The sequence below is a fragment of the Mesorhizobium qingshengii genome, from assembly GCF_900103325.1.
Taxonomy (GTDB): Bacteria; Pseudomonadota; Alphaproteobacteria; order Rhizobiales; family Rhizobiaceae; genus Mesorhizobium; species Mesorhizobium qingshengii.
The window spans coordinates 336,591-391,921 of sequence record NZ_FMXM01000005.1 but is presented as its reverse complement, the minus strand read 5'-3'; the positions used below and the strand labels follow the sequence as shown (position 1 = coordinate 391,921).

Annotated in this window: 55 protein-coding genes and 1 pseudogene (2 of these 56 cut by a window edge); 20 read left to right on the top strand and 36 right to left on the bottom strand. The window is 63.3% G+C overall.

The genetic code is table 11. The annotated features are described in order from the left end of the window. From aztC to BLS48_RS10955, 4 genes are all read left to right on the top strand, one after another. Positions 1 to 904: the 3' portion of a zinc ABC transporter substrate-binding protein AztC gene (gene aztC, locus BLS48_RS10970; RefSeq protein ID WP_091577485.1), read on the top strand. The gene continues 38 nt to the left of window position 1, outside the view; only the last 904 of its 942 coding nucleotides appear in the window; its start codon lies off the left edge, out of view; the stop codon is at positions 902 to 904. 143 nt (positions 905 to 1,047) lie between these two features. After that, positions 1,048 to 1,470, top strand: a complete 423-nt coding sequence (locus BLS48_RS10965) for a YeeE/YedE family protein (RefSeq protein ID WP_091577616.1) — start codon at positions 1,048 to 1,050, stop codon at positions 1,468 to 1,470. Positions 1,471 to 1,474: 4 nt separating this feature from the next. After that, entirely contained in the window at positions 1,475 to 1,912 is a 438-nt protein-coding gene (locus BLS48_RS10960) for a DUF6691 family protein (RefSeq protein ID WP_091577484.1), read from the top strand. Positions 1,913 to 1,979: 67 nt separating this feature from the next. Further along, positions 1,980 to 2,318, top strand: coding sequence for a protein tyrosine phosphatase family protein (locus BLS48_RS10955; RefSeq protein WP_091577482.1), 339 nt, complete (start codon positions 1,980 to 1,982; stop codon positions 2,316 to 2,318). A 10-nt stretch (positions 2,319 to 2,328) separates the two neighbouring features. Here the strand turns inward: BLS48_RS10955 and BLS48_RS10950 are convergent, their stop codons facing one another. Continuing rightward, a complete protein-coding gene (locus BLS48_RS10950; protein ID WP_013896076.1) occupies positions 2,329 to 2,796 on the bottom strand; it encodes an Lrp/AsnC family transcriptional regulator in 468 nt (155 codons plus the stop codon). Between the two features lie 138 nt (positions 2,797 to 2,934). Between BLS48_RS10950 and hppD the strand changes: the two genes are divergently transcribed. After that, positions 2,935 to 4,044, top strand: a complete 1,110-nt coding sequence (gene hppD / locus BLS48_RS10945) for a 4-hydroxyphenylpyruvate dioxygenase (protein WP_091577480.1) — start codon at positions 2,935 to 2,937, stop codon at positions 4,042 to 4,044. A gap of 55 nt (positions 4,045 to 4,099) precedes the next feature. On the opposite strand, the gene BLS48_RS10940 is transcribed toward hppD, so the two are convergent. The 5 genes from BLS48_RS10940 to hmgA all read right to left on the bottom strand — a co-directional run bounded on the left by BLS48_RS10940 (position 4,100) and on the right by hmgA (position 8,239). After that, on the bottom strand, positions 4,100 to 4,642 hold the full coding sequence (locus BLS48_RS10940; protein WP_091577479.1) for a DinB family protein: 543 nt from the start codon (positions 4,640 to 4,642) through the stop codon (positions 4,100 to 4,102). Positions 4,643 to 4,646: 4 nt separating this feature from the next. Then, positions 4,647 to 4,940, bottom strand: coding sequence for a hypothetical protein (locus BLS48_RS10935; RefSeq protein ID WP_091577477.1), 294 nt, complete (start codon positions 4,938 to 4,940; stop codon positions 4,647 to 4,649). Positions 4,941 to 4,955: 15 nt separating this feature from the next. Next, complete coding sequence (locus BLS48_RS10930; RefSeq protein WP_091577476.1) at positions 4,956 to 5,969, bottom strand: fumarylacetoacetate hydrolase family protein; 1,014 nt, start codon at positions 5,967 to 5,969, stop codon at positions 4,956 to 4,958. 90 nt (positions 5,970 to 6,059) lie between these two features. Continuing rightward, positions 6,060 to 6,914, bottom strand: coding sequence for an MBL fold metallo-hydrolase (locus BLS48_RS10925; RefSeq protein ID WP_167365038.1), 855 nt, complete (start codon positions 6,912 to 6,914; stop codon positions 6,060 to 6,062). An 11-nt stretch (positions 6,915 to 6,925) separates the two neighbouring features. Beyond that, positions 6,926 to 8,239 carry a homogentisate 1,2-dioxygenase gene (hmgA, locus tag BLS48_RS10920; protein WP_091577472.1) on the bottom strand — a complete coding sequence of 438 codons (1,314 nt, stop codon included), beginning with the start codon at positions 8,237 to 8,239 and terminating at the stop codon, positions 6,926 to 6,928. A gap of 121 nt (positions 8,240 to 8,360) precedes the next feature. Between hmgA and BLS48_RS10915 the strand changes: the two genes are divergently transcribed. Beyond that, positions 8,361 to 8,798, top strand: a complete 438-nt coding sequence (locus tag BLS48_RS10915; RefSeq protein WP_091577614.1) for a MarR family winged helix-turn-helix transcriptional regulator — start codon at positions 8,361 to 8,363, stop codon at positions 8,796 to 8,798. A gap of 79 nt (positions 8,799 to 8,877) precedes the next feature. On the opposite strand, the gene tdh is transcribed toward BLS48_RS10915, so the two are convergent. Then, on the bottom strand, positions 8,878 to 9,912 hold the full coding sequence (gene tdh, locus BLS48_RS10910; protein WP_091577470.1) for an L-threonine 3-dehydrogenase: 1,035 nt from the start codon (positions 9,910 to 9,912) through the stop codon (positions 8,878 to 8,880). Between the two features lie 52 nt (positions 9,913 to 9,964). Then, the gene (locus BLS48_RS10905) at positions 9,965 to 11,152 is read right to left on the bottom strand and encodes a glycine C-acetyltransferase (protein ID WP_091577468.1); all 1,188 of its coding nucleotides are present in this window, start codon (positions 11,150 to 11,152) and stop codon (positions 9,965 to 9,967) included. Positions 11,153 to 11,462: 310 nt separating this feature from the next. Between BLS48_RS10905 and BLS48_RS10900 the strand changes: the two genes are divergently transcribed. After that, on the top strand, positions 11,463 to 13,532 hold the full coding sequence (locus BLS48_RS10900) for a putative bifunctional diguanylate cyclase/phosphodiesterase (RefSeq protein WP_091577466.1): 2,070 nt from the start codon (positions 11,463 to 11,465) through the stop codon (positions 13,530 to 13,532). 72 nt (positions 13,533 to 13,604) lie between these two features. Here the strand turns inward: BLS48_RS10900 and BLS48_RS10895 are convergent, their stop codons facing one another. After that, on the bottom strand, positions 13,605 to 14,033 hold the full coding sequence (locus BLS48_RS10895; RefSeq protein ID WP_091577465.1) for a MarR family winged helix-turn-helix transcriptional regulator: 429 nt from the start codon (positions 14,031 to 14,033) through the stop codon (positions 13,605 to 13,607). Between the two features lie 114 nt (positions 14,034 to 14,147). On the opposite strand from BLS48_RS10895, the gene BLS48_RS10890 reads away from it, so the two are divergent. Next, positions 14,148 to 14,555 (top strand): hypothetical protein, encoded by a 408-nt coding sequence (locus BLS48_RS10890; RefSeq protein ID WP_091577463.1) that lies wholly within the window; start codon positions 14,148 to 14,150, stop codon positions 14,553 to 14,555. Between the two features lie 141 nt (positions 14,556 to 14,696). Here BLS48_RS10890 and BLS48_RS10885 read toward each other — a convergent pair whose 3' ends face one another. Further along, entirely contained in the window at positions 14,697 to 16,742 is a 2,046-nt protein-coding gene (locus tag BLS48_RS10885) for an oxidoreductase (protein ID WP_091577462.1), read from the bottom strand. A gap of 140 nt (positions 16,743 to 16,882) precedes the next feature. Here BLS48_RS10885 and queF point away from each other — a divergent pair, with 140 nt between their 5' ends. Further along, entirely contained in the window at positions 16,883 to 17,344 is a 462-nt protein-coding gene (queF, locus tag BLS48_RS10880) for a preQ(1) synthase (protein ID WP_091577460.1), read from the top strand. A 29-nt stretch (positions 17,345 to 17,373) separates the two neighbouring features. Here the strand turns inward: queF and BLS48_RS10875 are convergent, their stop codons facing one another. From BLS48_RS10875 to BLS48_RS10855, 5 genes and pseudogenes are all read right to left on the bottom strand, one after another. Continuing rightward, positions 17,374 to 18,558 (bottom strand): mandelate racemase/muconate lactonizing enzyme family protein, encoded by a 1,185-nt coding sequence (locus tag BLS48_RS10875; RefSeq protein WP_091577458.1) that lies wholly within the window; start codon positions 18,556 to 18,558, stop codon positions 17,374 to 17,376. A 7-nt stretch (positions 18,559 to 18,565) separates the two neighbouring features. After that, the gene (locus BLS48_RS10870) at positions 18,566 to 19,174 is read right to left on the bottom strand and encodes a hypothetical protein (RefSeq protein ID WP_091577457.1); all 609 of its coding nucleotides are present in this window, start codon (positions 19,172 to 19,174) and stop codon (positions 18,566 to 18,568) included. A gap of 4 nt (positions 19,175 to 19,178) precedes the next feature. Further along, positions 19,179 to 19,658, bottom strand: coding sequence for a DUF3828 domain-containing protein (locus BLS48_RS10865; RefSeq protein WP_091577455.1), 480 nt, complete (start codon positions 19,656 to 19,658; stop codon positions 19,179 to 19,181). Between the two features lie 96 nt (positions 19,659 to 19,754). Beyond that, positions 19,755 to 21,404 (bottom strand): annotated as a pseudogene (locus tag BLS48_RS10860) (ABC transporter substrate-binding protein). Between the two features lie 42 nt (positions 21,405 to 21,446). Then, positions 21,447 to 22,997 (bottom strand): trimethylamine methyltransferase family protein, encoded by a 1,551-nt coding sequence (locus tag BLS48_RS10855; protein ID WP_091577454.1) that lies wholly within the window; start codon positions 22,995 to 22,997, stop codon positions 21,447 to 21,449. 92 nt (positions 22,998 to 23,089) lie between these two features. Here BLS48_RS10855 and BLS48_RS10850 point away from each other — a divergent pair, with 92 nt between their 5' ends. Together BLS48_RS10850 and mutL are read left to right on the top strand one after the other, a co-directional pair. Continuing rightward, complete coding sequence (locus tag BLS48_RS10850) at positions 23,090 to 23,992, top strand: LysR substrate-binding domain-containing protein (protein ID WP_091577452.1); 903 nt, start codon at positions 23,090 to 23,092, stop codon at positions 23,990 to 23,992. A 134-nt stretch (positions 23,993 to 24,126) separates the two neighbouring features. Then, positions 24,127 to 26,001: a DNA mismatch repair endonuclease MutL gene (gene mutL, locus BLS48_RS10845; RefSeq protein ID WP_091577613.1), complete on the top strand. Its 1,875-nt coding sequence runs from the start codon at positions 24,127 to 24,129 to the stop codon at positions 25,999 to 26,001. 39 nt (positions 26,002 to 26,040) lie between these two features. Here mutL and BLS48_RS10840 read toward each other — a convergent pair whose 3' ends face one another. Further along, positions 26,041 to 26,802, bottom strand: coding sequence for a hypothetical protein (locus BLS48_RS10840; protein ID WP_091577450.1), 762 nt, complete (start codon positions 26,800 to 26,802; stop codon positions 26,041 to 26,043). A gap of 117 nt (positions 26,803 to 26,919) precedes the next feature. Next, entirely contained in the window at positions 26,920 to 27,813 is an 894-nt protein-coding gene (locus BLS48_RS10835; RefSeq protein WP_091577449.1) for a DMT family transporter, read from the bottom strand. 90 nt (positions 27,814 to 27,903) lie between these two features. On the opposite strand from BLS48_RS10835, the gene BLS48_RS10830 reads away from it, so the two are divergent. Beyond that, positions 27,904 to 28,830: a LysR family transcriptional regulator gene (locus tag BLS48_RS10830; RefSeq protein WP_091577447.1), complete on the top strand. Its 927-nt coding sequence runs from the start codon at positions 27,904 to 27,906 to the stop codon at positions 28,828 to 28,830. On the opposite strand, the gene BLS48_RS10825 is transcribed toward BLS48_RS10830, so the two are convergent. After that, positions 28,827 to 29,234 (bottom strand): hypothetical protein, encoded by a 408-nt coding sequence (locus tag BLS48_RS10825; RefSeq protein WP_244529553.1) that lies wholly within the window; start codon positions 29,232 to 29,234, stop codon positions 28,827 to 28,829. The genes BLS48_RS10830 and BLS48_RS10825 overlap by 4 nt on opposite strands. A 297-nt stretch (positions 29,235 to 29,531) precedes the next feature. Between BLS48_RS10825 and BLS48_RS10820 the strand changes: the two genes are divergently transcribed. Next, on the top strand, positions 29,532 to 29,765 hold the full coding sequence (locus BLS48_RS10820) for a DUF2093 domain-containing protein (RefSeq protein WP_091577444.1): 234 nt from the start codon (positions 29,532 to 29,534) through the stop codon (positions 29,763 to 29,765). A 51-nt stretch (positions 29,766 to 29,816) separates the two neighbouring features. Here the strand turns inward: BLS48_RS10820 and lpxK are convergent, their stop codons facing one another. From lpxK to epmA, 7 genes are all read right to left on the bottom strand, one after another. After that, a complete protein-coding gene (lpxK, locus tag BLS48_RS10815; protein ID WP_091577443.1) occupies positions 29,817 to 30,842 on the bottom strand; it encodes a tetraacyldisaccharide 4'-kinase in 1,026 nt (341 codons plus the stop codon). A gap of 1 nt (position 30,843) precedes the next feature. Further along, complete coding sequence (gene waaA / locus BLS48_RS10810; RefSeq protein ID WP_091577441.1) at positions 30,844 to 32,160, bottom strand: lipid IV(A) 3-deoxy-D-manno-octulosonic acid transferase; 1,317 nt, start codon at positions 32,158 to 32,160, stop codon at positions 30,844 to 30,846. Beyond that, positions 32,157 to 32,948, bottom strand: coding sequence for a lysophospholipid acyltransferase family protein (locus BLS48_RS10805; protein WP_091577440.1), 792 nt, complete (start codon positions 32,946 to 32,948; stop codon positions 32,157 to 32,159). Before BLS48_RS10805 ends, waaA begins: the two co-directional genes overlap by 4 nt. Before the next feature lie 5 nt (positions 32,949 to 32,953). After that, complete coding sequence (locus tag BLS48_RS10800) at positions 32,954 to 33,199, bottom strand: DUF4170 domain-containing protein (protein WP_091577438.1); 246 nt, start codon at positions 33,197 to 33,199, stop codon at positions 32,954 to 32,956. A 76-nt stretch (positions 33,200 to 33,275) separates the two neighbouring features. Next, positions 33,276 to 34,079, bottom strand: coding sequence for a 3'(2'),5'-bisphosphate nucleotidase CysQ (locus BLS48_RS10795; RefSeq protein ID WP_091577436.1), 804 nt, complete (start codon positions 34,077 to 34,079; stop codon positions 33,276 to 33,278). Continuing rightward, entirely contained in the window at positions 34,066 to 35,409 is a 1,344-nt protein-coding gene (locus tag BLS48_RS10790; RefSeq protein WP_091577611.1) for a TldD/PmbA family protein, read from the bottom strand. Before BLS48_RS10790 ends, BLS48_RS10795 begins: the two co-directional genes overlap by 14 nt. A 144-nt stretch (positions 35,410 to 35,553) precedes the next feature. After that, complete coding sequence (epmA, locus tag BLS48_RS10785; RefSeq protein ID WP_091577435.1) at positions 35,554 to 36,600, bottom strand: EF-P lysine aminoacylase EpmA; 1,047 nt, start codon at positions 36,598 to 36,600, stop codon at positions 35,554 to 35,556. Between the two features lie 112 nt (positions 36,601 to 36,712). Here epmA and efp point away from each other — a divergent pair, with 112 nt between their 5' ends. Continuing rightward, on the top strand, positions 36,713 to 37,282 hold the full coding sequence (gene efp, locus BLS48_RS10780) for an elongation factor P (RefSeq protein WP_091577433.1): 570 nt from the start codon (positions 36,713 to 36,715) through the stop codon (positions 37,280 to 37,282). Positions 37,283 to 37,412: 130 nt separating this feature from the next. Here the strand turns inward: efp and BLS48_RS10775 are convergent, their stop codons facing one another. The 5 genes from BLS48_RS10775 to BLS48_RS10755 all read right to left on the bottom strand — a co-directional run bounded on the left by BLS48_RS10775 (position 37,413) and on the right by BLS48_RS10755 (position 43,862). Then, the gene (locus tag BLS48_RS10775) at positions 37,413 to 38,279 is read right to left on the bottom strand and encodes a patatin-like phospholipase family protein (protein WP_091577432.1); all 867 of its coding nucleotides are present in this window, start codon (positions 38,277 to 38,279) and stop codon (positions 37,413 to 37,415) included. Then, complete coding sequence (locus BLS48_RS10770; protein WP_091577610.1) at positions 38,276 to 39,652, bottom strand: M16 family metallopeptidase; 1,377 nt, start codon at positions 39,650 to 39,652, stop codon at positions 38,276 to 38,278. The genes BLS48_RS10775 and BLS48_RS10770 overlap by 4 nt, the downstream gene beginning before the upstream one ends. Positions 39,653 to 39,654: 2 nt before the next feature. Next, entirely contained in the window at positions 39,655 to 41,043 is a 1,389-nt protein-coding gene (locus BLS48_RS10765; protein ID WP_091577430.1) for a M16 family metallopeptidase, read from the bottom strand. 118 nt (positions 41,044 to 41,161) lie between these two features. Beyond that, positions 41,162 to 41,716: a 16S rRNA (guanine(966)-N(2))-methyltransferase RsmD gene (rsmD, locus tag BLS48_RS10760; RefSeq protein ID WP_091577428.1), complete on the bottom strand. Its 555-nt coding sequence runs from the start codon at positions 41,714 to 41,716 to the stop codon at positions 41,162 to 41,164. Positions 41,717 to 41,729: 13 nt separating this feature from the next. Further along, positions 41,730 to 43,862, bottom strand: coding sequence for a pseudouridine synthase (locus BLS48_RS10755; RefSeq protein WP_091577427.1), 2,133 nt, complete (start codon positions 43,860 to 43,862; stop codon positions 41,730 to 41,732). A gap of 180 nt (positions 43,863 to 44,042) precedes the next feature. Between BLS48_RS10755 and BLS48_RS10750 the strand changes: the two genes are divergently transcribed. After that, positions 44,043 to 44,492, top strand: a complete 450-nt coding sequence (locus BLS48_RS10750; RefSeq protein WP_091577425.1) for a nucleoside deaminase — start codon at positions 44,043 to 44,045, stop codon at positions 44,490 to 44,492. A gap of 46 nt (positions 44,493 to 44,538) precedes the next feature. Here BLS48_RS10750 and BLS48_RS10745 read toward each other — a convergent pair whose 3' ends face one another. Continuing rightward, the gene (locus tag BLS48_RS10745) at positions 44,539 to 45,219 is read right to left on the bottom strand and encodes a hypothetical protein (RefSeq protein WP_091577423.1); all 681 of its coding nucleotides are present in this window, start codon (positions 45,217 to 45,219) and stop codon (positions 44,539 to 44,541) included. A gap of 210 nt (positions 45,220 to 45,429) precedes the next feature. Beyond that, positions 45,430 to 48,393, bottom strand: a complete 2,964-nt coding sequence (gene ileS / locus BLS48_RS10740) for an isoleucine--tRNA ligase (protein ID WP_091577608.1) — start codon at positions 48,391 to 48,393, stop codon at positions 45,430 to 45,432. A 106-nt stretch (positions 48,394 to 48,499) separates the two neighbouring features. On the opposite strand from ileS, the gene BLS48_RS34895 reads away from it, so the two are divergent. Next, on the top strand, positions 48,500 to 48,691 hold the full coding sequence (locus BLS48_RS34895; protein ID WP_143019406.1) for a hypothetical protein: 192 nt from the start codon (positions 48,500 to 48,502) through the stop codon (positions 48,689 to 48,691). Here BLS48_RS34895 and BLS48_RS10735 read toward each other — a convergent pair. Beyond that, a complete protein-coding gene (locus BLS48_RS10735; RefSeq protein WP_425284672.1) occupies positions 48,681 to 49,463 on the bottom strand; it encodes a MipA/OmpV family protein in 783 nt (260 codons plus the stop codon). The genes BLS48_RS34895 and BLS48_RS10735 overlap by 11 nt on opposite strands. Before the next feature lie 218 nt (positions 49,464 to 49,681). Between BLS48_RS10735 and BLS48_RS10730 the strand changes: the two genes are divergently transcribed. Then, positions 49,682 to 50,236 carry an HdeD family acid-resistance protein gene (locus BLS48_RS10730; protein WP_091577420.1) on the top strand — a complete coding sequence of 185 codons (555 nt, stop codon included), beginning with the start codon at positions 49,682 to 49,684 and terminating at the stop codon, positions 50,234 to 50,236. 18 nt (positions 50,237 to 50,254) lie between these two features. Here BLS48_RS10730 and BLS48_RS10725 read toward each other — a convergent pair whose 3' ends face one another. From BLS48_RS10725 to BLS48_RS10715, 3 genes are read right to left on the bottom strand one after another with little or no spacing between them, the layout of a single operon-like run. Beyond that, positions 50,255 to 50,629 (bottom strand): hypothetical protein, encoded by a 375-nt coding sequence (locus BLS48_RS10725; protein WP_091577418.1) that lies wholly within the window; start codon positions 50,627 to 50,629, stop codon positions 50,255 to 50,257. Between the two features lie 26 nt (positions 50,630 to 50,655). Then, positions 50,656 to 51,636, bottom strand: a complete 981-nt coding sequence (locus BLS48_RS10720) for a bifunctional riboflavin kinase/FAD synthetase (protein ID WP_091577417.1) — start codon at positions 51,634 to 51,636, stop codon at positions 50,656 to 50,658. 6 nt (positions 51,637 to 51,642) lie between these two features. Further along, positions 51,643 to 52,503, bottom strand: a complete 861-nt coding sequence (locus BLS48_RS10715; protein WP_167365028.1) for a TIGR01459 family HAD-type hydrolase — start codon at positions 52,501 to 52,503, stop codon at positions 51,643 to 51,645. Between BLS48_RS10715 and BLS48_RS35630 the strand changes: the two genes are divergently transcribed. The 3 genes from BLS48_RS35630 to BLS48_RS10700 all read left to right on the top strand — a co-directional run. Then, entirely contained in the window at positions 52,481 to 52,705 is a 225-nt protein-coding gene (locus tag BLS48_RS35630; RefSeq protein WP_167365027.1) for a hypothetical protein, read from the top strand. The genes BLS48_RS10715 and BLS48_RS35630 overlap by 23 nt on opposite strands. Before the next feature lie 103 nt (positions 52,706 to 52,808). Beyond that, positions 52,809 to 54,794, top strand: coding sequence for a TadE/TadG family type IV pilus assembly protein (locus BLS48_RS10705; protein ID WP_167365026.1), 1,986 nt, complete (start codon positions 52,809 to 52,811; stop codon positions 54,792 to 54,794). A 132-nt stretch (positions 54,795 to 54,926) separates the two neighbouring features. Then, positions 54,927 to 55,331, top strand: the 5' portion of a protein-coding gene (locus BLS48_RS10700) for a LysE family translocator (protein ID WP_091577412.1). Its footprint extends 228 nt past the window's final position; only the first 405 of its 633 coding nucleotides appear in the window; it begins with the start codon at positions 54,927 to 54,929; the stop codon falls past the right edge of the window.

Below are 55,331 nucleotides of genomic sequence, written 5' to 3'. Positions count from 1 at the left end.
TATAACATTAATCGCCTTCGGCACATCGTCGGCTTTCGCGGCACCGCTGAAAGTGGTCGCCAGCTTCACCGTCATCGCCGATTTCGCCAAAAATGTCGGCGGCGACCGCATCGATGTGACCACCATCGTCGGGCCGGATGGCGACGCTCATGTGTATGAACCGAGCCCGACCGACGCGGTGGCCATGGCCAAGGCCGACATCGTGCTGGTCAACGGCCTGCATTTCGAAGGATTTCTGCAGCGGCTGGTCGATGCCAGCGCCACCAAGGCATCGATCGTCACCCTGACCAAGGGCGTGACGCCGATCGATTTCAAACCTGAATTCGCCGACGCCGACGCGGCCGAGGGCGCCGGTACCGGCGGCGGCAAGACGGTCACCGATCCGCACGCCTTCCAGTCGATCGCCAATGCCAGGATCTATGTGAACAACATCGCCGAAGCCTTCTGCGCGGCCGACTCCGAGGGCTGTGTCAGCTACGAGACCAACGCCGCCGCCTACATCAAGAAACTCGATGCGCTGGAGGGCGAAGTGAAAGCCGCGATCCAGTCGATCCCCGAGGAGAAGCGCGTGGTCATCACCTCGCACGACGCCTTCGGCTATTTCGAACACGAATACGGCCTGATCTTCCTCGCCCCGCAAGGCATCTCGACCGACTCCGAACCGTCGGCGGCCGACGTCGCCAAGCTGGTCACCCAGGTGAAGCAGGACAAGGCCGCGGCGATCTTCGTCGAGAACATCACCAACCCGCGCCTGATCGAGCAGATCGCCAGCGAAACCGGCATCAAGGTAGGCGGCACGCTCTATTCGGATGCGTTGTCGCAGCCCGATGGCCCGGCTTCGACCTATATCGACATGATGCACAACAACATCCGTCAGATCAAAGGCGCCATTCTCGGCAGCTGACGCGGGCCGCCTCGGAAAGGCGGAGCCAATCTCCGCTTTTCCGTTTCCGCTCCGGGCAGCGCGAGTTGGATTCTCCGCCGGAAAAGTCTATCTGCGCTCTGGTATCGATCCGCGCGGATCGACCGCGGATCGAAAGCGTTGCCATGACAGACTCCACGCCCTTCCAGTCGCTGCTTGGCGGCGCCCTCATCGGCCTGTCGGCAGTGCTTTTGATGGCGTTGCATGGCCGGATTGCCGGGATGACCGGCATCCTGACCGGCGTCATCCCGCCGCTTGCTTCTGAATGGCTTTGGCGGGCCGCCTTTCTCGCCGGCGCCGTGGTGGCGCCACTTCTCTATCAAGCCATTGGCGGGCACATCGCCTTCAGCGTGCCGGTGCCGACGCTGGCTCTTGTCGGTGGCGGCTTCCTGGTCGGCATCGGCGTGCATTTCGGCGGCGGCTGCCCGAGCGGCCACGGCATTTGCGGCATGGCGCGGCTGTCGCCACCCTCCATCATTGCCGTCGCGACCTTCATGATGACCGCCTTCGCCACCGTGTTCCTTGTTCGCCACGTGATCGGGGGCTGAGGCCATGAGCAAGCTCGTCTCGGCCTTCCTGATTGGCGGCGTCTTCGGCCTCGGCATTACCGTTTCCGGAATGATCAACCCAGCCAAGGTGCTGAACTTCTTCGATCTTGCCGGCACCTGGGATCCAAGCCTGATCTTCGTCATGGGCGGCGGCCTCGCCATCGCCTTCGCCGGTTACCGCCTGGTGTTCCGCCGCCGCAAGGCGCCTGTGTTCGAAACCGCCTTCGCGCTGCCAACGAAACGCGCAATCGACGCGGAGCTGGTCGGCGGCGCCGCCGTCTTCGGCATCGGCTGGGGCATTGCCGGCTTCTGCCCCGGCGGTGCCATCCCTGCGCTTGGTCTCGGCTATTCCGCAACACCGATCTTCGTCGCGGCGGTGATCGCCGGCATCATCGTTGCGCGCTTTGCCCGGGCGCGCCTCGCCCAGCCGGCTGCGACATAGGATTCAGTTGCCGGCCACGTCAGGGAGTGGCAAGACTCCCGCCAAATCAGATCGCGAGGACATCGTAATGGAATATCGTGAGATCAGCGAGGACTATTCGGTCTCGGGCCAGATCCAGCCCGAAGACGTCGTCGCCATCAAGGAAGCCGGCTTCAAGAGCGTCATCTGCAACCGGCCGGATGACGAGCAGCCAGGCCAACCTTCAGCCGATACCGTCAAGGCGGCGGTGGAAGCCGCCGGTCTCGCCTTCCGCTATATCCCCGTGATCAGCGGCCAGATCACGGCCGAGAATGTCGAGGATCAGGCCGAGGCGCTCGATGAACTCGACGGCCCGGTCTTCGCCTATTGTCGCTCCGGGGCACGCTGCACCAACCTCTACGGGCTGATCCAGCAGTCGAAGGGGTGACGGCCTAAGGTCAAATCGGCAAGGCGCCGGTTTCCTTCAGCGTTTCGAGCACGATCGCGGTCTTTACATGCTGCACGGATTCATGCGGCAACAGCACGCCGTTGACGAATTCCGACAGCGACTTCAGGTCAGGGGTCACGACTTTCAGGATGTAATCCATCTCGCCGGTCAGCGCGTGCGCCTCCTGCACCTCCGGCAGCCGCGCTACCAATTCGCCGAAGCGCCGCGCGTTGTCGCGGTTGTGGGTGGCCAATGTCACCGAGATGACGTTGACCAGCGAGAAGCCTAGCTTGTCGCGGTCGAGCACAGCGCGATAGCCCTTGATATAGCCGTCTTCCTCCAGCCGCTGGCGGCGGCGCGAGCATTGCGACGCCGACAGGTTCACCCGCTCCGATAGATCGTTGTTGGTCAATCGCGCGTCGCCCTGCAAGAGCGCCATTATCTTGCGATCAAACTGATCAATGCGCGCCTCATCCATGGTTTTTCCTCACATCATGCACACTTCGCGCACGAGATGATCATTTCAAGCATTTGAATGCAAGCACCATGCAACCCGTCCGCGGTATCATGGCGTTAAATGGCCGTTTCAGGCCAAGCCAGCTTCCGGAGGAATATCATGGGTCCTTTTCCGCACGACGCCCCGCCCGCCAAGATCAGCAAGGACAACCCGGCCGGCACCGATGGCTTCGAATTCGTCGAATTCGCGCATCCTGAACCAGAGAAGCTGGCCGAGCTGTTCACCCGCATGGGCTATGTGGCGGTGGCGAAGCACCGCACGAAGAACATCACCGTCTGGCGCCAGGGCGACATCAACTATGTCGTCAATGCCGAGCCCGGCTCACATGCGATGAAGTTTGCCGACAAGCACGGACCATGCGCCGCCTCGATGGCTTGGCGGGTGGTCGATGCCAAGCATGCTTTCGATCACGCCGTTGCCAAGGGTGCCACGCCCTACGAAGGCAGCGACAAGGCTCTCGATGTGCCGGCAATTGTCGGCATCGGCGGCTCGCTGCTCTATTTCATCGAGACTTATGGCAAGAAGGGCTCGGCCTATGACGCCGAGTTCGAATGGCTGGGTGCGCGCGACCCGTGGCCGCAAGGCGTCGGCTTCTACTACCTCGACCACCTCACCCACAATGTCTATCGCGGCCAGATGGACAAATGGTGGGATTTCTACCGCAATTTGTTCGGCTTCAAGCAGATCCATTTTTTCGACATCGATGGCAAGATCACCGGACTGGTCAGCCGTGCCATCACCTCGCCCTGCGGCAAGATCCGCATTCCGCTCAACGAATCCAAGGACGAGACCAGCCAGATCGCCGAGTATCTGAAGAAGTACAATGGCGAAGGCATCCAGCACATAGCCGTTGGCACGGATGAGATCTACGAGGCCACCGACAAGCTAGCCGCCAACGGGCTGAAGTTCATGCCCGGACCGCCGGAAACCTATTACGACATGTCCTATGCCAGGGTGAACGGCCATGACGAGCCGATAGAGCGGATGAAGAAGCACGGCATCCTGATCGACGGCGAAGGCGTGGTCGACGGTGGCATGACCAAGATCCTGCTGCAGATCTTCTCCAAGACCGTGATTGGCCCGATCTTCTTCGAGTTCATCCAGCGCAAGGGCGACGAAGGCTTTGGCGAGGGCAATTTCCGCGCGCTGTTCGAATCGATCGAGCAGGACCAGATCAAGCGCGGCGTGATCAAGGTCCAGGCGGCGTAACAGATTTCAGGTCGAGCGGATTGCGCATGCTCCCTGGTTGGGATCATGCGCGAAATCAGATCTCGAGCCCCAGCCGCTCGACCTCTTTCGCTCTCAGCTTTAGATCGTAGTCGAGCAGGAACTCGTCGAGCTGCGGCGGCTTGACCGACGTGCCGGACAGCATCGCGTGCACCTGGCCGCGGTGATGGATGTCGTGCAGGAAGACATGCGCGAGGATGTCGCCGATGCGCTCGGGGATCATGCCGTCCTCGCGCCGGTCGGTGACGACGCGGCGGTCGAGATCGGTTGCCGAGAGCCGATCGCAAAAAGCGATCAGCCGCCGGTCAGCGGCAAGCTGGGCGGCATAGAGTTCCTGCGCCGCGTCGAAGTGCACGAAATCATCGTAGGCGGAAGCGCCGACACCGCCCTCTTCCAGAAAATCGAGATACAGAAGATCGACCGCAAGGATGTGGTTGAGCGTCGCCTTGATCGACGGGAAAAAGCTGGTGCGATCGGCTTCGAACTCACCGGGTTGCAGTGACAGAACAGCGCGATAGAGCCGGTCGTTCGACCAGAGATTGTTGCCGGCCATGCGACGCAGATGATCGAGCAGGTTCATGATTTTACCCCGTCGAGCGAGCCAAATACAAACCCGCCCATAGAAGTGCAAATCCTGCGAGATCGATCAGCAGCAGCCCATTCATGCGCCGCCGCATGGCTTGCGTTTGCTCGTCCCGCGAGACTTTCATGTTTGTGATGGTGTGGAACAACATCGCCTTGCGGGGAAAGCCGCCGCGGTTGGTCAGGTCCGGCGAGCGTGACTCGATGCGATAGCTCAGCCGGATCGCAAGGATGAAGACGACCAGGATGGCGATCGCCCAGACGCCGCACAGAAGATAGAATGCCTCGCCCTTCATTCCATTACTCCGCCCCTACCCCTCGTATTTCTCGACCTTCTGCTCGATGGCGCCGAAGATAGAGTGCCCGGCCTTGTCCTTCATCTCGATGCGGACCGTGTCGCCGAAGCGCAGGAATGGCGTTCTCGGTTCGCCGCTCTCTATGGTCTCGATCATACGCAGCTCGGCGATGCAGGAATAGCCGGCGCCGCCCGCCGACACCGGCTTGCCCGGCCCGCCGTCGAGTTTGTTGGACACGGTGCCAGAGCCGATGATGGTGCCGGCGGTCAATGGTCTTGTCCTGGCGGCGTGAACGATCAATGCCGGAAAATCGAAGGTCATATCGATACCGGCATTGGCCCGGCCGAACGGCTTGCCGTTGAGATCGGCGAGCAGCGGCAAGCTCACCTTGCCGCCATCCCAGGCGTCACCCAGTTCGTCCGGCGTCACCGCGACCGGAGAGAAGGCCGAGGACGGCTTTGATTGAAAGAAGCCGAATCCCTTGGCCAGTTCCGGCCCGGTGAGCGCGCGCAGCGTCACATCATTGACCAGCATGACCAGCCGGATCGCGGCGCGCGCTTCATCGAGGCTTGCGCCCATCGGCACGTCGTCGACAACAACGGCGACTTCCGCCTCCATGTCGATGCCGAAGGCTTCGTCGGCCATGCGGATCGGGTCGCGCGGCGGAACGAAACCGTCGGAACCGCCCTGGTAGATCAGTGGATCGGTCCAGAAACTTGCCGGCATCTCGGCGCCGCGTGCCTTCCGCACCAGCTCGACATGGTTCACGTAGGCGGAGCCATCGGCCCATTGATAGGCGCGCGGCAGCGGCGAATGCGCGTCATGTTCGTGAAAGCGGGCTGACGGCACCGCATTGGTTTCCAGCGATTCCGCTAGTGTCGCGAGGTGCGGCGCGATGCGGCGCCAGTCGTCGAGCGCCGCCTGCAGCGTGCGCGCCAGGAACGAGGCATCGGTGTACTGCGTCAGGTCGCGCGAGACGACGACGAGTTTTCCGTCGCGCGTCCCGTCCTTCAAGGTGGCAAGCTTCATGCGGTTTCCTCTCCTGATACGGCTTTGGCGCCGCTTTGGATTTTTGCTTCACGCATGATCTTTCCGAAAACCGGTTCCCACTTTCAGGGATCATGCGAGTTCCACAACAAGGCCGTCACTGGCGATCGTCAAGTCGCCGGCCCATGTTTTCCTGACAGCGGCAATCCAGTCGGCTTCGCCGATCTCTGGATCGTCGGCCGGTATGAGGTGATTGAGCACCAGCCTCCTCACACCAGCTTCACTGGCGATGCGTCCAGCCTCCTGGGCAAAGCTGTGGCTGGCGAGCAGATGTTCCTTCAGGCGCGCGCCATTGCCGGTTCTGGCCACCAGCCGCTCGATGCCTTCCTCCAGCATGGCTTCATGGACCAGAATGTCAGCACCTTCAGCAAAATCGGCGAGTGGCGGAAAGCAGGCTGTATCTGCGGAAAACACCACGCTTTTCCCGCCATGCTCAAAGCGCAGCGCAAAACAGTCGGTCACCGGCGGATGGTCGACGCGCAGCGCCGAAACCTCCAGGCCGCGCTGCTCGACCACCTGGCCTTCGCCGAGTTCGACGATCGAAACCAACTCGCGGATATCCGGCCGGCCCTCATCGACAATGCGGATCTCGATGTCGAATTCCATCGCCTGACAAAAGCGCTGCCAATAGTGGCCCGTGCCGGGCGGGCCGAACACGCCGACTGGCGTGGCCAGACCCGCCGTCCAGGCGGTGTGAAGCAAAGGCCCCAGTTCCAGCACATGATCGGAATGCAGGTGGGTGATGAAGATCAGATCGAGCGCCTTCAGGCTGATGCCAGTGTCGACGAGGCCGCGCGTCACGCCAAGCCCGCAGTCGACGACGATTTTGCGGCCGCCGATCCGCAGCAGCGAGGAACTCGGCCATGGTCCGCCGGGCCGCAGCGCCGGACCGCCCTTCGAGCCCAGCAGCACCAGCCGATCCGGCATTGGCTCACCGCTCAAGACCAGTCGCCCTCGGGCGTACCGTTGAAGCGCTTCTTCAGGTTTGCCCAGCAGTCGATGTAATTGTCCTGCCGGGTTTCGAGTTCGGCACCGTAGCGGGTCAGCATCTGCGGGAATCGGGTCTCGAACATGAAAGCCATGGTGTTGTCGAGCTTGACGGGTTTCAGGTCCGCGCGCGAGGCCTTTTCAAAGCCAGGCGCATCCGGCCCATGGGCCAGCATCAGATTGTGCAGGCTGATGCCGCCAGGAACGAAGCCTTCTTCCTTGGCATCGTACTGGCCATGGATCAGGCCCATGAACTCGCTCATGATGTTGCGGTGATACCAGGGCGGCCGGAACGTGTCTTCGGCCACCAGCCAACGCGGCGGAAAGATGACGAAGTCGATGTTGGCGGTGCCCTCCTCGCCGCTCGGCGCGGTCAGCACCGTGAAGATCGACGGATCGGGATGGTCGAAAAGCAGGGCGCCGACCGGCGAAAAGGTCGCCAGATCGTATTTGTAGGGCGCGTAGTTGCCGTGCCAGGCGACAACGTCGAGCGGCGAATGGCCTATCTCGGTGACATGGAAATTGCCGCACCATTTCACAGTCAGCCGGCACGGCGTTTCCTTCTCCTCGAACCAGGCGCAAGGCGTCTTGAAATCGCGCGGATTGGCCAGGCAATTGGCGCCGATCGGGCCTCGATCGGGCAGCGTCAGCTTGGCGCCGTAATTCTCGCAGACATAGCCGCGCACTTCGGCATCGACCAGTTCCACCTTGAAGACGAGGCCACGCGGCAGCACGGCGATCTCGCCTGGTCTCAGTTCAATGACACCCATCTCGGTGACAAAGCGCAAGGCGCCGACCTGCGGCACGACCAGCAATTCGCCGTCGGCGTTGAAGAAATGGTCGTCGACCATCGAGCGGTTGGCGACATAGACGTGTGCCGCCATGCCGGTCTGGCCGAGCACGTCGCCGGCCGTGGTTATGCTGCGCATGCCGGCGATGAAGTCCGTCGGTTCCTCAGGCATCGGCACCGGATTCCAGCGATACTGGCCGAGCGCCAGTTCATGATCGCCGACATTGGGCGCGCTCTTCCACAGGGAGTAGCTCGCCACCTTGAAACGGCCGGTGTGCTTGACGCTCGGCCGGATGCGATAGAGCCAGGAGCGCTCATTGGTGCCGCGCGGGGCAGTGAAGGGCGAGCCCGAGAGCTGTTCGGCATAGAGGCCGTAGGCCGGCCGCTGCGGAGAGTTCCGCCCCTGTGGCAGCGAGCCGGGCAGCATTTCGGTTTCGAAGTCGTTGCCGAAGCCCGGCATATAGGAAAAGGCCATCGCTTCCTCCCTTGCGCATCCAGGAAGACGCGGCGCGTCCTGATGGATTGACCAAACTGGTTTCATTTGTAACCATTGAAAATGTAACTATCAATCTTGCGATGTGCCGGAATTCGAACCGATGGACGTCCTCGAACTCGAGAGTTTCCTGCCCTACCGGCTCTATCGTCTTGCCGACGCGGTTAGCCGCGAATTCTCGAAGGTCTACAAGGACCGCCATGGCCTGACCCGGCCCGAATGGCGTACCCTTTCCGGATTGGGACAGCGCGGCACAATGACCGCGACAGCACTCGGCGAGCAGTCGGCCATGCACAAGACCAAGGTGTCACGCGCCGTCGCCGAACTCGAACGGCGGCGCTGGCTCACCCGAACCACTGACGAAAACGATCGCCGCGTCGAACATCTGACACTGACCAAGGCCGGGCTTGCCGCCTATCGCGAAATGGTGCCGCTGGCGAAGGCCTTCGAGCGGGAACTGCTGGCAAAGCTGAGCGCCAGCGAGCGCGCAGCGATCAGCGATGGATTGGCTGCGCTGGAGGGCGCGCTGGGCAAAGGTTAAGCCGGCAACAGAAATGGCATGTTGGCGCGACGGATCGCTGCCGAAGAGTTCTCCCCGGCCCTGCATTCGACCAATTGCCTCACCAATCCATCACCACCTTGCCCGAACTGCCGCTGCGCATTGCATCGAAGCCGATCTGGAAATCGTCGATGCCGATGCGGTGGGTGATCAGGCCGGTCACGTCGAGCGGCCCCTGCACCAGCGCGATCATCTTGTACCAGGTCTCGAACATCTCGCGGCCGTAGATGCCCTTGAGGTGAAGCATCTTGAAGATGACCTTGTTCCAGTCGATCTCGAAGCCGGTCGGGGCGATGCCGAGGATCGCGATCTTGCCACCATTGTTCATGGTGTCGATCATGTCGCGGAAGGCGGGTGCGGCGCCCGACATTTCGAGACCGACATCAAAACCCTCGGTCATGCCGAGCGCCGGCATCACATCGCGCAGTCTTTCCTTGGAGGCATCGACGACATGCTGGACGCCGAGCTTCTTCGCCAGCGCAAGCCGCACCGGGTTGATGTCGGTGATCACCACCTTTCGCGCACCCACGCATTGGGCGACGAGCGCGCCCATGATGCCGATCGGCCCGGCGCCGGTAACCAGCACATCCTCGCCGACCAGATCGAAGGACAATGCGGTGTGGACCGCATTGCCCAGGGGATCGAAGATCGCGGCGATCTCGTCCGGCACGTCGTCGGGGATCGGCACCACATTGTGCTGCGGGATCGCCAGATACTCGCCGAAGGCGCCCGGCCGATTGACACCGACCCCAAGCGTGTTGCGGCAGAGATGCCCCCTGCCCGCGCGGCAGTTGCGGCAGTGGCCGCAGACGATATGACCTTCGCCCGACACACGCTGGCCGACCTTGTACTCAGTGACCGCGGCGCCGAAATCGGCGACCGTGCCGACGAATTCATGGCCGGTGACCATCGGTACCGGCACCGTCTTCTGCGCCCACTGGTCCCAATTGTAGATGTGGACGTCAGTGCCGCAGATCGCGGTCTTCCTGATCTTGATCAGCACATCATTGGGGCCGATCTCCGGCACCGGCACCTGTTCCATCCAGATGCCCGGTTCGGCCTTGGCCTTCACCAGCGCCTTCATCATGTTCGACATGTCATTGTCCCTTGAATCTCTTGATCCGGAATCGCTTTTCGATTTCGGCCTTTCAGGAAATCACCCCGAGTTCACGCCCGACGGCGGCAAACGCCTCCACCGCGCGGTCGATGTCGGCGGTGGAGTGCGCGGCCGACATCTGGGTACGGATGCGTGCCTGCCCCTTCGGCACCACCGGGAAGGAAAAGCCGATGACATAGATGCCGCGCTTCAGCATGCGAGCCGCCATCTCCTGCGCCAGGCTCGCATCGCCCAGCATCACCGGGATGATCGGATGGTCGGCGCCGGCCAGCGTGAAGCCGAGCTTGCCCATCTGCGACCTGAACCGCGCCGCGTTGGCATAGAGGCGCTCGCGCAAGGCATCGCCATTGCGGACCAGTTCGAACACCTTGATCGAGGCGCCGGCGATCGCCGGCATCAGCGTGTTGGAGAAGAGATAAGGCCTCGAGCGCTGGCGCAACCAGTCGACCACTTGGCTTTTACCCGAGGTATAACCACCGGATGCGCCGCCGAGCGCCTTGCCGAGCGTGCCGGTGATGATGTCCACCCTGCCCTCGACGCCGCAATGCTCGGCCGAGCCGCGACCGTTCTTGCCAACGAAGCCGACCGCGTGGCTGTCGTCGACCATCACCATGGCGTCGTACTTGTCAGCGAGATCGCAGACCCCCTTCAGATTGGCGATGATGCCATCCATCGAAAACACGCCATCGGTGGCGATCAGCCGGAAGCGGCAATCCCTGGCCTCCTTCAATCGGGCCTCGAGATCGGCCATGTCGTTGTTGGCGTAGCGGAAGCGTTTGGCCTTCGACAGCCGCACGCCGTCGATGATCGAGGCGTGGTTCAGCGCGTCGGAAATGATCGCGTCGTCCTCCCCCAGCAACGTCTCGAACAGGCCGCCATTGGCGTCGAAGCAGGAGCCGTAGAGGATGGTGTCTTCCAGGCCGAGGAAGGATGAAATCGTCGCCTCGAGCTGTTTGTGCTCCTCCTGCGTGCCGCAGATGAAGCGCACCGACGCCATCCCATAGCCATAGCGGTCGAGCGCCTGCTTGGCGGCGTCGCGCAAGTCGGCGCTGTCGGCGAGGCCGAGATAATTGTTGGCGCAGAAGTTCAGCACCTTCTGCCCGCCGACCTCGATCTGCGCCGACTGGGTCGATGTGATCACCCGTTCGGATTTGTAGAGGCCAGCCGATTTAAGCCCCGCAAGCTCGCTGTCGATGTGGGAGAGAAATGCTGCGGTCATGATCGAGCCTCGTTTGATGTGGGCAGACTGTCGTCCCGCCCGCATGAAAAATCCATCGCAAAAACGACCGGATCGGTGGCTGGGCAGCACCAAACCCGAACGTCAGATGATCACGCAAGCCACGCATCGACAGTGGCGGCCGCCGATGATTGCTCAAATGCAGCCGCGTCGTGAAAGGACCCGATAACCATTTCGCGATCTTTCCCTGTCTCGCGCCGGCCTGCCGGCTGTCGATTTCCGGACCTGTTAACATTTGCGGGCCAATGGTCCCCACAGCAGGAATCCGTTGGCGAGAGGGCCGCCCCCGAAAATGTCGCAGCAGCCAGTGCATAGCGTTTCGCGCAAGCTCATACTGCTGATCAAGAGCGGCTACTGGCTGGCGCTGCTGATCATTGCCGCCATGGTGATGGCCTCCTTCATCCTTCTGCAGCAGATGATGGCCGCCCAGCAACGCAATGAGACGTTGCAAAATATCGTCAGCACGCAAAAGGCGCTGTCGCAGCGCATCGTCTTCCTTGCCGGCGCGACGGGCGCCGCATCGCCCGACAAGCAGCCGGCGCTGGTTGCCGCGCTCAAGCAGGCTACCGCCGAATTCGAGACGAGTTACGATCTCCTGCTCGACCAGACCGGCGCCGATCCGATGTCGCAGGCACGGTTCGATCCCAAGTCGATCGAAAATGTGCTTTTCGCCAAGCCGTTCCACCTCGATTACTTCTCGGTCGGGCTGATTGCCAATGGCAAACGCTTGATCTCATCGGTCGAATCGAAGCTGGCAAACAGCGGCGAGGGCTACAAGGGCGGCGCCGAGCGCGTCAATCTCGACGCCTCCGTCGCCAATGCCACGCTGTCGGGCTATGCGGCACTTGGCCAACGCATCAGCGCCTATGCCGATGCGCGCTCGGAACAGCTGCTCGACCTCCACCGCACCCTGTTCTTCGCCACCATCGGCGTCATCGTGCTGGTTGCGCTGTTCATCTTCCGGCCGATGTCCAAGGCCATCCTGCGCAAGACGCATGAACTTGTCGACGCGCGCAACTCGATGGCCTTCATTGCCGTGCATGACGGGCTGACCGGGCTGCACAACCGCACCTTCCTCACGGATCATTTCGACACGCTGATCAAGGGCGCGCATCGCCGGCGCGAGCGGCTGGCGGTGATCCAGCTCGACCTCGACCGCTTCAAGCAGATCAACGACACGCTGGGCCATGCCGCCGGCGACTATGTGCTGGTCGTCACGGCACAGCGCATGCGCGATTCCTGCCGGGCGTCGGACCTCTGCGCGCGCCTTGGAGGCGACGAATTCGTGATGATCCTGAACGGCGCCGGCGGCACCGAAGACATCAACATGCTGGCCAGACGAATCCTGGAGCAGATCAACGAGCCGATCATCTTCCAGGGCACGACCATCCTGCCTGGGGCCAGCGCCGGCATCGCCGTCTATCCGATCGACGCGGACAATGCGCAGGATCTGCTGGTTCATGCCGATCTTGCGCTCTATTCCGCCAAGAAGATGGGTGGCGGCAACTTCTCGTTCTTCTCCGAGGAGCTGCGCCGCGAACTGGACTATCGCAAGCAACTCGAGCACGACATCAAGGTCGCTATCTCCGAGCGGGCGTTCCAGGTCTATTTCCAGCCGCAGGTTTCGCTGACAGATGGAACAATCAGCGGCATCGAGGCGCTGGTGCGCTGGAACCATGCCGAGCGCGGCATGATCGCACCGGGCGAGTTCATTCCGGTCGCTGAGAAATGCGGCTTCATGCCTGAGATAGGCCGCATCGTCATCAGCAAGGCGATCAACGAAGCCGCCGAATGGAACCGCGCAGGCATTGCCTTCGGGCGGCTTGCCGTCAATGTTTCGGGCACCGAGCTGCGCGAGCACGATTTCGATGCATTTCTGTTCGAAACGTTGGAAAAGGCCGGCCTGCCGCCACAGAAACTGTCGCTGGAGATCGTCGAATCCGTCATTCTCGACGACGAGAAGACAGGCATCGCGGCAAAGCTGCGCCACATCAGGGCCGCCGGCGTCCATCTGGAACTCGATGATTTCGGCACCGGCTATGCATCGCTCAGCCACGTCAACCCGAACGAGATCGACCGGCTGAAGATCGATCGCCGCTTCGTCCAGAACATCCATGAGAATGGCGACAACTCGAAGATCGTGCGCGCCATCACCGAACTTGCGCGCGGCCTCGGCATCTCGATCGTTGCCGAGGGCGCCGAAACCGAGGCCGAACTCGATTCGCTGATGGCGATCGGGTGCGACCAGGTGCAGGGCTATTCCATCGCCTTCCCGATGCCGCAGGACAAGGCGCTGGAATGGCTGACAGCCCGCATGCCGAAGAAGGCCAAGCTGACAGTGCTGCAAGGAAGCCTGGCGTAGGGACTGCCTAATGCCTCGCGCTTGAACGGATTCGTGCGGCGCGCTTCCTGCATGTCGTTGTCCAAATTCGGCCTATGCTTCGACATTGGCCCGCAATGCCGCCAACACGTGCGCAAACTCCACCAGCCTGTCGTCGGACAATCCCTTACGCAATCGCTTGTCGAAGACAAGCGCGGCCTTGCGCAATGTCTCGAACATCGCGTCTCCGGCTTCAGTCAGTTCAACCAGGTGAACCCGGCGATTGACAGGATCGCGGCGGCGCGTCAGCAGGCCCTGTGCCTCCATCGCGTTGAGATGGTGGGTCAGCGTCGCCCCCTGGATGCCGATCATGCCGGCAAGCTCGCGCTGGTTGGCTAGCGTGCTCGACTTGACCGACAGCAAAGTGAGCCAGACCGGCAATGTACCGCCAGCCTCGACCAGGGCGGCGTCGAAGGCCTGGGCAACCAGCTTGGCGGTGCGGCCGAGATTCATGCCGACTGGCGGGCGGTCAAAGGGCGTCATTGTCAGACACTAGACGGTGTTCCCAGCGGATGGAACTGGCTCCGGTTTATACATTGACATCTAATCATTTGATATCTAACTATCGCGCATGGCGGGCGAAAGAGGAATCCGGTCATGCAATATGTCTACATCGTCGTCATCGCTCTTCATGTCATGGCAGGCGTATTCTGGGCAGGCACCACGATCACGCTGGCGCGCGATCCCGATATCCGGGCCGAGCGCTTCATCCACCCGCAGATGGGCGCGGCCGGCATGGTTTTCCTGACCGGAGCGCTGCTATGGTATTTCTTCCACGGCGGCTATTTCGGTTCGACGGAAATGGTGTTGGCGCTTGGCATTCTGGCCGCCTTCGCCGCCGCCGGCGTACTCGGCGCGATGGTCAGGGTGCCCAGTAGGCGACTTGCCGGCGCGAATGCGCAAACCGAAACGCAGCTGCGCGCCAGAATGGCAATTGGCGAACGCATTGCCGCATGGCTGCTGGTCGTCACGGTGCTGTGCATGGCCACCGCCAGGATGTTCTGAGGCGCACCACGCGAACCAACCTCACAGAATCGTGCGTCGTCTGGCAACGAGCCAACGACGTGCGGGCGCGCGGTCAGGCCACCGTACACGGGCTCTCGTACGCAAGTTCGACCGCGCGCCACCAATTCTCGCGACGAGGGATCAGATCCGCAAGCCGAACCTGATGCCGTCATAGATGGCGGCATGGATGTTACGCGAGGCGACCGCGTCGCCGATCCTGAACAGCATGAAGCCGCCTTGCGGGTTGCGCGCCGGAAAAATATCGCCGCCGCTCACCAGACGCTCGTAGTCGACCGCGCCGCCATTCTTCGACAGCGGCTTAAGCGCCAGATAGAGCTCGTCGAGCGGCGCCGTGCCGTGCTCGACCACCACCTGGTCGACCCGCCGCTCGCCGCGCCAGCCGTCGGCGAAATCCGAAGCCAGTTCGGCGATCAGCTGATTGCCCTCGCGCCGCACCGAGCGCAGCCGCGTGTTGATGGTTATGGTGACGCCCTTTTCCTGGAAGGCGCGCATGTAGGGCACGTGGTTCATGCCGCCCATTTCGGGAGCGAAGAAGCGCTCCGGCGAAACGAGTTCGAGCTTCGAGCCGGCATTGGCGATCAATTCGGCCGCGCCCATGCCCTGATGGCCGCCGTTGTCGTCATAGAGCAGCACGTTCTCGGCCGGTTTGACGCTGCCGGCCATGATGTCCCAGCTCGAGGTGACAAGGTTGTCGCCAGCCGTCAATGGCGGGTTCTGCGGCAGGCCACCGGTTGCGACCACCACCACGTCTGGCGCCAGCGCCAGAACATCGTCCTTCTCCGCCCAGGTATCATAGCGGATCTCGACGCCGAGCCGGTCGAGTTCGGCCAGCCGCCAGTCGATGATGCCGATCAATTCCTTGCGGCGCGGGTTCTGCGTCGCCAACCGCACCTGCCCGCCCGCCTGTGACGATGCTTCCAGGATCGTGACGTGATGGCCTCTCTCGGCTGCGACACGCGCCGCCTCCAGCCCGCCGGCGCCGGCACCGACGACGATGACCTTTCTTCTCGGCCCCTCGGTCTTGACGATGATGTGTGGAATCTCGGCCTCGCGGCCAGTCGCCGCATTGTGGATGCACAGCGCTTCGCCGCCCTCATAGATGCGGTCGAGACAATAGGTGGCGCCGACACAAGGGCGGATCTCGTGCTCGCGGCCTTCCATGACTTTGCGGATGATGTGCGGATCGGCGATGTGGGCGCGGGTCATGCCGACCATGTCGAGTTTGCCGGTGGCGATGGCATGGCGCGCGGTGGCGACATCGGAAATCCGTGCCGCATGGAAGGTCGGGAACTTTGTCGCCGCCCTCACCTCGCCGGCGAAATCGAGATGTGGCGAAGAGCGCATGCCGGCCACCGGGATGACCTTGGTCAGCGCCGCGTCGCTCTCGATCGAGCCACGGATGATGTTGAGGAAATCGACCTTGCCGGAGTTGGCGAGCCGCTTGGCGATCTCGACGCCCTCTTCCTTCGACAGGCCCTTCTCGAAATCCTCGTCGGCGACCATCCGGATGCCGACGACGAATTTGTCGCCGACCGCCGCCCGCACGGCATCGAGCACCATGTTGGTGAAACGCAGACGGTTATCGAGCGAGCCGCCGAACTCATCATCGCGATGGTTGGTTGCCGGCGACCAGAAGCCATCGATCAGATGGCCGTAGGCCTCGAACTCGATGCCGTCGAGGCCGGCGGCATGGCAGCGCTGGGCAGCCGAAGCGTAGTCGGCGACGATGCGCTCGATGTCCCAGTCCTCGATGGTCTTGGGAAAGGCGCGATGCGCCGGCTCGCGCACCGGCGAAGCCGAGAGCACCGGCAGCCAGTCGGCCTTGTTCCAGCCGGTGCGGCGGCCGAGATGGGTGATCTGGATCATCACCTTGCAGTCATGTTCATGACAGGCCTCAGTGAGCTCGGTGAGCCACGGCACGATCCTGTCGTCATAGACATGCAGATTGCCGAAGGCGGCCGGACTGTCGCGCGAGACGATCGCCGAGCCGGCGGTCATGGTCAGCGCCATGCCGCCCTTGGCCTTTTCGGCATGGTAGAGGCGGTAGCGCTCCTTCGGCATGCCGTCTTCCGAATAGGCTGGCTCGTGGCTGGTCGACATCACCCGGTTCTTCAGCGTCAGATGCTTGAGCTGGTAGGGCTGGAGAAGCGGATCGTTGGAGGTCATCGTCTTCCTGCTGTTTCAAATTGTGCTGGAGCGGCATGCGCTGCTCCATTTTCTATTTAAGCACCGGATATATCCGAAAACCGCTGCACACTTTTCGGTCCGATGCTAATGAGCCGCAAAACCAAACAAGGCCACCGCCCATGACCATCACCAAAGACCTTACCCAGCTCGGCGCACACGTCGAGACGCCACAGAGCCCCGATCAGGCGGTCCTGGAGACCGTTCCGTTTTCGCGCGGCGACGGTCCGCCGGCCATCGTGCGCTTCACCTGCCCGGAATTCACTTCGCTCTGCCCGGTCACCGGCCAGCCGGATTTCGCCCATATCGTCATCGACTACGCGCCCGATGCGGCTCTGGTGGAATCGAAGTCGCTGAAACTGTTCATGACCTCGTTTCGCAACCATGGCGCCTTCCACGAGGAGTGCACGGTGATGATCGGGCGCCGCATCGTGGCGGCCACCAAGCCGCTGTGGCTGCGCGTCGGCGGCTACTGGTTTCCGCGCGGCGGCATTCCGATCGATGTGTTCTGGCAGACCGGCGCGCCGCCCGAAGGCGCTTGGCTGCCGGACACCGGCGTCGCGCCCTATCGCGGGCGCGGCTGAGCGGCGGTTTCTGAGAGCGACATTCGGCATCAGTTGAGCGGCAGCCGGCGGTAGCGGCCAGGATTGTTGGGATCGCTGAAATGCCCCATCGGCCCGTGCTCGGCGAAGTGACCGGCCCAGCGTTTCATCGCAGCCGGATCGAGTTCGACGCCCAGTCCATGGCCTTCCGGCACGCGCACCATATTGTCGGTCTGCCGGAACGGACCATCCTTGATGACGTCGCCGACCTGCCAGGCAAACAGCGATTGCGATGCTTCGGTGATCCAGGGCGTCGCCGCCACGACATGCAGGTAGGCCGAAGTCATGATGCCGAGATCGTTCGAATAACACCAGAACCCCTTGCCCATCGCCTCGCAGGCGGCGACGAATTTCAGCGTTCTCGACAAGCCGCCGAGCGCCGCGAAATTGCAGACGAAGTAGTCCGGGGCGCCGAGCGCGACAGCGCGCCTGAGGTCCGGAATGTGGGTTGAGAACGGGATGCGCGAGTGCTGGCGCAGCGCCGCCATCTCCTCGAAGGTGGCGACCGGATCCTCATAATTGCGAATGTTGAACGGCTCGATCTCGCGCAGCACCCAGCGCGCCGTGGTCAGCGACCATTGCATGTTGGAATCGAGCTTGATCTGCGCCTTTTCGCCGAGCGCCTCGCGCAGCATGCGCACCGTCCTGATCTCCAACTGCGGATCGCCCATGATCAGCTTGCCCTCGAAAATGGTCGAGCCGTGCTCCTCGCGCATCCTCAGGCAATAGTCGACGATCGCTTCCGGAGTCATCTCGCCGCCTGCCCCATCCTGCTCGGGGCGAAAGGCGAAATATTCCGAAAACGGAATATCCTTGCGCACCGCGCCGCCAAGCAGCTTGTGGAGCGGCATGCCGAAGACCTTGCCCCTGATGTCCCACAGGGCCAGTTCCACGGAGCCGAAAGCGACGGAGGCAGCGTTTTCCCCTGTGTTGGCGGTGATCTGCCAAGGCGGCACGCAGCGTGCCTCGCAGTCGGCTATGTCGAGCGGATCGGCGCCGATCAGCGCCGGCGCGATTTCGGCCTTTATCACCTCGCCGAAATGCCACCATGGCGCCTCGCCCAGCCCGACCACGCCCTGATCGGTCTCAACCTCGATGATCGATTTCGAAGCGCCACCATACAGACCAGCCGTCCACCAGAACGGCGCGTCGAGAGGCACGTTGACGTGGGTGACGCGAATATTGGTGATTTTCATTCGCTGCCTATTCGCACTGATATTGGCTGAGCGCCCATTCGCCGGTCACCGACAGCAGGTCCGATATCTTCCAATCGCCGTCGACCTTCTTGAACTTCCACTCAAGGCGGTGCGGGTTGCCGGCGACGACGAAGGCGACGATGACCTTGGCCTGGTCGCCATTGATCGCCTCGAGCGTCTTCAGGCTCTTGTCGATCTCGGCCTTGTCGTAGTCCGCATTGTCCAGCGCCATGTTGGGATCGAGGCACTCGCCCTGCCCGGATTTGCGCAAGGCATCGCTCTTGTCGAGAACGGTTTTCGCCGGATCTACGAAATGATTGCGCTGCGCCGGATCGATCTCCAGGCCGACCTGATCGTAAAATGGCCGCACCACCGCCGTCGGAGATCCCGGCTCGATAGGCGCGGGCGGCTCGCTGGGCGGCCATGCAACCGGCGGCGTTGCCGGTTCGGCCGCACCGCCGGGTGCATTTGCGGGCGGCGCTCCGCTGTCGACCGGCGCGGTGTGGGCGGGGGCGTTTGCAGGCGGCGCGCCAAACAGCCCCTGGGCTGCGGCGGCGCTCAAACCCGCCGCCAGCAGGCACATGGCCGATAGTGCCAGGAGCGGGCGACGAACCATCGCATCACTCCGGTGTCTGGCCGGCCATGCATTCCAGCGCGCTGAGCTTCCAGGCGCTGGTCTTCGAGGCGATGTCCGATATCTTCCACTTGCCGTCGATCTTCTTGAGCGACCAGACCATCTCACGTTTGGAGTCATCGCCTTCCGAGAAAAGGCTGAAGGACGCTGTAACCTCGGCGTTGTCACCATCTCGCTTCTCGGACAATTTCAGGGTTTTCGATACAGATTTCTGATCGAAATCCTGTGCGTCGAGACCCGGATCGAAATCGATGCAGGCGACCTCGTCCGGGTGCTTTTTCGTTGCCTGGTCGTTCAGGTCGAACAGTTTCGTCACCGGCTCGGTGAACCGATCCCGGTATTGTTCGTCGGCCTCGAACTTGACGGCCGGCACATAGAAGAACTTCACGGCGTCGGACGCCGGTCCGGCGAAGGCGGCCGCGGGCAAGGCTATCGAAAGGGCGGCAGAGAGCGCTGTCAGTCTCATGCAGAATCTCCGGCTTTTGATGGCTTGAGGCTATCAATACCACGCGTCCTGCATATCGGCTTTTTTGCGGCTCATGAAGTCCTGCAGCGCCCTGTTTCAACCCTCCAGCCAGACGTTCTGGAGATCCATCTCGAAGGTCTGGTGGACACCGTAGTTCTTCACCTTCTTGTTCATGTGGCTGTAGAGCTTCTGCCAGAACGGTTGGATGATGACGCCAGAATCCTGCAGGATCTGCTCGACGTCCTTCATCACCTCCTTGCGCTTGGCGACGTCGATCAGCGAAAGCGCCTGCTTGAGCTTGGCGTCGAAATCCGGATTCGAATAGGCCGTTTCGTTCCACGCCTCGCCAGTACGATAGCCCAGCGCCAAGACCTGGACGCCAAGCGGGCGCATGTACCAGATCGTCATGGAATAGGGATATTTCGTCCAGTCGTTCCAGAAGGTCGAGCCCGGCAGCACGGTGCGCTTCACCTTGATCCCGGCATCACGCTACTGGCCGGCAATCGCGTCGCCGGTGTTCTTTTGCCAATCGTCCTCGACGGTGATCAGTTCATGCTCGAAGTCGGCCTGTCCGGCATCGGCCATCAACTTCTTGGCGCCAGCCGCATCGCGTGTCTTCTTGGGCAGGGGGTAGTACTCCGGATGGATCGGGCTGACGTGGTGGTTTTCGCCAGCGGTCCCCCGCCCGGCATAGCCGAGTTCGAGCACGGCATTGTTGTCGACGGCCATCTGGAGCGCGTTGCGGACGCGCTGGTCATCATAAGGCTTGTGCGTGATGTTGGTGCGGGCAACGAGCGTCGTCGCTGTCGCGACCTCCGATTTTACCAAGCCCATCTTGTCGAGGATGTCGATGAAGTCGGCGGGGGTTTCAAAATTGACGTCGATTTCGCCGGAATCGAATGCATTGATCGAGGCATTGAAGTCGGTCCCGTAGTCGATGAACTCGACACTGTCGAGCGGCGCCTCACCGCCCCACCACTTGCCATTCTCGCGGCGCTTGACGACTGCTTTCTGGCCGACTGCATAGGACACCAGTTCGAATGGTCCGGTACCAATCGGCTTTTTGATAGGATCTGCACCGTCAGCATCGAATTTGCGGTGGACGACGAGCGCCGGATAGTCGGTGAAGTTCGGGATCAGCGAGATATCCGGTTCGTTCAGCTTCAGCTTGACCGTATTGTCATCGACCTTGGTGATGGCACCGTCCCTGGCCGTGCCCGTCTTTGCGTCGATCAGCGCACCAACGCGCGCGGCCATGGAATTGCCGGCGGCAGCCTTTTCGCACCAGCGCGTCAGATTGTAGACCACGTCATCGGCATTGAAGGCGTCGCCGTTGTTCCAGGTGACGCCCTTGCGCACATGCAGCACGTATTCGGTGGCGTCGTCATTGACGACCCAGCTCTCAAGCAGAACCGGCTCGAATGTGAATTGTCTGGTATAACGGACAAGCGGTTCGAGCCAGCTGCGGGTGATGTTTGCCATCTCCACCCAGTCGTAGGTGCGCGGATCCTTTTGCCCCTTCACCGACATCGACACGCGCAGCGTTCCGCCCTTCTTCGGCTCTTCGGCCAAGGCCCGATCCGGCGCGGCAAGACCGATCATGCCGTAGGCCAGAGCCGTGGATGCGCCGAAGGCGCTGGCCAGCGCCAGAAACTCCCGGCGATCCATCCGGCCCGCGCGCGTTTCTGCCGCCATGGCCTCGATGGAACTCGGCACGCGATCACGGTTGCTTCTGAAGAATGACATCTTTTCCTCCCTTTTGTTCCCGTCAGCTGTCCGTGCGACGCATCAACTGACGCTGTCCGGCAGCCTCTCCTCGCGCGACGCGATGAAATCCCTCAGACCATCGGCGATGCCCTCATCGAGCTTCGGTTCCTCATAATCCGCGAGCATGTTGCGCGCTTTCTCGCGGCCGCGCGTGTCGTGGTCCTTTGCGCCCTCAGCCTTCCACTGTTCGAACGAGTTGAAGTCCATGATGCTGGGCATGAAGAAGGCCGACTCGAAATGTTCGAGCGTGTGCTGGGTGCCGAGGAAATGGCCCTGAGGCCCCACCTCGCGGATCGCCGCCATGGCCTCCTTGAAATCGTCGAATGGCAGCCCGCCCGCATATTTGTACCAGCCAACAAGCTGTTCGCAGTCGGTCGCGAATTTCGAATAGCCGCAGGTCAGGCCGGCCTCGAGCCACCCGGCGGAGTGCCAGATATAGTTGGCGCCGGACAGGATGGCGGCATGCATCAGCATGTTCGACTCGTAGCCCGCCTGGGCGTCGTTCAACTTCGACCCGACATGGAATCCCGAGGTGCGCCACGGCAACCTGTATTTCCGCGCCAGTGCCCCCATCAGATACATCATCTGGGCCGCCTCCGGGGTGCCGCCCATGGGAGCGCCGGTCTTCATGTCCACCGTAACCATGAACTGTCCGTAGAGCTGCGGCGAACCCGGACGCAGCAGCTGTGTAAACGCGACGCCCGCCAGCGCTTCGGCATTGACCTGCGCGACCGCACCCACGGCGGAGGCCGAAGTCGAGGCGCCGCACAGCGCGAAGGGCGCGAGGATGAGCGGCTGGTTGTGGCGCGCATAGACCTTCATCGCATCCAGCATGGTGGCATCCCACACCAGCGGCGAATTGCAGTTGGTGATCGACACCAGCACCGGATTGTCGCGGACATAGTCCTCGCCGAACACGATGCCTGCCATGGCCATCGTGTCTTCGGCTCGTTCCTTGGACGTCACGATGCCCATGAACGGCTTGTCCGAGTGCTTCAACGCTGAATGGATGATGTGGAGGTGACGCTTTGGCACCGCGATTTCCATCGGCTCGCAGATGACCGAGCTTGAGGAGTGCAGCGCCGGCGCCATGTAGGAAAGCTTGTGGAAGTTCTGCAGGTCGGCGAGCGTGCCATAGCGCCTGTTGTTGTCGAGATCGCGCACGTAAGGCGCGCCGTACATCGGCACGAAGATCGAGTTGTTTCCGCCCACGCGCACCGAACGCTGGGGATTCCTCGCATTGAGCGTAAACTCCGACGGGACCTTCGATACCAGCTCCATCAGGAGGGCACGGTCGATCCGGACTCTTGTGTCCGAGACATCGGCTCCCGCCGCCTTCCACAGTGCAATGGCCTCGTCGTCGCGGAACTCGCATCCAACCTCTTCGAGGATCGAAAGCGATTCCTGGTGGATCAGTTCCACCGCCTCATCCGGGACCATCTCATACACCGGAATTTTACGGACCAGGGTCGGGAAAGACGCCATGGGAATTCCCCGCAGCACCTTGCGCCCCACGCGGCCACCCGCTCGACGGTTGGCAGGTTCGGTCACTTCAACGGCCGGTGCGTTCATGGAAACTCCATCCTCCCAGAGCCCGTCAATTTAGCGAGACAAAATGCAGCTGTGACGCTGGAAAATCCTGATCTCTTGTATAAGCTGAGCTTATGCGAAGCCTGCGCCACCTCTTACCCTCGGCTGGCAGCCTGATCGTCTTCGAGGCCGCTGGGCGGCTGTCGAGTTTCACCGCCGCCGGGCGGGAGCTCGGCATGACGCAGGCCGCCGTTTCCTATGCCGTGCGCGGATTGGAAGAACAGCTCGGAGCCAAGCTTTTCCAGCGTCGCCACCGCCAGGTCATCCTGACCGAGGCCGGCGAGCGCTTCCATGCCGACGTCTCGCTCGGCCTTTCGCATATCCGCAAGTCGGCGGAGGACCTGCGCCTGCAGGCGACCGGCGGCCACGTGACGCTTGCTGCCTCGACCGCCTTCGGCTCCTTCTGGATGATGCCGCGCCTGCAGCAGTTCCGCGACGAACTGCCGGGTATCGACTTGCGCATCCAGACCGCCGATCGCGACCTCGACATCATCGCGGAAGGTATCCCGCTCGCCGTGCGCGGCGGAGAGCCCCGAGACTGGGCGGACTATCATTCATTGCCGCTGGCCGACGAGGAAATCTTCCCGGTCGCCGGTGCAAGCTATCTGGCGAAGTTTGGCATGCCGGAAACCGTCGAACATCTGGCCACGCACCGTCTCATCCATCTGGAAGAGCCGTACCGCGAAGCGGCCAGTTGGGACGAATGGTTCGAATCGGCCGGCGGCACCCTCAGCGATGTCGCGCGAGGCCTGCGCATCAACGACTATGGCCTGGTGATCCAGGCGGTCATGGAAGGGCAAGGCATAGCGCTCGGCTGGCGGCATCTTGCCGAGCGGCTGCTGGCATCGGGGCTGCTGGTGCGGGTCACCAGTCACACAATGACGACCGGCAAGGCCTTTTACGTCGTATGGCCGAAGAACCGTGAACTCAGCGACAATGCCCGCAAGGTGCGGGACTGGCTGGTCGCACAGGCCTGAGGTGGTTCAAGATAGCCGCTCAGAAATTGGGATCGCGGCGATCCTTCCCGCTCCTCTCTGTCCTGCAGTCATCTCCCGTGGCCCGCCTGCATCGAAGCTTCCGCACCAGCCACGAATCCGCCTATAGTGGCGCCATGCCCATTCGCCAGCTTTCCGAAACGATGATCAACCAGATCGCCGCCGGCGAAGTGATCGAGCGTCCGGCAAGCGTGGTCAAGGAACTGGTCGAGAACGCACTCGACGCCGGCGCAAGCCGGGTGGAGATCGTCACCGCCGGCGGCGGACTGAACCTGATCCGCGTCACCGACGACGGCTCCGGCATCGCCGAACAGGAGTTGGCGCTGGCGATTGCCCGTCACTGCACGTCCAAGCTCACCGAGAACATTCACGACATCCGCTCGCTCGGCTTCCGCGGCGAAGCGCTGCCGTCGATCGGCTCGGTGTCGCGGCTGTCGATCCGTTCGCGCACTGCTTCGGGCGACAGTGCCGCCGAGATCGGCATCGAGGGTGGTCGCGTTTCGGCCGTCAGGCCGGCGGCGGCCAATCGCGGCACCACGGTCGAGGTGCGCGACCTGTTCTTCGCCACGCCCGCCCGGCTCAAATTCATGAAGGGCGAGCGCGCCGAAAGCTCGGCTACCAGCGACGTGGTCAAGCGCATCGCCATCGCATTCCCCGCCGTGCGGTTCACGCTGGCAGGTTCGGATCGCTCGACACTGGAATTGCCGGCGACCGACGGCAGTCCAGAAGGCAGTTTGCGCCGCGTCGCCCAAGTGATGGGCGCCGATTTTCCGAGCAATTCGATTGCCATCGACGCGATGCGCGAAGGCGTGCATCTGACAGGGCATGTCTCGATCCCGTCCTTCACCCGCGCCAACGCGCTGCAGCAATATGCCTATGTCAATGGCCGGCCGGTGCGCGACAAGCTGATCGCCGGCGCCATTCGCGGCGCCTTCGCCGACGTGCTGCCGCGCGACCGCCATGCGGTGACGGTGCTGTTCCTGACGCTCGATCCGGCCATCGTCGACGTCAATGTCCATCCGGCCAAGGCCGATGTGCGTTTTCGCGATCCCGGACTGGTGCGCGGGCTGATCGTCGGTTCGATCCGCCAGGCGCTGGCCGATGCCGGCATCCGCGCCGCCACCACAGGTGCTGCCGGCATGATGTCGGCATTCCGGCCCGGTGCGGCATCCTACAGCCACGGTGGCCCGGCAAACGGCCATCGCAGCTATGAAGCAGCCTACCATGCCTCCGGCTCGGCCGGTTTCGATGCTGCCCGATCGCCGCAAAGGCCGCTCGACATGGGTTTCGAGGGTGCTGGTTTCGAGCATCGCGGATTGCGTGAAAACGATCAGGCGGCGTTCGATGCCGGCCCGCTTGCCAGCGCCGATGCGCGCGCCGGACAGAGCGAAGCGGCCGAGACATTGCTTGGCGCGGTGCTCGGAGCGGCCCGTGCCCAGGTGCATGAGAATTACATCGTTGCCCAGACCAGGGATTCACTCATCATCGTCGACCAGCATGCGGCGCATGAGCGGCTGGTTTACGAAGCGCTGAAGAACGCGCTGCATTCGCGGCCGGTCCCCTCGCAGATGCTGCTCCTGCCTGAGATCATCGACCTGCCGGAAGAGGATGCCGAGCGGCTAGCAGTGCATTCGGAAACACTGGCCCGCTTCGGCCTCGGCATCGAGCGCTTCGGCCCAGGCGCCGTCGCGGTGCGCGAGACGCCATCCATGCTCGGCGAGACCAATGTGCAGCAATTGGTGCGCGACCTCGCCGACGAGATCGCCGACAACGACACGGTCGACACGCTGAAGGAACGGCTCGACAAGATCGCCGCCACCATGGCCTGCCACGGTTCGGTCCGCTCCGGCCGGCTGCTCAAGGCCGAGGAGATGAACGCGCTGCTGCGCCAGATGGAAGCGACGCCCGGTTCCGGCACCTGCAACCATGGCCGCCCTACTTATATCGAGCTCAAGCTCGCCGATATCGAGCGGCTGTTCGGACGGCGGTGAGCATTCTGTCCGACGGCAAGCAAGGCCGGAAACCCGGCGTCATTTCTTCAGTCGATATTTCCCAGTGGCGCGATTGAAGACGTAGTCCTCCGAGTCGCCAGCGCCGCCGCCGCCGCGAAAATTCACCGAAATGATGTCCCTACCTCCCTCGACCCATTTCTGGACGTTCATGTAGATGGGCGTCATCAGCATGCCGGCATTGCAGTCATCGTCCTTGAAGGTGATCGCCTGAACGACCTTCCCGCTGCTCTTTTTGATGACCTGCATTTTCGCCATGCAAGTGCCTGAGTCGGTGTTCGTGTAAACACCGGCAAACCTGTCGGCTGCTGTTTCGGCCCAGAAGGGAATTTCTATGGCCCCGTCGATTTTTGTGTCGCCCGTATCGTCTAGGCTCGCGACCTTCTTGAGCGTGACGGGATATGTGTCTGTCCCTTTGCTCCAAGTGCCAGTGGCGCCGCCTTCAGCCATGTCGAGGGAAAACGGGCATCCGGTGGTGTCGACGGGAGTCTTTGATCCCATCACCAATATCCGGTCGAATTCCTTCTTGCCCGAGATCTCGCAGAGTACGAGCGCGGTGCCGTTGAGCTTGCCGTACACCGCTATGGGGCTTTGCTTGGCGTCGTAGAAGTAACTTCCCTCGACCGTTATGCCGCTGCCGAAACTGTCATATGTCTGAAGCGACACATGAACGGGTTGAGAGCCGATCGTCCCTTCGTAATTTTCCACGTGGTACCAACCCGCGGAGGCGTTCCCGCTTAGCAGCAGCACGCAAAAAATAGCGAATATGAACCGTCTTGCCATCCCGACCCCGCCGCGCTTTACAAAAGCGGCTCACCATAGCCGCGCGCCTGGCGCGTGTCTGTATCACAGCGGGTCGGGCCGATATTTTGAGTCCGGAAACGGCTCCAGCCTTTTGTTTTATCGCTTCAAATTCACCACGATGACGCCACCCAGCGCCAGTGCGCCGCCAACCATGCCGAGCAGCGTCGGCACTTCGCCCAGCCAGAAGAAGCCGATCAGGGCCGACATCGGCGAAACCAGATAGAGGAAGTTGGAGGCACGTGCGGCCGGCAGACGCGATAGCGCGGTTGCCCAGGCGGCATAGGCGATCAGGCTGGGCACGATGCCAAGAAAGATGACGGCGCCGAGACCGGCGGTGTTGGCGACCGCTGCCTGCGCAAAACCGCTTGGCAGAAAGGGCGACAGACAAAGTGCTCCGAGCACCATGTTGGAGGCCGAGACGGTCAGCGGGTGGTGACGGGCAAACAGCGGCTTCTGGACGATGGTGTTAACGGCCGAGCAGAGCGCAGAGCCAAGCACCAGCAGTGCACCGGCATTGAAATGCAGGCCGTGCCCGTCTGCCATGGCTATGACGCCGATGCCGGCGAAGGATATCACAGTGCCAGCCCAGGCCCACCCGGAGAAGCGTTCACCGAGCAGAGCCATCGCCATGATGGCGGTGAAGATCGGACTGACGTTGATGATGAAGCCGGCCGCACCGGCCGAGACAGTCAGTTCGCCGAAATTGAGCATGACGGTGTAAAGCGCGACGAAAATTGCCCCGCCAAAGACGAGACGCCACAACTCGTCGCGCCTGGGCAGCGCCGGGCGCTTGACGGCCAGGAAGATCGCCGCCGGCACTGCGGCGATGGCAAATCGCAATGCGCCGAGCTCCAGCGGTCCAAAGGCGGCCAGGCCGGCGCGGATCGCCGGAAAAGCAGACGCCCAGCCAACCACCGTCAACGCCACCGCGATGGCCGCCATGGTGTCCATCCGTTGTGTCGGATTCAACGTGCTGGTCATTACGCTCATCTCACTGTCCTCGCGTTCCTGCCTGTAAAATGCAGAGAACGCCTTTTCGACCTGCTTGACAAACGACCAAATCGAGGATCACCTGTGACTATGGATCACAGCTCGGACACGATGCTGCCGCTCGAAACCTTGCGTGCCTTCGACGCGGCGGCACGCACTGGCAGTTTTTCGGCGGCGGCCGAAAAGCTCAACATCACCCATGGCGCCATCAGCCGGCAGATCGCCAAGCTCGAGGACTGGCTTGGGCTCAAAGTGTTCGATCGCGGTGCGCGCGGCGTCTCGCTGACGATCGAGGGCAACAGGCTGCATCTGCGCACGGCCGAAGCCTTCGCGCTGATATCGAGCCATTCCGACCGTTGGGTCGAGCCACGCGGCACCGCCGTGGTGCGGCTGACATCGATCCCCTCGGTGAGCGGCCTGTGGCTGATGCCGCGCATGGCGGCGCTGGAGAACAATCCCTCTAAGCTGCGCATCGTGCTCGATGTCGATATCCGCCAGGCCGACCTTGCGGACGAAGGCATCGACCTGTCGATCCGCTGTGGACGCGGCGGCATTCCGGGCCGCGTCTCGGTGCAGCTTTTCGAGGAACATGTCTTCCCCGTAGCCTCGCCGGAGCTTGCGCGCGAGATCGGCCATGGCGATCCGGCCCGGCTGCTCAAATTTCCACTGATCAACGATTCCGACGCTTCGGCCTGGCGTGCCTGGTTCGCCGCGCAAGGCATGGATTACCGCCCGCGCCCACAGGACCGCCGCTTCGAGGACTACAATCTGGTGCTCGACGCCGCCGCCTATGGGCTCGGCATCGCGCTGGCGCGGCCGCCGCTGACCGGGCATCAGCTACAGTCGGGCCGCATCACCACCGTCGATGAGCGCACCGCGCTCAATCCGGTGTCCTACTGGCTCGACCGGCCGATAGGACGGCCACGTACCGCCGCTGCCGATCTCGCCCGCCGCATCGCGGCCGAGGCCGGACTGACGCCAGACAGAATCGAGACGTTCATCGAAGCTGAGAGCTAGCCGAGGATCCTTATCGCCAAACCGAAGGCCCCCGCTGCCAGCAATCCGGTCGTTGCCGAAACAAAGGCGATTTTCAGCAGCGGGCGCTCGTGATTCGGCAGCGGCGCGGCGTGGGTCCGGTTGGTCGGCTTGCTCGGCCCCGCCGACGCATCGGGGATGTCTCCGTTGCGCGACATCGGGGCCTGTGGCGCAACAAACGCCAGCAGCGATAGCGCCACAGTTCCGGCGGGAGTGGTATCATTGGCCGTTGCCAAAGTCGGTAATGCACCTCGCTGTGCTTCGGCTCCGGGCACCGCTTTTCTCGCGACGACCGGCGCCGGCGTCACCTTTTCATTCGACCCGACCGCCGCCAGATAGGCCTCGACAATCCCAGCCGAAGCGATCTGCTGCGATTTGGCGGCCATCGGCACCACCGGCAAAGCCAACAGCGCCGGCGCTGTCTGTTGCGCAAGCAGAGATGGAGCCGGCGGCTGGACCAGCGCCTTGACCAGCGCCGTCCTGACCGGATCGGCCTTTGCCTGCGGGACAGTCTGCGGCGTCATCGCTTGCCTGAGCAAGGCGGCAAGACGAGCAGAGGAAATGTCCATTCTGTCCCTACTATAGCCGTTTCCAGGCTATGATTAGCCGCTCTGCGTTGCGCCAAGCTTGACCTTGCCGGCAATTTATGGCGATGAAATCCTCATGAACCTCAGCGTCCCTGCATGATGAACCGTTTCGAAGGCCCTGGCGGCAAGGAAGCCCGTATCCGCTATCTTGATGGCGACTTCCAGGTTACCAGCCCCGGCGCATTCGTGCGCTGCGCGGTGACCGGCGAAAGCATTCCGCTCGACGAGTTGAAATACTGGAGCGTCGCAAGGCAAGAGCCCTATGTCAGCGCCGCCGCCTCGTTGCGGCGCGAAATCGAGGTGCATCCGGAGTTGCGCAGCCGGCGTTGACCTGGCGCATCTCGTTTGCTGCAAAATGCGCCCTTGAAGACGACAGCCCGGTCAGCCTTTGAGCTTGCGCTGGCGCCACGCATCCAAGGTCTCGTGGATGATGCGTTCCGGCACATTGTCGAGCTCGAACACGGTGTCGATTTCCAGCACGTCGAGCTTGTCGAGAAAGTCCCGAGACGCGCCATGGCGCAGCCGGGCGGCGTCCTTGGCCGTGGTGATGAGGCCAAGCCCTTCCGCATGCGCCGTCGCCGCCAGCTCGGCAAGCTCGTCCTCGCCATAGAAATGATGGTCCGGAAACGGCCGTGTCAGCACCAACTCGCCGCCGGCCTCTCGCACCGTGTCGAAGAATTTCTCGGGATGGCCGATGCCGGCGAAGGCGAGGAACCGCTTGCCGGAAAGTCGCTTTTTGCTGCTCGGCTCTGTATGAGCCTCGAAGATCGGCCGGCCGGCGCGCGCCGCCTGGCGGACGACAGCGTCGGCGGCGGTGCCCTCGCCCATCTTCAACAGCCCGCTGGTGAAGACCAGTTGGTCGACGATCTTGGCCCTGAGCGGACCGCCCGGAATGACGCGACCGTTGCCGATCCCGTAGCGCGCGTCGACGACGACCAGTGCATAGTCGATGTGAATGCGCGCGCTCTGGAAACCGTCATCCATGATCAGGAAATCGCAGCCGTGCTGTTCCAGCAGCAGCCGGGCGCCGGCGGCACGGTGCGGCGTCACCGCCACCGGCGCGTGTTCGGCCAGGAGCAGCGGCTCGTCGCCGACATGCCTGGCGCTGTCATGATGGGCATCGACGACATGCGGCTCGGCGAAAGAGCCGCCATGGCCGCGCGACAGGAAGCCGGGTTTCAGATGCATGCGCTTGGCCTGCTCGGCGAGCGCGATCGCCACTGGTGTCTTGCCGGTGCCGCCAACCGTGAAATTGCCGATGCACAGAACCGGCGCCTCGATCTTCTCGCGCCGGGCTCGCCGCATGCCGCGGCCGGCGGCTAGCGCGTAGACGGCCGACAGGGGCGACAGCGCCAGGACGCGCCAGTCCGGCTTTTCCCACCAGAATGGTGGTGCTTCGGAAGCCACGTTAGCGCCCGTTCGCGCCCTTCAGGCGCGACTTGACGACCAGCGGCTGGATATAGGGCTCAAGCGATTTCAGCGTGCGCGCCAGCGCGCCGCGCATCTCGTCGACGGTCGCAACTCCCGCCGCCATCATCTCGTGGCGCGCCACTTCATTGGTCAGGAGGAAATTCACGGCACCGGCCAGCATGTCGCGATCGCGCACCAACTTGGCGCCGCCGCTGTCGATAAGGCGCTGATAGGCCTCACGAAAATTCTGCACATTGCGCCCGGCGAGAACAGCCGTGTCGAGCATCGCCGGCTCCAGCGGGTTCTGGCCACCCTCCGACGTCAGCGAGCGGCCGACAAAGGCGATTTCGGTCAACCTGAGATAGAGACCCATCTCGCCAATCGTATCGCCAAGCAATATGTCGGTGTCGGCCACGATCCTGTCGCCCTTGCTGCGCCGCGCGACCTTCAGGCCCATGCCGGAAATCTGCGCGGCAAGCGCCTCGGCGCGATCGGGATGGCGCGGAACGACGATCGTCAGAAGACCATGGTGGCGCTTGTGCAGCGTCGCGTGGACCTCGGCTGCGACCACTTCCTCGCCGTCATGCGTCGAAATCGCGGCCCAGGTCGGGCGGGCGCCGATCTGCCGCCTCAGTGTCGCCAGCGCCCGATCGTCGACGGGCGGCGGCGCGGTATCGACCTTGAGATTACCCGAGACGGTGACCGGGCGCGCGCCGAGCGAACGGAAGCGCTCGCCGTCGACGTCCGACTGGGCGACGACGTGGGCGAGGTTCTCAAACAGCGCCTCGGCGATGTTGGCACGCTTCTTCCACGACGTGAACGAGCGGTCGGACAGCCTGCCATTGACCAGCACCTGTGGCACGCGGCGCGCGCCAAGCTCGAGGATGGTCATCGGCCAGATCTCGGATTCGGCGATGATCGCCAGATCGGGCTGCCAGTGATCCAGGAACCGGCTGACCGCCGGCTTGAGGTCGAGCGGCACATACTGGTGGATGATGCGATCGCCGAGCCGCTCATCGGCGACCTTTGCCGAGGTGACCGTGCCGGTCGTCAGCACGATGTTGACGCCGTAGTCGAGAATGCTTTCGACCAGCGGCACGACGGCTATGGTCTCGCCGACGCTCGCGGCGTGGATCCAGATCACCGGCCCCTCGGGGCGAGGGCGGCCAGCGACGCCATAGCGCTCGCGGCGGCGGTTGCGGTCTTCCTTGCCGCGCGAGGTGCGCCAGGCGACATAAGGGCCGACCAGCGGATAGGCTGCCGCACCGGCGAAACGGTATGCCGACAGCATGGCTCGCGCCCAGCGACCGCTCATCGCGGACCGTCCACGAGACGGTAGGCCTCGGCGGTCGCGGCATTGAGCGCGGTTGTGACTTCCTGGCGCTTGCGCTCCATTTCGGCATCGTCGGCGTCCGCCGCCACGAAGATCGGAGCGCCAATGGTCACGGCGGAACGGCCGAATGGCAGGTTGATGGTGGTCCTGTCCCAGCTCTTTTCCAGCACCTTGCGGCGGCTGGTGGCGATGGCGACCGGCAGCAGCGGCCGGCCGGAGAGACGCGCCAGGAGGACGATGCCAAGCCCGGCGTCGCGCGGGGTGCCGTGCGGAATGTCTGCGATCATGGCGACGTTCTTGCCGGCGGTGAGCGACTTTTTCAGGGCGATGAGGGCCTTGGCCCCGCCCTTGTCGAGATGCCTGGCATTGTCACGCCCGCCGGAACCGCGCACCGCCTCGATGCCGAATTTCTCCAACATCAGCGCGTTGAGCTCCGCATCGGCGCTGCGCGAGACCATGGCGACCAACGGCTTGCGCTTGGGATAATAGGCCGGCGTCAGCAGATGCTGGCCATGCCACAGGGCGATGATGCCGGGCTCGAACTCGGCATAGGCGCCACCCGAAAAGCGTGCCGAGCCGGCGACCAGGGGGCTGGTCATGCGAACCAGCCGCACGAACTGGGCGAGCAGGCTGGCGATGGCGTTCTTGACGAATCGCGACTGTGCAAGCGGTTCGCGAATCTTGCGCCAGAAGGCCTTGGTCGTGCGGCTGCCGCCCCTGCCCGTGGGCGCGGCCTCGCTGGCTGGCCCTTTCGCCAGGTCATGCTCCATCGAAGTCAACCGGCAGCCTTGCTGTCGGGGTCGAGCAGACGGTGCAGATGCACGACGAAATAACGCATGTGGGCATTGTCCACGCTGGCTTGCGCCTTGGCCTTCCACGCCGTGTGCGCGGTTTGATAGTCCGGATAGACGCCGACGATGTCGAGCGCCTCGAGATCGCGGAACTCGGTGCCGCCAAGCTTCTTCAGTTCGCCGCCGAACACCAGATGCAAAAGCTGTTTCTTTCCGTCTTCCGCGGCCATGTCGGTCCTTCACATATTGTGAGTTTGTGACAGGTCTAGACCAAAGCCGCCGACTTTGGAACCGTCGAAAACGCTTTCACGCATCCAACCCGGCGATGACGCCGGCGAGCACGGCCAGCAATTCACCGCTGCCGGCGGCGAGCGCACCGTGGCGGATCACCTCGCCGGCATAGAGCGGCGCGCGGCCATGCCGGTCGAGCAACCGGCCACCGGCCTCACGCAGGATGAGATCGGCGGCGGCGATATCCCAGTCATGCGCATTCGGCTTGACGAAAGTCGCGTCAAGCGCGCCATTGGCGATCATGGCCAGCCGATAGGCCAGGGAAGGACTGTAGGGAGCCCGCTTCAAGCGGGCCAGCAACTCGGCCGGCAGCAGGTCGATCAGCGGCTTGGGGCCAGAAATCTCGGCCATGTCCGCTGGCTTGCGTACCGAAATGCTTTGGCCGTTGCGGAAGGCGCCTTCACCAGGCAGCGCCCAATAGGTTTCTTCGGTTGCGGGGCATTCCAGCACGCCGGCAAGCGTACGGCCCTGCTCGACGACGGCAACGCTGACGCACCAGGTGCGCTGGCCTTCCAGGAAACCGCGCGTGCCGTCGATCGGGTCGACGACGAAGGTGCGGCGCGCCGAAAGCCGCGCCGGATCGTCTGCGGTCTCTTCCGATAGCCAGCCATAGTCCGGCCGCGCCGAAAGCAGCGTCTCGCGCAGATAGGCGTCGGCGGCATGATCGGCTTCGCTGACCGGCGATGTGCCGCCCTTCAACCAGACTTGCGGGTTGTTGCCGAAGTAGCGCATGGCGATGAGACCCGCCTCGCGGGCGGCTTCGCGCAGCAACGGCAGATCCTCGACGGCACCGGCCGTGGTCAGGTCATGCTCCGGCAAGGGTCATGCCTTCGATCAGAAGCGTGGGGGCCGCGGTACCGAAATTGCGGTCGAGGTCGCTCGCCGGCACCATGTTGAGGAACATGGTCTTCAGGTTCGAGGCGATCGTAACCTCGGCCACCGGATAGGCCAGCTCACCATTCTCGATCCAGAAGCCCGAGGCGCCACGGCTGTATTCGCCGGTGACCATGTCGACGCCCTGGCCGAACACTTCGGTGACATAGAACCCGGTCTTGAGCGACTTGATCAGATCTTCCGGTGACCGCTCGCCTGGTTCGATGGCGAGATTGGTGGAGGACGGCGAGACGGAGGAGCCGCTGCGCGCGCCACGCCCGTTGGTGATGAGCCCCAGTTCCCGCGCGGCCGAAGTCGACAGGAACCAGTGGTTGAGCACGCCCTTTTCGACCATGAACAGCTTCTCGCCCTCGACGCCCTCGCCGTCGAAGGGACGCGAGGCCTGACCACGCCGCCTGAGCGGCTCGTCGGTGACGGTGATCGCAGACGCGGCCACCTGCTTGCCCATCATGTCGCGCAGAAACGATGTCTTGCGCGCGACGGAGGCGCCGTTGATGGCGCCGGCGAGGTGGCCGGCGATGCCGCGCGCGACGCGCGGATCCAACACCACGTCGATCGGCCCGGTCGCCGCCTTGCGCGCGCCGATGCGGCGCACGGCGCGTTCGCCGGCCTTGCGGCCGATATCCTCCGGCGCGTCGAGATCGGCAAAATGCTGGCGCGAGGAGAATTCATAATCACGTTCCATGCCGGTGCCCTCGCCGGCAATGACGCTGGCCGAGCGCGAGAAACGCGAGCCGACGTAATGGCCAAGGAAGCCGTGCGACGTGGCCAACACCAGACCGCCCAGACCGGCACCGGCACTGGCACCAGCCGAATTGGTCACACCCTTGACGGCAAGGGCTGCAGCTTCCGCCGCAAGTGCGGCTTCCTTCAACTGGTCGGCGGACACTTCGGTGGCATCGAAGAGGTCGAGATCGCGTGTCTGTTTCGCCAGCAATGCCGGATCGGCAAGGCCTTGATAGGGATCCTCGGGCGAGACCCTCGCCATGGCGACCGCGCGTTCGGCCAGCGTCTTTGGGTCAGACGCGGCCGTTGCCGAGACACTCGCCACCCTGCCGCCGACGAAGACGCGCAGTGCAACGTCCTCGCTCTCGGACGATTCCGTCCCCTCGACCTTTCCAAGACGCACTGTCACGCCGGTCGAGCGGCCGCGCACGGCCACCGCGTCGGCGGCATCGGCGCCAGCCTTTTTGGCAGCCTCGACCAAAGCCGCGACACGGTCGGTCAATTTTGCTGCGTCTGATGTATCGGTCATGCGCGCGATCCTGCTGGTGTGCGGCCAGCTTCGGCCGCTGCCACCCATCTATTGTTCCGGTTCGGCTTGTGCAATGGCGAAGGCCGGAATCAGTGGAGTGATCGCCGGCGTGTATCCGCGCTGGCTCCCGGCGGGCAGGTGGTTTTATGACTCCGCCACCGGCGTCCAGATCACGTCCTCTATCCTTTGCGCGCCGGTTGCCAGCATGACCAGCCGGTCGAAGCCGAGCGCGACACCGCTGGCCTGCGGCATGATGGCGAGGGCCGCCAGAAAATCCTCGTCCAGCGGGTAGCGCTCGCCATAGATGCGCTCTTTCTCGTCCATCTCGATGACAAAGCGCCGGCGCTGCTCCCCGGCGTCGGTCAGTTCGCCAAAGCCGTTGGCTAGTTCGACACCGCAACAATAAAGTTCAAAGCGCTCGGCGACGCGGGGATCGCGCGGGCTTGGCCGCGCCAACGCCGCCTCGGCCACCGGATATTCGCACAGGATGGTCGCCCGTCCCTGCCCGAGGACCGGCTCGACCTTCTCCACCATCACCCGGCTGAACAGGTCAGCCCAGCTGTCATCGGGCGCGGTGCGCAGCCCGGCTCGGGTCAAGGCGGCGTATAGCGCGTCGCGATCGGTGGCGCCGTCGGCGGCGACCGTGGCCAGCAGGTCCATGTCGGCATGGCGGGTGAAGGCATCCGCCACCGTCAGCCGCTCCGGCTCCGCAAACGGATCGCAGTCGCGGCCACGGAAGGAAAAGCGCGTCGTCCCTGCCCTTGTCGCGGCCAGCGCCAGAAGGGCGGCGCAATCCTGCATCAGGCTTTCATAGGTCTCGCCCACCCGGTACCATTCGAGCATGGTGAATTCGGGATGGTGCAAGGGGCCGCGCTCGCGGTTGCGGTAGACCGGACCAAGGCTGAAAATGCGCTGTTCGCCGGCGGCGAGCAGCTTCTTGCAGGCGAATTCCGGCGATGTGTGGAGATAAAGCGGCGACCGTATGCCGTCCGGCCCGACCGCTTCGGTGGCGAAAGCCGCCAGATGCGCCTCGTTGCCGGGCGAGACCTGCAGGGCCGCCGTTTCCACCTCGACGAAGTCGTGGCGGGCGAACCAGTCGCGCAAGCTGGCGGCGATGGCGTTGCGCAGCATCAGACGCGGGCGGCGGTCGGCGTGGACGTGTGGCGTCCACCAGGGCGAGGCATCGGTCATGGGCTCAGATCATATGGAATGGGGCTGGCGGTTGCGGCCAAGATGCGCTAGTTCGCAGCGGACGGCTGCTGAAGCCGATTTGTACCAATCAACCATTTCAGGATTGTAAGCCGTGGTGAAAGTCATCGCCAGTTCGCTCCGCAAAGGCAATGTCGTCGACAAGGACGGCAAGCTTTATGTGATCCTCTTTGCCGAAAACATCCACCCGGGCAAGGGCACGCCGGTGACGCAGCTCGACATGCGCCGCATCGCCGACGGAGTGAAGGTTTCGGAGCGCTACCGCACCACCGAGCAGGTGGAGCGCGCCTATGTGGAGGAGCGCGAGCACACCTTCCTCTACAGCGATGGCGAAGGCTATCATTTCATGAACCCGGAGACCTACGACCAGGTGGCGGTGTCGGAAAGCGTGGTCGGCGACATGGCACCCTACCTCTCGGAAGGCATGGCGGTGCAGATCTCGCAGCACAACGGCATCGCGATTTCCCTGGTGCTGCCGCAGCGCGCCACCTTCGAGGTGGTGGAAACCGAGCCGACGACCAAGGGACAGACGGCCTCGTCGTCCTACAAGCCGGCCGTGCTTTCCAACGGCGTGCGCACGCTGGTGCCGCCGCACATCGCCCCCGGCACCCGCGTGGTGGTGATGACGGCGGATGGGGCTTATGTGGAGCGCGCGAAGGACTGAGGGGCTCTGTGAATTGTCGCCTAGGCCCGATTTTTCGTCGAGGCGGCACTGAAATGCCCGCAATCCTGCCAATCCCTGCTGTAGTTCCCCCGAGCAGGCATGATGGAAATCACGCTTAGGTGATTGCGACTTAGCCTGCTCCCTCTCTCTGTTTCCCCTTGCGTTTGGCGGATCGCAGTTCAACTGCGGCTTCGATTTCCCGCTTCAGCTCGTCCTTGATCGCCACCGTCTCGTTCATCAGGGCGTCGATCTTCAGGAAATCGAGCACGCGGTACTTCGACACCGTCGGGCGGACCAGTATGTCGGGCCGGCCCTGCTTCAGCTTGTTGGCGATGATTGACTGCATCATCAGCTGCGTGGCGCCGAACATCAGGTCGACGGAGGTCGGCTGCTTGCGATCGACTTCCACAGGCGCGCCGACGACGTCGACGGCGATGACGATGTCGGCGTCGTTCTCGATGAGGTCGAAGGGCACGGGGTTGTAGATGCCGCCGTCGATCAGCAGCCTTCCATCGCGTGTCACCGGGCGGAACACGGCGGGAATGGCCGCTGAAGCGGCCAGCGCCGAATGCAGTTCGCCTTCGTCGAAGACGGCCAGCTTGTGGCCGAAATAGTCCGTCGCCGTCACTTTCAGCGGGATATTGAGCTCGGCGAAGGTTTCGGGAATGGCCTCGGGCAGAAAGGCCTTCAGGATGCGCTCGACATTGAACTGGCTGACGCGAATGCCGCTCTGCATGGCTTCCGCGATCGTGCCTGGCCGCGCCCGCCACATGCGGCTCGCCACTTCGGCGCGGCGGCCGAGGATCGAACGGGCATAGTCGTGGATATCCCTGCCGGTCATGCCAGAGGCCATGCCGGCGCCCATGATGGCGCCGATCGACGATCCGGCTATTGCCACGGGCCTGATGCCCAGTTCGTCGAGCGCCTCGATGACATGGATATGCGCCAGCCCGCGCGCGCCGCCGCCGCCGAAGGCGATGCCGAAAGTCGGGCTCATCCCTTGCCGGCCTCGGCAAGCTTCGGCCCGACGATCATGATGGTCGGTTCGGCGGACAGCAGCTTCTTCGCCGCCGCCTTGACCTGATCGAGCGTCACCGCGTTGATGAAGGCGGCGCGGCGCTGCATGTAGTCGATGCCGAGGTCGTCGAGCTGCAATTCGACCAGCGTCGCGGCAATGGCGCTCGAGGAGTCCAGATTGTTGATGGCGTAGGCGCCGATCATGTATTTCTTGGTCGCCGCCAATTCGGCCTCGGTCGGGCCTTCCTCGGCCAGTTGCCTGACCACGTCGCGAACGATCCCCAGCGTCTCGGCCGCGCGGTCCGATCGGGTCCCGGTGCTGACGATCAGCGCGCTGGCGTGGTCCTGGTTGACCAGCGAGGAGTTGACGCTGTAGGCCAGCCCGCGCTTTTCACGCACCTCCTGGAACAGGCGCGAAGTGAAGGTGCCGCCGCCAAGGATCTCGTTCATCAGCACGGCGGGAAAGAAATCCGCCGCCTTGCGCTTCACGCCGGGATAGGCGAGCTGCAACGACGTCTGCGGCAAATTGTAATCGACCTCGACATGCTGCGCCAGCTTCGGGTCGATATCGGCCACGGGGGCGAGCGCCTGGCTTTGCGGCAGGTCGCCGAACACCATGTCCAGCTTCTTCTTCAAGGTTTCCGGGTCGATCGCGCCAACCACGGCGACATGCAGGCCCCCACGCGCAAAAACCGCCTTGTGCAAGGCTTTCAAATCATCCGGCGTGATGGCGGCGATGCTCTGCCTGGTGCCCTGGTCGGACCGCGAATAGGGATGGTCGCCGTAGAGTACCCGCGCCCATTTGTTCTGCGCCACCGTATCGGGGTCGTTCTCGCCGGCGATGATGCCGGACAGGATCTGGGCGCGGATGCGGTCGATCGGCGCCTGGTCGAAGCGTGGCTCGTTGACCGCCAGCCGCAACAGATCGAACGCTTCGTCACGCTGCTCGGCCAGCATGCGCATCGAGCCGTAGATGCCGTCGCGGCTCTCTTCGAAGCTCATCTCGGCGCCGGCATCGTCGAGCTTTATCTGGAAGGCTTCGCTGTCGAGGGGGCCGGCACCTTCGTCGAACAGGCCGGTCATCAGATTGGCCAGCCCTTCCTTGCCTGGCGGGTCCTGCGTCGAGCCGCCACCGAAGACGAAGCGGATGGCGACGATCGGCACCGAATAGTCCTCCACCAGCCAGGCGGTGACGCCTTTTGGCGAGGTGACTTGCTGGATGTCCATGGCCCGGGCGGCTAGCGCCGGCAGGATCAGGAAGATGATGGAGAGGAAGAGGGTTGCGAGCGTGGCGCGCGCTTTTCCTTCCCCCCTTGCGGGAGAAGGAAAGCCGCGGCGGTGCTGGTTCATCATCATCAATTCTCCGCCTTGGCTTGCGGCAACAGGTAGCCGGTTGTCGACCGGTCAAGCACCAGATAGCGCGCGGCAACGGCCTTGACCTCGGCGGCTGTGACCTTGCGGATGCGGTCTGGCCATTGCAGGACGTCCTGCACGTTACCGCCGGTGGCCAGTGTCGAGCCGTAGATGTTGGCCATGGAATCCTGTTTGTCGCGGGCAAAGATCATCGAGCGCACATAGCGGTCCTTGGCCTTTTCCAGCTCCGCCGGCGTGACGCCATCCCTGGCGATGCGCGCCACCTCCACATCGACCGCCGCTTCGACATCGGCGAGCCTGGCATCGCCCCGCGGCGTGCCATAGACGGTGAAATTGGTATCATCGAGCATGGTGCCCTGGAAATAGGCGCCGGCGCTGGAAGCAATACCTTGCTGGACGACGAGTGCCTGGTAGAGCCGGCTGCGATTGCCACCGCCGAGGATTTCCGCAAGCAGGTCGAGCGCTTCGGCCTCGCCCGGCTTGCCCGAGTGATAGGACGGCACCACCCACTGCGTCGAAAAACTCGGCACGCTGACGCGGGCGTCGGAGAGCGTGACAGTGCGTTTGGTGTTCTGCTCCGGCTCGACCGGGCGGATGCGTGGCGGCAAATCGGGGCCGCGGGCCACCTTGCCATAGGTCTTTTCAGCCAGCGCCCTGACCGCGTCCGGTTCGACGTCGCCGGCAACGATCAGCACGGCGTTGTTGGGCCGGTAGTATTTGTCATAGAAAGCGGTGGCGTCGGTGCGGTTCAGCTGCTTCATCTCCTGCATCCAGCCGATGACGGGAATGCGATAAGGCTGGTTCTGCCACAATGTGGCGTCGACTTCCTCGTCCAGCACCGCCTCGGGATTGTTGTCGATGCGCGAGCGGCGCTCCTCGAGGATGACGTCCCGCTCGGTCTTGATGACATCGTCGGTGAGGATGAGATTACGCATGCGATCGGCCTCGAAGCCCATCATCAGCTCAAGCGCCGATGGCGCCACCGTCTCGTGGAAGGCGGTGTAATCGTAAGAGGTGAAGGCGTTGTTGGAGCCGCCGATGTCGGAGACGGCGCGGTCGAACTCGCCGGCCGCATGGTGGGTCGTCGCCTTGAACATCAGATGCTCGAAGAAATGGGCGATGCCGGATTTGCCCGGCGGCTCGTCGGCGCTGCCGATCTTGTACCACACCATGTGGGTGACGATCGGCGCGCGGTGGTCGGGGATGACGACGACCTCCATGCCGTTGTCGAGCAGGAAATCCGTGACCTTGAATTCGGCCGGCTTCGTGTTGGGCAACACGGGGCTGTCGGCCAGCACCGGGCCGGCCATGGTGAAAGCCAGCGACGTCGCCAGCAGCGTTGTGCGCAGCCATTCAGCCTGAAATGTCATCAATGGCTCCGGTTCCTCGGCAAGACGATAGGCAGGGTCGGTACGACAAGCAAAGTGAATTGTTCGTCATGTCTCAGGCAAAGGCGGCGGCAAAGAGGCCGGCCATGCAGGCAGGCGGTCAGGCGGCCTCGATGAAGCGGATGACGGTCTCGCCATAGTTGCGCTCGTCAAGTATGGAAAAGCCGGGGCCGGGGTCGAAGGGAGCCGCTGCTGCCTCCTCGACCACGCACAACGCGCCGGGGCGAAGCCAGCCGCCGGCTTTCGCCGACTGCAAGGCGCGCTCGCCAAGACCCTTGCCGTAGGGCGGGTCGGCGAAGACGAGGCCGAACGGCGCAAGCGTACCCGCCTCGCCAAGGCCCGTTGCATCGCGGCGGAATATCTTGGTGCGGCCGGTCAGGCCGAAGGCCTCGACATTGTCGCGGATCAGGCCACGGCCTTCGGCAGATTCCTCGATGAAGACACCGTATGAGGCACCACGCGACAGCGCTTCGAGACCAAGCGCGCCAGTGCCGGCGAACAGGTCGAGCACGCGCGCGCCGTCCAGCTGCTCAGCGAAGCGATGCGCCAGCACGTTGAAGACGGCCTCGCGGGTACGATCGGTCGTCGGGCGAATGGCGCTGCTGCGGGGCGTCGCCAGCGGACGCCCGCGAAACTCACCGCCGACGATTCTCATTTCAATCCTGGCCTCATCTCGTTCTGGGTCCCTTGGGGCCGCCACGCGGCCGCTCGCTGCCGCCCGGGCGCTCGCCACGCGGCTTGCCGAACGGCTTGTCGCCGCCCGGTTTGCCACCGGGCTTGCCATAGGACGGCCTGAACGATGCCTTGCGCGCCTTGGCGTCCGCAGCCTTGGCGGCGTCAGCCTCAGCCCTGCCTTTGCCGATCGGCCGCGCACCCGGCGCCATCCAGACATTGGCCTTGCGCTGGCCGGGTGGCTCGATGGGCCGCTGTTCGCGCTCGGATTTCTTGCCGCCACCACGGGGCTTGTCACCGAACCCACCGCGAGGCTTGTCACCAAAATTGCCTCGGGGTTTGTCGCCAAAGCCGCCGCGTTCGGGTCTCGGACCACGTTCGCCAAAGCTCCTTTCCGGCCTGGAGGCTCTGTCGGGACTTGTCGACAGCTTGCCCAGCGCTTCGTCGCGGCTGCCCTCGCGGCGCTTGCGGTTCTTGATCAAACCGCCCTCGCCGATCGGCCGGCGCTCGCCATCACGCGTGAATTTCGGCCGTTCCGGCTCCGGCTCGCGGATTTCGGTACGCCGCACCGGCTTGTTGGAAAACGGGTTCGATATCTCGGCGTCGAAATTGGCGCCGGATTCCTCGACCAGGCGTTCACCAAGCTGGTCGCGCAGCACGCGGCCCTTGATCTCCAGCACATGGCCCTCGGCGAGATCGTCGAGCTGGAATGGACCGTAGGAGATCCTGATCAGCCGCGTCACATCAAGGCCGAGCGAGCCCAGGATGTTCTTGACCTCACGGTTCTTGCCCTCGCGCAGGCCGATCGTCAGCCAGGCATTGGTGCCTTGCGCGCGGTCGAGCGTCGCCTCGATGGCGCCGTAGAAGACACCGTCGACGGCTATGCCTTCACGCAGGCCGGCAAGCGCGCTTTCCTCGACCTTGCCGTGCACGCGCACGCGGTAGCGCCTGAGCCAGCCGGTGGCCGGCAGTTCGAGCACACGCGACAGGCCACCGTCATTGGTGAGCAGCAGCAGGCCTTCGGTGTTGATGTCGAGCCGGCCGATGGTCATCAGTCGCGGCAATTCGGCCGGCAGCACGTCGAAGACGGTCTTGCGGCCCTCGGGATCACGATTGGTGGTGACGACGCCGGCCGGCTTGTGGAACAGGAACAGGCGCGTGCGCTCGATCGGCGGGATCTCCATGCCATCGAGATGGATGATGTCGCCTGGCATGACGTTGAAGGCCGGCGAGGTCAGAGCGCGGCCATTGACCTTGACGCGGCCGGCGGCGATCAGCTCCTCGGCGTCGCGGCGCGAGGCAAGGCCGGCGCGCGCCAACCGCTTGGCGATGCGCTCGCCAGCCTCCCCCGTCACTTCCGCGGAACGCGGACGCGGCTTGAAACCGGCTGATGCGCCCTGGGGTCGATCGCCAAAGTCGCGCTTGGGTCGATCAGCGAAGTCACGCTTCGGACGGTCATTGAAATCGCGCTTGGGGCGGTCGAAGCGCTGTTCGCCACTCTCCGACGCCACAACCGGACGATCACCACGCGGCTTGAAGTCGCGCTTGGGTCGCTCGCCTTCGGCCGCCATCGGCCGGTCGCCGCGCGGCGCGTACGGCTTGCGTGGCCCTTCGCGCTTCTCATATGGCTTGCGCACACCTTCGGCCGCCATTGGACGGTCTCCACGCGGTGCGTAAGGCTTGCGCGGGCCTTCGCGCTTCTCATACGGCTTGCGCTCGCCTTCGGCGGTCATTGGCCGATCACCACGCGGTGCGTAGGGTTTGCGCGGGCCTTCGCGCTTTTCATACGGCTTGCGCTCACCTTCGGCCGCCATCGGGCGATCGCCACGCGGTGCATAGGGTTTGCGCGGTCCTTCGCGCTTCTCATACGGCCTGCGCTCGCCTTCGGCGGCCGCTGGGCGGTCGCCACGCGGTGCGTAAGACTTGCGCGGGCCTTTGCTGAAGGGCTTGTCGCCGCCCTTGAAGTCGCGCTTCGGCCGCTCGCCTTCGGTTGCCATCGGCCGGTCGCCGCGTGGGGTATAGGGCTTCTTCGCGCCAAAGGACGGCTTGCCGCCGCTGTCGCCTCGCGGGGCCGCGGGTTTCTTGCCCGGGCCTTTTTGGCGCGGAGATTTCTTGTCGTTGTCGTCCATGTGGCCTTTATCCGTTTGCGCTGCTACAGCGTGGCGCATCCTTTCGGGCGCGCAACGAACGCTGTAGCACTTTGATTTGGCGCATGATCATTTCCGGAAATCGAGTCCGATTTTCGGGTTGATGCGCTCAATAACAGGATCGCCGCCGGGTGGCGAGGAGATAATCGGAATGGAAACCGCGTGAAGCGGCCGGATTTCATGGCGCTGGCGCTGAAGGAGGCCGAAGCCGCCGCCTTGCGCGGCGAAGTGCCGGTCGGCGCCGTCATCGCCAGCGGCGGCACGGTCGTTGCCAGTGCCGGCAACCGCACCCGCGAGCTTGCCGACCCGACGGCGCATGCCGAGATGCTGGCGATCCGCGAAGCCTGCCGCAAACTGTCAGCCGAGCGGCTGACCGGGCACGATCTCTATGTGACGCTGGAACCCTGCGCCATGTGCGCCGGCGCCATTTCCTTCGCCCGGCTGCGCCGGCTCTATTTCGGCGCCGCCGACGAAAAGGGCGGCGCGGTGGTCAACGGTGTGCGTTTCTTCACCTCGCCAACCTGCCATCACGTGCCGGACATCTATCCGGGCATGGCCGAAACCGAAGCGGCCGTGCTGCTGAAGGGATTCTTCCGCGAACGTCGCGACTGAACCGGGCGCAATACCCACCAGCCAATGCAATCAACGTCGCCAGTTACTACAGGGACGGCAGCCAGTCGAACCAGCCGCTGCCCTTCTTGCCTTCCGCCAGTTTCTTCAGGCGGCGTTCCTTCTTGTATTCGTCTTCGCCGAGCTGATCTTTCGGCGCGGTGTCGGCAGCGACGCGATACTGCACCGGCGGCTCGCTCAGATATTTGCGGGTGTTCGGGTCGCCCTGCTTGCTTTCGGCAAGGCGGCGCTGAATCTCGGCGGCGCGGCCCTTGTCGGAATCAGCCGGCGTCCAGCGTGGCGGATGGCTCGATCCCGAATCCGCCATCGCCTTCTTGACCGATTCCGGATCGGTCTGCACATCGTCTACGATCTCCGACTGATAGGCCGGATCATTCTGATGGGCGGTGGCGTCGGCGCGCAAACGGGCGCGGCGCTGCTCGGGCGATTCGGGCCATTCGGCGCTCGCCGTCTCGATGCTGTCTTGCGGCGCCGGCAGCGCTTCCTTCTGCCCTGGCGCAGGCTTCACCAGCGTCGGACGCGGCTTGTAGTCGATCTGTTCCTTGCGCTTCGGCGCGAACGAAAAGGCGCCGGAAATATCGCCGGCCAGCTGTTCGCCGGCGGTCTTGTCGGTCCCGTAGGTCGGAGAGCCGACACAGCCGGACAGAGCGAGGCCCGATGCGACAAGCGGCGCCAGCAGCGCAAGGCGCGCGTTATATCTCTCGGTCATGCCAAAAAGTCCCACTCTAGACAGCCTCTCGATTGCCACCGGCCCAATGTCCGGTCCCCGTCGTCCAAGCACTGCGACGGAAATCCGGCGACAATTTGTCTTCCGGAGTTTCGCGTGTTTACCTCAACCGCTCGTTAAGGGCAACGCGCGGGCGGTTTTCACCCGCCCGGCGTGGCAATTGTGCACCGATAGAGGCTTCCGGCCGGCCGGTCAAAGCCGACCCAATGCCTTCAACTCATGCAGCACCGCCGCATCGCGCGCCGAAACGTCGGGAAATGCAGCGTCCTGCCCGACATCGGCGGTGTAGCGCCATGACCGCGCGCATTTCACAAGGCCGCGGTCCTCGGCCTTCTCGATCACCACGGCGACGCCCTTGACGTCGTCCAGGGTGAAGGCGCCCGCCGGTGCATTGCCATGAGCGATGACCAGATCGCTGGTGATCGCCATCTCGGCCATGTCGACATCCGATATCGCCGCTTCGAGCGCTGCGTCGTTGATGGTGACGACCGGCACTGATTCCAGCGACGAACCGATCACCTTCTGTGCGCGCGCGATCTCCAGCGCGCCGGTGACGACACGACGCACCTGCCGCACCTTGCGCCATTTTTCCGCAAGCGCCTCGTTCTTCCAGTCCGCCGGAATTGCCGGGAACTGGTCGAGATGCACCGAGACAGCGTCCGGATGCAGGTCGAGCCAGGCTTCCTCCGTGGTGAATGGCAGCATCGGCGCCAGCCACTTCACCAGGCAGTCGAAGAGATGGCGCACCACCTGCACCGAGGCCTTGCGCTTCACGCTCGAGGGCGCGTCACAGTAGAGCGCGTCCTTGCGAATGTCGAAATAGAAGGCCGACAGTTCGACCACCATGAAATCGAGCAAGGTGCGGGTGATGCGCTTGAACTCGAAGGCATCGTAGCCCGAGCGCACGACCTCATCCAGCTCGGACAGCCGGTGCAGCATCAGCCGCTCCAGCTCCGGCATTTTTTCCAGCGGCACCTCTTCGCCATCGTCATGGGCAAGCGTGCCCAGCATCCAGCGGATGGTGTTGCGTAGTTTGCGGTAGGCGTCGATGTTGGTCTGCAACACGTTCTTGCCAAGCCGCTGGTCTTCCCAGTAGTCGGTCGTCACCACCCACAGGCGCAGGATATCGGCGCCGGACTGCTTGATGACATCCTGCGGCACGACGGTGTTGCCGAGCGACTTTGACATCTTGCGACCCTCCTCATCCATGGTGAAGCCATGGGTGACGACGGTGTCGTAAGGCGCCCTGCCCCTGGTGCCACAGCTTTCCAGCAACGAGGAGTGGAACCAGCCGCGATGCTGGTCGGAGCCTTCGAGATAGACGTCGGCCGGCCATTTCAGATCCGGGCGATCCTCCAGCGTGAAGGCGTGGGTCGAGCCCGAATCAAACCAGACATCGAGGATGTCCATCACCTGCTTCCATTTGGAGGCATCGTGATTGCCGAGGAAACGCTCGGTGGCGCCGGCTGCGAACCAGGCGTCGGCGCCCTCCCGTTCGAAAGCGTCCATGATGCGCTGATTGACCGCCTCGTCCTTCAGCACATTGCCGTCGGCATCGGCGAACACGGCGATCGGCACACCCCAGGCGCGCTGACGCGACAGCACCCAGTCGGGGCGCTCCTCGATCATGGCGCGGATACGGTTCTGGCCCGCCGCCGGCACGAACCGGGTATCGTCGATGGCCTTCAGCGCGCGGCTGCGCAGCGTGGTGCCGTCGCCGAGGTCCTTGTCCATATAGACGAACCACTGCGGCGTGTTGCGGAAGATGATCGGCTTCTTCGAGCGCCAGGAATGCGGGTAGGAATGCTTCAACCGACCGCGCGCGAACAGCGCGTTGCGCTTGATCAGCTCATCGATGACGGCCTGATTGGCGTTACCCTTCTTGCCGTTGTCGTCGATGACGCGCGCGGCTCCGCCCTCGCGGTCCGGGCCGAAGCCTGGCGCGTCCTTGGTGAAGAAACCGGCATCGTCGACCGTGAAGGGGATGACAGCATCGATGCCGCGCGCGCGCAAATCCGCGGCCGCATCCATCCAGGCGTCAAAGTCCTCGCGGCCATGGCCGGGCGCGGTATGGACGAAGCCGGTGCCGGCATCGTCGGTGACATGATCGCCGGCGAGCATCGGCACCGGAAATTCGTAGCCGCCGCCAAAGCCCTTGAACGGATGCGAAAGCGTAAGGCTTCCAAGCTGTTCCGCCGAAACGCTGTGAATCCGATTCAAGGTGACCTTGGCCTTGGCGGCGGAGTCTTCCGCCAGGGCATCCGCAAAGATCAGCTTCTCGCCCGGCTGCGGTCCGAAAGCGTTCTCGGCCGCCGCGACCTCATAAAGACCGTAGCCGATGCGCGGCGAATAGCTGACGGCGCGGTTGCCGGGGATGGTCCAGGGCGTTGTCGTCCAGATGACGACATGGGCTTCCAGCAGGTCCAGCGACGCCTCGGTCAGCTTTGCCGGCTCTTCGGCATTGGCGATCTGTCGAGCAAGGCTGGCGACCGGAAACTTCACCCAGATCGTGTCCGACTCATAATCCTGGTACTCGACCTCAGCCTCGGCCAGCGCGGTGCGCTCGACCACGCTCCACATCACCGGCTTGGAGCCGCGATAGAGCTGGCCCGACATGGCGAACTTCAGCAGCTCGCCGGCGATGCGCGCCTCGGCGTGGAAAGCCATCGTCGTATAGGGATTCTTGAAGTCGCCAATGACGCCGAGCCGCTGGAACTCGCCGCCCTGCACCGTGATCCAGTGCGCGGCGAACTCGCGGCACTCCTTGCGGAACTCGTTGACCGGCACTTCGTCCTTGTTCTTGCCCTTGGCGCGATACTGCTCCTCGATCTTCCACTCGATCGGCAGGCCGTGGCAATCCCAGCCGGGCACATAGTTGGAGTCGTAGCCGCGCATCTGGAACGAGCGGGTGATGACGTCCTTGAGGATCTTGTTCAGCGCATGGCCGATATGAATGTTGCCATTGGCGTAGGGCGGCCCGTCATGGAGCACGTATTTTTCACGGCCGGCCGCGCTCTCGCGCAGCCTGCGGTAGAGGTCCATGTCCTGCCAGCGCTTAACCAGCAGCGGCTCCTTCTCGGGCAAGCCGGCGCGCATCGGAAAATCCGTCTGCGGCAGATAAAGTGTCTTGGAATAGTCGATTGTTTCGTCGGTCATTGGTCTGCCATGTACGTGCCCGGCCAGACGGCCTGCGGCGTTGAAGTCTTCGCTTTGACGCATTTCGTTTTCCCAAAACGGAGCCACTTCTGGGCGATATGCGTTGATGATCTGGAAAAGCGCGAGGGTCGCGCGCAAGATTCCCGGCGGTTCCAGCGGCGCTCAGGCCGCCCGAAACACCGGGCCGGTAATTCGTATCGCAATGGCGACGGGACGCGAAAAGCTCGTCATTGGTGGGCTTTTAGCGGAGATGGGCGCAGGAATAAAGCGTCTCTCGTTCGATTCACTTACATCGTGAAGTCGAAGCGGTAGGTGGTCGACACGCCGATCATGAACTGATTGCGGTCACCGCGTTGCCTGACCAGACTGGAATCGGCCGCCGGCCCCATCAGGCGCGAATATTCGCCAAAGAGGCTGGCGGTCATCGGCTCGGTCACCTTCCAGGTTATGGCGCCGCCGAGGCCGGTCGATTTCAGGCCGCCACCGGGATGATATTCGCTGAGGCCGGAGGCGACGGCCTCCTGCGCATTGACACCGTAATAGGCGTCGAAATAGTTGGCAGAGGCGAAAGAAACGCGTGGTCCGCCTGAAATCCTGACAGTTGGCGTCACATCGTAGAACGCGTCGGCGGCGATATCGGCGACAAAGCCGTTGTGAGCACGAATACCGTGGCGCAGTTCGGCACGCGCGCGCAGCCAATCCGTCGGATAGAATTCAAAGAAGCCGCCCACTTCGCCGCCCCATCGCACCGGATCGAGGCCCTTCAGTTCGTCGGCGTCGCCATCGTCACGGGAGAACAGGAATTTGCCGGTCAGACCGGCGCGGACGCCGCCATCGTCGACCAGCGCAAGCGAGATGTTGTCGTTGCGCGAGGTGAAACGGGCCGCGGGACCGGCTTTGCCCAGCGAGATGATCGGCGAGGCGCTAAGCAGGTACTTCTTGCCGCCCTCGAAATTCGGCGCGACCATGCCCGTGGCGCCAACAGTCAGATACCAGTCGCCGGACAGCCAGCTGCCCTCGCCCGCGTTGGCTGCGCCTGCCCCACTCAGCACCGCAACGGCCAACAGCATAGAGATTTTTCCGACCGGACTCATGGGCACTCCACTAACACAACGCACACAATTACCGATGACAGCTTTTGGCCGCCGTTTGGTAAAATTTGATTTAAGCTGGAGACATCCGGTCACGGTTTCATGCGACCCGGCCGTCGGTCATCGACTGGACGTTCCTCGACGCCGGGACTAACCTTCCTCGGGAGTATCCCGCAGCCCTTGAGGAGACCGCGACAATGACCCTGCATGGCGACGCCTTGAAAACTGCAATCAGTCAGACACGGGCGAAATGGGGGTGGTTTGTGGGGCTCGGCGTGCTGCTGCTCATCTTCGGCGGCATTGCCTTCGGCAATCTGTTCATCGCCACCGTGGCTTCGGTCTATGTCGTGGGCTGGCTGATGCTGATGGCCGGCGTCATCGAGATCATGCATGCGTTCGGCGTCAAGACCTGGGGTCGCTTCTTCTACTGGCTGCTCAGCGGGCTGCTCTACGCGGCTGCCGGCTTCTTTGCTTTCGACAATCCGATTCTCGCTTCGACCGTGCTGACCTTCCTGCTGGCCGTTGCGCTGGTCGCGTCAGGCGTGCTCAGGGTCTGGGTCGGCTACGGCCACCGGCCGGAACCCGGTTGGGGCTGGATCGTCGCCGCCGGTATCATCAGCGCGCTTGCGGGCCTGATCATCGCCATGGGTTGGCCGGTCAACAGCCTGTGGGTTCTCGGGCTCTTTCTGGCGATCGACCTGATCTTTCAAGGCTGGACCTTCATCGCCGTCGGCCTGGCGCTGAAGAGGTAGCCACCGCCGCCGACAGGCTTACGAGAGATTCAGCACCGTCACCGCAATCAGCGCCAGCCCGATCCCGACATATTGCAGGGAGGACACCTCTTCCTTGAAAACAATGGCGCCAACCAGCACGGCGCCGGCCACGACGATGGTATTGACCAGCGCTCCTGTCACGGCGAGGTTTAGCCGCGTATTGATGATGGCAAATGCCCCGTAGGAGATCGGCGACAGCAGCATGACATATCCCAGGCTGCGGTCGCTGCCGGTCTTGCCCCAGTGCGCGCTCAGGCCATCGCAAAGGATGAACAGTCCGGCGCAAACGAGCACAACGCTCCAGACGAAGATGTCGATTTTCATCAATGAATGTTGGGCTTTCCGCCGGCCGCCTTCGATGAACTGGTTCACAGTCCGCGGCTGTTTCGGCGAAACCCTCAGGAGGCGATGGCGCGATCCAGCTCCGAAAGCGGACTGACGCCGGCAAGCAGCGCCCTCGCCTCGGCTTCGTCGCGCTTCATCTGCGCAACCAGCGCATCGAGACCGTCGAACTTGATCTCGCTGCGCAGGAAACCAAAGAAGGAAACCTGGCAGATTTCGCCATAGAGGTCGCCGGAGAAATCGAAGACGAAGGTTTCCAGAAGCGGTGCGCCATTGTCATCGACGGTCGGACGCCGGCCGAAGCTGGCGACGCCGTCATGAAGCGTGCCGTCGGCGCGACGAAAGCGGACGGCATAGATGCCCTCCTTCAGCGCGGCTTCTGGAGAAAGTCTCATGTTCGCGGTTGGAAAGCCAAGGGTGCGGCCGAGCTGCTGGCCGCCCACCACCTCGCTTTCGACAGTGAAACGATAGCCGAGCAGGCCGGCGGCCTCGGCCACCTCGCCGTCGCTGAGCAACCCGCGGATACGGCTCGACGACACCACCTCGGCGCCCTCGTCACGAAAGGCGTCGACGAGCGTGACGCCGAAGCCATGGCGCCCGCCGGCCGCCATCAGGTAGGCAGGGCCACCTTGACGGTCCTTGCCGAAATGGAAATCAAAACCGGTCACGGCATGGGTGATGCCAAGGTTCCTCTCCAGCACATCGGTCACGAACGCTTCCGCCGACAGCGAGGCGAAGTCGCGCGTGAACGGCTGTTCGACCAGCGCGGCAAAACCCAGCAGCGACAGGAGCCTCGCCTTCATCGGCGGCGGCGTCAGCACGAACAACGGCATGTCCGGCCTGAAGATCTTTCGCGGGTGCGGTTCGAAAGTCAGCACCAGAGCCGGCACCCCGCGCCGCCTGGCCTCGGCCAATGCCTGCTGAAGCACCGCCTGATGGCCGCGATGGACGCCGTCGAAATTGCCGATCGCCACCACGCCGCCACGCAATTCGGCGGGTAGCGGCGCGATTGCCAGAATGTGCTGGAAGGCTGCCATTGTCACCTACCGCAGTTTCGGAATGACGGCCACCGGACGATAGCCATGCCTCTCCAGGAAGGTCACCAGCCTTGCCGGATCCGGTTGCGATGCATCGCCATAGTCGCGGGCGTGGATACCACCAGAGACATAAAGAACGTCAAAACCGTTGTCGACCGCACCCTTCACGTCGGTCATCATGCCGTCACCGATGGCCAGCACCCGCGAACGCTCGACCGGACGACCAACAATGTCCGCCACCTCCTTCATCGCGACCTCATAGACCGGCGCGTAAGGTTTCCCGGCGATCAGCGTGCGGCCGCCGAGCTGGGCATAGTCGCGTGCCAGAGCGCCGGCGCACCAGATGATGCGTTCGCCGCGCTCGACCATGATATCGGGATTTGCGCAGATGAACGGCAGGTTCCTGGCGCGCAGCCGCCGCAGAAGCTCCGTGTAGTCCTCGGGTTTCTCGACCTCGTCATCGAACAATCCGGTGCAGACGACGCCGGATGCCTCGAACTCCTCGACAAGCTCGACATCGAGACCGTCATAGATCGTGAAATCGCGGTCGCCGCCAATATGGAAAATCTTGCGTGGGCCCTCGGCGATCAGGTCGCGGGTGACATCGCCGGAAGTGACGACACGATCATAGGCTGATGATGGAACGCCGATCGCGTTCATCTGCGCCACGACATCGACATTGCGGCGCGGTGAATTGGTGATCAGGACGACAGGGATTTCTGCCTCTCGCGCCCTTGCCAGTGCCGAGGCGGCCGCCGGAAAGTGCCTTTCGCCGTTGTGCACCACGCCCCAGACATCGCACAGGATTGCCGAATAGGCTTTCGACACGTCTTCGAGCGAGCCGATGATTTCAGGCGAATCCGCCATGCCGTTTCCTTCAGTCATGATCGTTGCGAGCGCCGCGACCGACGGTTCGCCGCAGCCGGTTCGGATTAACCGAACCGCTCAGGCCTGTCACCAGCTTTCGCCGGCACCCGTGCATCATCCGCAGGTCGGCATTATCCCGATGCAAGATGCCCTGCCGGCCCGAATGAAGAACAAGCTTGCCGGATTGGTTAGCGGTTGGTGAAGCGCCGACCAAGCAATCGAGCGGTTTCCCAAACTCGTCCTTCAGCGTTTTGTGAAAAGCTGGCGTCGATCGAGAATCCGCCGGCGGGGGCCGCTGCAAGACAATGCATGAACTCTGGCGTCAGTTCTGCCGCGACAGACGCGGCAACTATGCTCTTATGACGGCCGTTGCGATGGTTCCGCTCATGGGCGGCCTGGCCATGGCGGTCGACTTCACCGAAATGAACCGCGAAAAGCAGATGGTGACGAATGCGCTCGACGCGGCCAACTTCGCCACCGCGCGCCGGCTGACGGAAGGCGCGACCGACGACCAGCTCAGAGCCTATGCGGTAGACTTCTTCAACGCCAACCTCAACAATATCGATCCCGCCAACACGACGCTCAGCGTCACCTTGCCAAGCAACACCAGCGGCGGCGGCTTGCTCAAGATGAGCGCGCGGCTCGACTACAAGCCCTATTTCTATCCTGTCTTCGCTCAACTCGTCGGCAAGTCCCAAACCGACGCCAACCAGAAGATCAGCTTCGACGTCACTTCCGAAGTGCGGCTGAAGAACACTCTGGAAGTCGCCTTGGTGCTCGACAATTCCGGTTCGATGGTCACGCCAGGAACAGGCTCGGGACAAAAGCGCATCGATCTTCTCAAGGACGCGGCCAAACAGCTGGTCGACACGCTTGCCCAGCAGGCGGCGATGATCAAGCAGATCGACAAGCCGGTGCAATTCGGCCTCGTGCCATTTGCCGCCTCGGTCAATGTCGGCCCTGGCAACGGCAACGCATCATGGATGGACACCGAGGGCCTGTCGCCGGTATCGAACGAGAATTTCGACTGGTCGACGCTGAACGCGGCCGACAAGTACGCCCAGCAGACCAACGGCATCTGGTACAAGCGCGGCACCGGTTGGGGCAGCGAGGAAGGCCAGATGCTGACCCGGTTTTCGCTCTACCACGACATGAAGGTCGTCACCAACCACGAGCGCGTCGTCAGCAGCAAGCGCGTGGTTTGCGACGAATACAATTGGAACAACACCTGCAAACGCAGCCACGACGAATATGACTACATCGATTCCTATGGTCCGTTCGCCAGCTGGCAAGGGTGCGTGGAAGCCAGGCCCTATCCCTATAATGTCAATGATGCCGCGCCGTCCGGCGGCTCGGCGAACACCGGCATAGGCGTCGGCGATCCAGCGACGATGTTCGTGCCGATGTTCGCCCCTGACGAACCTGGCAATCATTGGAAGCTCACCCAGGACCCCGACGAGGCCGCGCCGACGACCTATGGCGCCGTGAACAGCTGGTGGAACGACGACCCGTCGAGCAGCACCGGTCAGGCCCGGCTGCGCAACATGGCCAAATATTTCCAGCCGCGGCCAATCAATGCGCCGGCGCTGCCCGCCGGCAATGGTCCGAACTACAGCTGCACCACCACCCCAATCACGCCGCTGACCGACGTCAGCAGCACCGATGGGCTCACCGCGATCAAGGCCGCCATCAACCTGATGCAGCCGAATGGCGGCACCAGCGTTCCCGAGGGCATGGCGTGGGGCTGGCGGGTGGTTTCGAGTGGCGAGCCGTTTACACAGGGGCGCCCGGAAACGGAAAAAGGCAACGACAAGGTGGTGATCGTGCTGACCGACGGCGCCAACACCTACTATACGCCTTCGTCCCTGGGCTATTCCGATCCCGCCAACTCGAAATCGACCTACGCGTCCTATGGCTATCTCAAGCCCGGCTACAACGGCACCTCGGTCGGCCGCATGTTCCTGGGCACGTCGAGCGCCATCGGTCAGTTCGACTATTCGAACGGCAATTACACCAACGCGCTCAACGAGCAGATGGCGACACTCTGCAACAACGCCAAGGCAGCCAACATCATGGTGATGACGGTTGCGCTCGACCTGTCCACCACCAAGACCAGCGACAAGCAGGCGATCGACGCGCTGAAATCCTGCTCGTCGGACTCGCGCTTCCGCAAGGATCCGACGGACGCGAGCAAGCCGGCCAAACTGTTCTGGAATGCGACCGGCGCCACCTTGTCGAACGATTTCAAGGAAATCGGGAACGAATTGTCGAACCTGCGCGTCGTCAGCTGATCCGAAGGGCAGCGGTAGCGCACTGGCGCAACGGCTGGCACCGCCATGCTCTTGCGCGCGCCCGCCGGGGCGGGCACATGTTGGCCGCGCGAGCTACCGCGCATCCATCGCCGCGCGCTGGGGAGTGAACAGATGCCCGAAACCGCCAATCATCTCGCCTTCGCGCTGGTTTGCCTCGGCATGGTGCTGACGCCGGGCCCCAACATGGTCTATCTGATCTCGCGTTCCCTATCGCAAGGGCCCAAAGCCGGACTGATCTCGCTTGGTGGCGTCGCGCTCGGCTTTCTATTCTATGTGCTGTCGGCCGCGTTCGGCATTACCGCGCTGCTGCTCGCCGTGCCCTTCGCCTATGACGCGCTGCGCTTTGCCGGCGCGCTCTATCTCTTGTGGCTGGCCTGGCAAGCGGTGAAGCCCGGTGGACGCTCGCCGTTCCAGGTGCGGGAATTGCCGAAAGACCGGCCGCGCAAGCTGTTCATGATGGGCCTGATGACCAATCTGCTCAATCCGAAGGTGGCAGTGCTCTACCTGTCGCTGCTG

Bases quoted from the DNA above. Each gene is read 5' to 3' on its own strand.
- BLS48_RS10965 (WP_091577616.1), top strand. From the start codon at position 1,048: ATGACAGACTCCACGCCCTTCCAGTCGCTGCTTGGCGGCGCCCTCATC.
- BLS48_RS10960 (WP_091577484.1), top strand. From the start codon at position 1,475: ATGAGCAAGCTCGTCTCGGCCTTCCTGATTGGCGGCGTCTTCGGCCTC.
- BLS48_RS10955 (WP_091577482.1), top strand. From the start codon at position 1,980: ATGGAATATCGTGAGATCAGCGAGGACTATTCGGTCTCGGGCCAGATC.
- BLS48_RS10950 (WP_013896076.1), bottom strand. From the start codon at position 2,796: ATGGATGAGGCGCGCATTGATCAGTTTGATCGCAAGATAATGGCGCTC.
- hppD (WP_091577480.1), top strand. From the start codon at position 2,935: ATGGGTCCTTTTCCGCACGACGCCCCGCCCGCCAAGATCAGCAAGGAC.
- BLS48_RS10940 (WP_091577479.1), bottom strand. From the start codon at position 4,642: ATGAACCTGCTCGATCATCTGCGTCGCATGGCCGGCAACAATCTCTGG.
- BLS48_RS10935 (WP_091577477.1), bottom strand. From the start codon at position 4,940: ATGAAGGGCGAGGCATTCTATCTTCTGTGCGGCGTCTGGGCGATCGCC.
- BLS48_RS10930 (WP_091577476.1), bottom strand. From the start codon at position 5,969: ATGAAGCTTGCCACCTTGAAGGACGGGACGCGCGACGGAAAACTCGTC.
- BLS48_RS10925 (WP_167365038.1), bottom strand. From the start codon at position 6,914: ATGCCGGATCGGCTGGTGCTGCTGGGCTCGAAGGGCGGTCCGGCGCTG.
- hmgA (WP_091577472.1), bottom strand. From the start codon at position 8,239: ATGGCCTTTTCCTATATGCCGGGCTTCGGCAACGACTTCGAAACCGAA.
- BLS48_RS10915 (WP_091577614.1), top strand. From the start codon at position 8,361: ATGGACGTCCTCGAACTCGAGAGTTTCCTGCCCTACCGGCTCTATCGT.
- tdh (WP_091577470.1), bottom strand. From the start codon at position 9,912: ATGTCGAACATGATGAAGGCGCTGGTGAAGGCCAAGGCCGAACCGGGC.
- BLS48_RS10905 (WP_091577468.1), bottom strand. From the start codon at position 11,152: ATGACCGCAGCATTTCTCTCCCACATCGACAGCGAGCTTGCGGGGCTT.
- BLS48_RS10900 (WP_091577466.1), top strand. From the start codon at position 11,463: ATGTCGCAGCAGCCAGTGCATAGCGTTTCGCGCAAGCTCATACTGCTG.
- BLS48_RS10895 (WP_091577465.1), bottom strand. From the start codon at position 14,033: ATGACGCCCTTTGACCGCCCGCCAGTCGGCATGAATCTCGGCCGCACC.
- BLS48_RS10890 (WP_091577463.1), top strand. From the start codon at position 14,148: ATGCAATATGTCTACATCGTCGTCATCGCTCTTCATGTCATGGCAGGC.
- BLS48_RS10885 (WP_091577462.1), bottom strand. From the start codon at position 16,742: ATGACCTCCAACGATCCGCTTCTCCAGCCCTACCAGCTCAAGCATCTG.
- queF (WP_091577460.1), top strand. From the start codon at position 16,883: ATGACCATCACCAAAGACCTTACCCAGCTCGGCGCACACGTCGAGACG.
- BLS48_RS10875 (WP_091577458.1), bottom strand. From the start codon at position 18,558: ATGAAAATCACCAATATTCGCGTCACCCACGTCAACGTGCCTCTCGAC.
- BLS48_RS10870 (WP_091577457.1), bottom strand. From the start codon at position 19,174: ATGGTTCGTCGCCCGCTCCTGGCACTATCGGCCATGTGCCTGCTGGCG.
- BLS48_RS10865 (WP_091577455.1), bottom strand. From the start codon at position 19,658: ATGAGACTGACAGCGCTCTCTGCCGCCCTTTCGATAGCCTTGCCCGCG.
- BLS48_RS10855 (WP_091577454.1), bottom strand. From the start codon at position 22,997: ATGAACGCACCGGCCGTTGAAGTGACCGAACCTGCCAACCGTCGAGCG.
- BLS48_RS10850 (WP_091577452.1), top strand. From the start codon at position 23,090: ATGCGAAGCCTGCGCCACCTCTTACCCTCGGCTGGCAGCCTGATCGTC.
- mutL (WP_091577613.1), top strand. From the start codon at position 24,127: ATGCCCATTCGCCAGCTTTCCGAAACGATGATCAACCAGATCGCCGCC.
- BLS48_RS10840 (WP_091577450.1), bottom strand. From the start codon at position 26,802: ATGGCAAGACGGTTCATATTCGCTATTTTTTGCGTGCTGCTGCTAAGC.
- BLS48_RS10835 (WP_091577449.1), bottom strand. From the start codon at position 27,813: ATGAGCGTAATGACCAGCACGTTGAATCCGACACAACGGATGGACACC.
- BLS48_RS10830 (WP_091577447.1), top strand. From the start codon at position 27,904: ATGGATCACAGCTCGGACACGATGCTGCCGCTCGAAACCTTGCGTGCC.
- BLS48_RS10825 (WP_244529553.1), bottom strand. From the start codon at position 29,234: ATGGCCGCCAAATCGCAGCAGATCGCTTCGGCTGGGATTGTCGAGGCC.
- BLS48_RS10820 (WP_091577444.1), top strand. From the start codon at position 29,532: ATGATGAACCGTTTCGAAGGCCCTGGCGGCAAGGAAGCCCGTATCCGC.
- waaA (WP_091577441.1), bottom strand. From the start codon at position 32,160: ATGAGCGGTCGCTGGGCGCGAGCCATGCTGTCGGCATACCGTTTCGCC.
- BLS48_RS10805 (WP_091577440.1), bottom strand. From the start codon at position 32,948: ATGGAGCATGACCTGGCGAAAGGGCCAGCCAGCGAGGCCGCGCCCACG.
- BLS48_RS10800 (WP_091577438.1), bottom strand. From the start codon at position 33,199: ATGGCCGCGGAAGACGGAAAGAAACAGCTTTTGCATCTGGTGTTCGGC.
- BLS48_RS10790 (WP_091577611.1), bottom strand. From the start codon at position 35,409: ATGACCGATACATCAGACGCAGCAAAATTGACCGACCGTGTCGCGGCT.
- epmA (WP_091577435.1), bottom strand. From the start codon at position 36,600: ATGACCGATGCCTCGCCCTGGTGGACGCCACACGTCCACGCCGACCGC.
- BLS48_RS10775 (WP_091577432.1), bottom strand. From the start codon at position 38,279: ATGAGCCCGACTTTCGGCATCGCCTTCGGCGGCGGCGGCGCGCGCGGG.
- BLS48_RS10770 (WP_091577610.1), bottom strand. From the start codon at position 39,652: ATGATGAACCAGCACCGCCGCGGCTTTCCTTCTCCCGCAAGGGGGGAA.
- BLS48_RS10765 (WP_091577430.1), bottom strand. From the start codon at position 41,043: ATGACATTTCAGGCTGAATGGCTGCGCACAACGCTGCTGGCGACGTCG.
- rsmD (WP_091577428.1), bottom strand. From the start codon at position 41,716: ATGAGAATCGTCGGCGGTGAGTTTCGCGGGCGTCCGCTGGCGACGCCC.
- BLS48_RS10755 (WP_091577427.1), bottom strand. From the start codon at position 43,862: ATGGACGACAACGACAAGAAATCTCCGCGCCAAAAAGGCCCGGGCAAG.
- BLS48_RS10745 (WP_091577423.1), bottom strand. From the start codon at position 45,219: ATGACCGAGAGATATAACGCGCGCCTTGCGCTGCTGGCGCCGCTTGTC.
- ileS (WP_091577608.1), bottom strand. From the start codon at position 48,393: ATGACCGACGAAACAATCGACTATTCCAAGACACTTTATCTGCCGCAG.
- BLS48_RS34895 (WP_143019406.1), top strand. From the start codon at position 48,500: ATGATCTGGAAAAGCGCGAGGGTCGCGCGCAAGATTCCCGGCGGTTCC.
- BLS48_RS10735 (WP_425284672.1), bottom strand. From the start codon at position 49,463: ATGCTGTTGGCCGTTGCGGTGCTGAGTGGGGCAGGCGCAGCCAACGCG.
- BLS48_RS10730 (WP_091577420.1), top strand. From the start codon at position 49,682: ATGACCCTGCATGGCGACGCCTTGAAAACTGCAATCAGTCAGACACGG.
- BLS48_RS10720 (WP_091577417.1), bottom strand. From the start codon at position 51,636: ATGGCAGCCTTCCAGCACATTCTGGCAATCGCGCCGCTACCCGCCGAA.
- BLS48_RS35630 (WP_167365027.1), top strand. From the start codon at position 52,481: ATGATTTCAGGCGAATCCGCCATGCCGTTTCCTTCAGTCATGATCGTT.
- BLS48_RS10715 (WP_167365028.1), bottom strand. From the start codon at position 52,503: ATGGCGGATTCGCCTGAAATCATCGGCTCGCTCGAAGACGTGTCGAAA.
- BLS48_RS10705 (WP_167365026.1), top strand. From the start codon at position 52,809: ATGCATGAACTCTGGCGTCAGTTCTGCCGCGACAGACGCGGCAACTAT.